This window comes from Capilliphycus salinus ALCB114379 (genome assembly GCF_047276495.1).
GTDB classification, from domain to species: domain Bacteria; phylum Cyanobacteriota; class Cyanobacteriia; order Cyanobacteriales; family Microcoleaceae; genus Capilliphycus; species Capilliphycus salinus.
Map to the genome: position 1 here is coordinate 6,212,167 of NZ_CP178543.1, position 57,671 is coordinate 6,269,837.

41 protein-coding genes and 3 pseudogenes (1 of these 44 running past the window's edge) are annotated in these 57,671 nt (G+C 45.8%); 18 read left to right on the forward strand and 26 right to left on the reverse strand.

Features of this window, described 5'->3' with window-relative positions; genetic code table 11:
- Nucleotides 1-285 carry the 3' portion of a hypothetical protein gene (locus ACL6C3_RS25030; protein WP_413162196.1) on the forward strand. The gene continues 534 nt to the left of window position 1, outside the view, so 285 of the gene's 819 nt are visible here — the last part of the coding sequence; its start codon lies off the left edge, out of view; it ends in the stop codon at nucleotides 283-285.
- 26 nt (nucleotides 286-311) lie between these two features.
- Here the strand turns inward: ACL6C3_RS25030 and ACL6C3_RS25035 are convergent, their stop codons facing one another.
- From ACL6C3_RS25035 to ACL6C3_RS25045, 3 genes are all read right to left on the reverse strand, one after another.
- Entirely contained in the window at nucleotides 312-752 is a 441-nt protein-coding gene (locus tag ACL6C3_RS25035) for a hypothetical protein (protein WP_413162197.1), read from the reverse strand.
- 543 nt (nucleotides 753-1,295) lie between these two features.
- Complete coding sequence (locus ACL6C3_RS25040; RefSeq protein WP_413162199.1) at nucleotides 1,296-4,463, reverse strand: efflux RND transporter permease subunit; 3,168 nt, start codon at nucleotides 4,461-4,463, stop codon at nucleotides 1,296-1,298.
- A gap of 88 nt (nucleotides 4,464-4,551) precedes the next feature.
- Nucleotides 4,552-6,243 carry an efflux RND transporter periplasmic adaptor subunit gene (locus ACL6C3_RS25045; protein ID WP_413162201.1) on the reverse strand — a complete coding sequence of 564 codons (1,692 nt, stop codon included), beginning with the start codon at nucleotides 6,241-6,243 and terminating at the stop codon, nucleotides 4,552-4,554.
- 380 nt (nucleotides 6,244-6,623) lie between these two features.
- Here ACL6C3_RS25045 and ACL6C3_RS25050 point away from each other — a divergent pair, with 380 nt between their 5' ends.
- A complete protein-coding gene (locus ACL6C3_RS25050) occupies nucleotides 6,624-7,247 on the forward strand; it encodes a TetR/AcrR family transcriptional regulator (protein ID WP_413162202.1) in 624 nt (207 codons plus the stop codon).
- Between the two features lie 214 nt (nucleotides 7,248-7,461).
- Here the strand turns inward: ACL6C3_RS25050 and tnpA are convergent.
- Nucleotides 7,462-7,861: pseudogene (gene tnpA, locus ACL6C3_RS25055) on the reverse strand (IS200/IS605 family transposase); the annotation flags it as partial.
- A gap of 52 nt (nucleotides 7,862-7,913) precedes the next feature.
- Between tnpA and ACL6C3_RS25060 the strand changes: the two are divergent.
- From ACL6C3_RS25060 to ltrA, 3 genes and pseudogenes are all read left to right on the forward strand, one after another.
- Nucleotides 7,914-7,991: pseudogene (locus ACL6C3_RS25060) on the forward strand (helix-turn-helix domain-containing protein); the annotation flags it as partial.
- Between the two features lie 16 nt (nucleotides 7,992-8,007).
- Nucleotides 8,008-9,054 carry an RNA-guided endonuclease InsQ/TnpB family protein gene (locus tag ACL6C3_RS25065; protein ID WP_413162204.1) on the forward strand — a complete coding sequence of 349 codons (1,047 nt, stop codon included), beginning with the start codon at nucleotides 8,008-8,010 and terminating at the stop codon, nucleotides 9,052-9,054.
- A gap of 595 nt (nucleotides 9,055-9,649) precedes the next feature.
- Nucleotides 9,650-11,497 (forward strand): group II intron reverse transcriptase/maturase, encoded by a 1,848-nt coding sequence (ltrA, locus tag ACL6C3_RS25070; RefSeq protein ID WP_413162206.1) that lies wholly within the window; start codon nucleotides 9,650-9,652, stop codon nucleotides 11,495-11,497.
- Between the two features lie 367 nt (nucleotides 11,498-11,864).
- Here the strand turns inward: ltrA and ACL6C3_RS25075 are convergent.
- Nucleotides 11,865-12,069: pseudogene (locus ACL6C3_RS25075) on the reverse strand (ISNCY family transposase); the annotation flags it as partial.
- Between the two features lie 126 nt (nucleotides 12,070-12,195).
- Complete coding sequence (locus ACL6C3_RS25080) at nucleotides 12,196-12,513, reverse strand: P-II family nitrogen regulator (protein ID WP_413162207.1); 318 nt, start codon at nucleotides 12,511-12,513, stop codon at nucleotides 12,196-12,198.
- A 1,398-nt stretch (nucleotides 12,514-13,911) separates the two neighbouring features.
- On the opposite strand from ACL6C3_RS25080, the gene ACL6C3_RS25085 reads away from it, so the two are divergent.
- Complete coding sequence (locus ACL6C3_RS25085) at nucleotides 13,912-15,087, forward strand: sodium-dependent bicarbonate transport family permease (protein ID WP_413162209.1); 1,176 nt, start codon at nucleotides 13,912-13,914, stop codon at nucleotides 15,085-15,087.
- Nucleotides 15,088-15,153: 66 nt separating this feature from the next.
- Here the strand turns inward: ACL6C3_RS25085 and ACL6C3_RS25090 are convergent, their stop codons facing one another.
- Both ACL6C3_RS25090 and ACL6C3_RS25095 read right to left on the reverse strand, forming a co-directional pair.
- The gene (locus ACL6C3_RS25090; RefSeq protein WP_413162210.1) at nucleotides 15,154-15,315 is read right to left on the reverse strand and encodes a hypothetical protein; all 162 of its coding nucleotides are present in this window, start codon (nucleotides 15,313-15,315) and stop codon (nucleotides 15,154-15,156) included.
- 422 nt (nucleotides 15,316-15,737) lie between these two features.
- Nucleotides 15,738-16,937 (reverse strand): winged helix-turn-helix domain-containing protein, encoded by a 1,200-nt coding sequence (locus ACL6C3_RS25095; protein ID WP_413162211.1) that lies wholly within the window; start codon nucleotides 16,935-16,937, stop codon nucleotides 15,738-15,740.
- A 125-nt stretch (nucleotides 16,938-17,062) separates the two neighbouring features.
- Between ACL6C3_RS25095 and ACL6C3_RS25100 the strand changes: the two genes are divergently transcribed.
- The 4 genes from ACL6C3_RS25100 to ACL6C3_RS25115 all read left to right on the forward strand — a co-directional run bounded on the left by ACL6C3_RS25100 (nucleotide 17,063) and on the right by ACL6C3_RS25115 (nucleotide 21,321).
- On the forward strand, nucleotides 17,063-17,557 hold the full coding sequence (locus ACL6C3_RS25100; RefSeq protein ID WP_413162212.1) for a permease: 495 nt from the start codon (nucleotides 17,063-17,065) through the stop codon (nucleotides 17,555-17,557).
- Nucleotides 17,558-17,653: 96 nt separating this feature from the next.
- Entirely contained in the window at nucleotides 17,654-18,421 is a 768-nt protein-coding gene (hdhA, locus tag ACL6C3_RS25105; RefSeq protein ID WP_413162214.1) for a 7-alpha-hydroxysteroid dehydrogenase, read from the forward strand.
- A 55-nt stretch (nucleotides 18,422-18,476) separates the two neighbouring features.
- A complete protein-coding gene (locus ACL6C3_RS25110; RefSeq protein ID WP_413162216.1) occupies nucleotides 18,477-19,274 on the forward strand; it encodes an SDR family oxidoreductase in 798 nt (265 codons plus the stop codon).
- A gap of 169 nt (nucleotides 19,275-19,443) precedes the next feature.
- Nucleotides 19,444-21,321 (forward strand): alpha-amylase family glycosyl hydrolase, encoded by a 1,878-nt coding sequence (locus tag ACL6C3_RS25115; protein WP_413162218.1) that lies wholly within the window; start codon nucleotides 19,444-19,446, stop codon nucleotides 21,319-21,321.
- Between the two features lie 3 nt (nucleotides 21,322-21,324).
- Here ACL6C3_RS25115 and ACL6C3_RS25120 read toward each other — a convergent pair whose 3' ends face one another.
- The 4 genes from ACL6C3_RS25120 to ACL6C3_RS25135 all read right to left on the reverse strand — a co-directional run bounded on the left by ACL6C3_RS25120 (nucleotide 21,325) and on the right by ACL6C3_RS25135 (nucleotide 30,995).
- Nucleotides 21,325-23,208 carry a glycoside hydrolase family 13 protein gene (locus ACL6C3_RS25120; RefSeq protein WP_413162220.1) on the reverse strand — a complete coding sequence of 628 codons (1,884 nt, stop codon included), beginning with the start codon at nucleotides 23,206-23,208 and terminating at the stop codon, nucleotides 21,325-21,327.
- 637 nt (nucleotides 23,209-23,845) lie between these two features.
- Nucleotides 23,846-26,518, reverse strand: coding sequence for a pPIWI_RE module domain-containing protein (locus tag ACL6C3_RS25125; RefSeq protein WP_413162222.1), 2,673 nt, complete (start codon nucleotides 26,516-26,518; stop codon nucleotides 23,846-23,848).
- The gene (locus tag ACL6C3_RS25130; RefSeq protein WP_413162224.1) at nucleotides 26,508-29,831 is read right to left on the reverse strand and encodes a hypothetical protein; all 3,324 of its coding nucleotides are present in this window, start codon (nucleotides 29,829-29,831) and stop codon (nucleotides 26,508-26,510) included. The genes ACL6C3_RS25125 and ACL6C3_RS25130 overlap by 11 nt, the downstream gene beginning before the upstream one ends.
- Nucleotides 29,832-29,891: 60 nt before the next feature.
- Nucleotides 29,892-30,995, reverse strand: a complete 1,104-nt coding sequence (locus tag ACL6C3_RS25135) for a hypothetical protein (protein WP_413162226.1) — start codon at nucleotides 30,993-30,995, stop codon at nucleotides 29,892-29,894.
- Between the two features lie 437 nt (nucleotides 30,996-31,432).
- On the opposite strand from ACL6C3_RS25135, the gene ACL6C3_RS25140 reads away from it, so the two are divergent.
- Nucleotides 31,433-32,212 carry a hypothetical protein gene (locus ACL6C3_RS25140; protein WP_413162227.1) on the forward strand — a complete coding sequence of 260 codons (780 nt, stop codon included), beginning with the start codon at nucleotides 31,433-31,435 and terminating at the stop codon, nucleotides 32,210-32,212.
- Between the two features lie 250 nt (nucleotides 32,213-32,462).
- Here the strand turns inward: ACL6C3_RS25140 and ACL6C3_RS25145 are convergent, their stop codons facing one another.
- Together ACL6C3_RS25145 and ACL6C3_RS25150 are read right to left on the reverse strand one after the other, a co-directional pair.
- Nucleotides 32,463-33,554, reverse strand: a complete 1,092-nt coding sequence (locus ACL6C3_RS25145) for an ISAs1 family transposase (protein ID WP_413162228.1) — start codon at nucleotides 33,552-33,554, stop codon at nucleotides 32,463-32,465.
- 193 nt (nucleotides 33,555-33,747) lie between these two features.
- Nucleotides 33,748-34,959 carry an NACHT domain-containing protein gene (locus ACL6C3_RS25150; protein WP_413162230.1) on the reverse strand — a complete coding sequence of 404 codons (1,212 nt, stop codon included), beginning with the start codon at nucleotides 34,957-34,959 and terminating at the stop codon, nucleotides 33,748-33,750.
- Between the two features lie 185 nt (nucleotides 34,960-35,144).
- On the opposite strand from ACL6C3_RS25150, the gene ACL6C3_RS25155 reads away from it, so the two are divergent.
- The 3 genes from ACL6C3_RS25155 to iscB all read left to right on the forward strand — a co-directional run bounded on the left by ACL6C3_RS25155 (nucleotide 35,145) and on the right by iscB (nucleotide 38,142).
- Nucleotides 35,145-35,573, forward strand: coding sequence for a hypothetical protein (locus tag ACL6C3_RS25155; protein ID WP_413162232.1), 429 nt, complete (start codon nucleotides 35,145-35,147; stop codon nucleotides 35,571-35,573).
- 82 nt (nucleotides 35,574-35,655) lie between these two features.
- Nucleotides 35,656-35,910 (forward strand): hypothetical protein, encoded by a 255-nt coding sequence (locus ACL6C3_RS25160; RefSeq protein WP_413162233.1) that lies wholly within the window; start codon nucleotides 35,656-35,658, stop codon nucleotides 35,908-35,910.
- Between the two features lie 954 nt (nucleotides 35,911-36,864).
- On the forward strand, nucleotides 36,865-38,142 hold the full coding sequence (iscB, locus tag ACL6C3_RS25165) for an RNA-guided endonuclease IscB (RefSeq protein ID WP_413162235.1): 1,278 nt from the start codon (nucleotides 36,865-36,867) through the stop codon (nucleotides 38,140-38,142).
- A gap of 280 nt (nucleotides 38,143-38,422) precedes the next feature.
- Here iscB and ACL6C3_RS25170 read toward each other — a convergent pair whose 3' ends face one another.
- The 3 genes from ACL6C3_RS25170 to mgtE all read right to left on the reverse strand — a co-directional run bounded on the left by ACL6C3_RS25170 (nucleotide 38,423) and on the right by mgtE (nucleotide 41,066).
- Nucleotides 38,423-38,590 (reverse strand): hypothetical protein, encoded by a 168-nt coding sequence (locus ACL6C3_RS25170; protein ID WP_413162237.1) that lies wholly within the window; start codon nucleotides 38,588-38,590, stop codon nucleotides 38,423-38,425.
- Between the two features lie 413 nt (nucleotides 38,591-39,003).
- Nucleotides 39,004-39,660, reverse strand: a complete 657-nt coding sequence (locus ACL6C3_RS25175; protein ID WP_413162238.1) for a hypothetical protein — start codon at nucleotides 39,658-39,660, stop codon at nucleotides 39,004-39,006.
- 8 nt (nucleotides 39,661-39,668) lie between these two features.
- Nucleotides 39,669-41,066: a magnesium transporter gene (gene mgtE, locus ACL6C3_RS25180; protein WP_413162239.1), complete on the reverse strand. Its 1,398-nt coding sequence runs from the start codon at nucleotides 41,064-41,066 to the stop codon at nucleotides 39,669-39,671.
- A gap of 592 nt (nucleotides 41,067-41,658) precedes the next feature.
- Between mgtE and ACL6C3_RS25185 the strand changes: the two genes are divergently transcribed.
- Complete coding sequence (locus ACL6C3_RS25185) at nucleotides 41,659-43,536, forward strand: putative bifunctional diguanylate cyclase/phosphodiesterase (RefSeq protein WP_413162240.1); 1,878 nt, start codon at nucleotides 41,659-41,661, stop codon at nucleotides 43,534-43,536.
- A gap of 44 nt (nucleotides 43,537-43,580) precedes the next feature.
- Here ACL6C3_RS25185 and ACL6C3_RS25190 read toward each other — a convergent pair whose 3' ends face one another.
- A complete protein-coding gene (locus tag ACL6C3_RS25190) occupies nucleotides 43,581-45,005 on the reverse strand; it encodes an NADP-dependent isocitrate dehydrogenase (protein WP_413162242.1) in 1,425 nt (474 codons plus the stop codon).
- A gap of 936 nt (nucleotides 45,006-45,941) precedes the next feature.
- Between ACL6C3_RS25190 and ACL6C3_RS25195 the strand changes: the two genes are divergently transcribed.
- Complete coding sequence (locus tag ACL6C3_RS25195; RefSeq protein ID WP_413162244.1) at nucleotides 45,942-47,186, forward strand: choice-of-anchor Q domain-containing protein; 1,245 nt, start codon at nucleotides 45,942-45,944, stop codon at nucleotides 47,184-47,186.
- Between the two features lie 157 nt (nucleotides 47,187-47,343).
- Nucleotides 47,344-48,072: a hypothetical protein gene (locus ACL6C3_RS25200; protein WP_413162245.1), complete on the forward strand. Its 729-nt coding sequence runs from the start codon at nucleotides 47,344-47,346 to the stop codon at nucleotides 48,070-48,072.
- A 54-nt stretch (nucleotides 48,073-48,126) separates the two neighbouring features.
- On the opposite strand, the gene ACL6C3_RS25205 is transcribed toward ACL6C3_RS25200, so the two are convergent.
- The 8 genes from ACL6C3_RS25205 to ACL6C3_RS25240 form a co-directional block, all read right to left on the reverse strand.
- A complete protein-coding gene (locus ACL6C3_RS25205; RefSeq protein ID WP_413162246.1) occupies nucleotides 48,127-49,998 on the reverse strand; it encodes an alpha-amylase family glycosyl hydrolase in 1,872 nt (623 codons plus the stop codon).
- Between the two features lie 226 nt (nucleotides 49,999-50,224).
- Nucleotides 50,225-51,283, reverse strand: a complete 1,059-nt coding sequence (locus tag ACL6C3_RS25210) for a M23 family metallopeptidase (protein ID WP_413162248.1) — start codon at nucleotides 51,281-51,283, stop codon at nucleotides 50,225-50,227.
- A 379-nt stretch (nucleotides 51,284-51,662) separates the two neighbouring features.
- Nucleotides 51,663-52,313, reverse strand: coding sequence for a hypothetical protein (locus tag ACL6C3_RS25215; RefSeq protein ID WP_413162249.1), 651 nt, complete (start codon nucleotides 52,311-52,313; stop codon nucleotides 51,663-51,665).
- A 233-nt stretch (nucleotides 52,314-52,546) separates the two neighbouring features.
- Nucleotides 52,547-52,942 carry a hypothetical protein gene (locus ACL6C3_RS25220; protein WP_413162251.1) on the reverse strand — a complete coding sequence of 132 codons (396 nt, stop codon included), beginning with the start codon at nucleotides 52,940-52,942 and terminating at the stop codon, nucleotides 52,547-52,549.
- A 384-nt stretch (nucleotides 52,943-53,326) separates the two neighbouring features.
- On the reverse strand, nucleotides 53,327-53,566 hold the full coding sequence (gene yidD, locus ACL6C3_RS25225) for a membrane protein insertion efficiency factor YidD (protein ID WP_413162252.1): 240 nt from the start codon (nucleotides 53,564-53,566) through the stop codon (nucleotides 53,327-53,329).
- Nucleotides 53,563-54,783: a M20 metallopeptidase family protein gene (locus tag ACL6C3_RS25230; RefSeq protein ID WP_413162254.1), complete on the reverse strand. Its 1,221-nt coding sequence runs from the start codon at nucleotides 54,781-54,783 to the stop codon at nucleotides 53,563-53,565. Before ACL6C3_RS25230 ends, yidD begins: the two co-directional genes overlap by 4 nt.
- 177 nt (nucleotides 54,784-54,960) lie before the next feature.
- Nucleotides 54,961-55,239, reverse strand: coding sequence for a DUF5132 domain-containing protein (locus ACL6C3_RS25235; protein WP_413162256.1), 279 nt, complete (start codon nucleotides 55,237-55,239; stop codon nucleotides 54,961-54,963).
- Between the two features lie 48 nt (nucleotides 55,240-55,287).
- A complete protein-coding gene (locus tag ACL6C3_RS25240; protein WP_413162257.1) occupies nucleotides 55,288-56,334 on the reverse strand; it encodes an HMA2 domain-containing protein in 1,047 nt (348 codons plus the stop codon).
- A gap of 647 nt (nucleotides 56,335-56,981) precedes the next feature.
- On the opposite strand from ACL6C3_RS25240, the gene ACL6C3_RS25245 reads away from it, so the two are divergent.
- Nucleotides 56,982-57,356 (forward strand): hypothetical protein, encoded by a 375-nt coding sequence (locus ACL6C3_RS25245; RefSeq protein WP_413162258.1) that lies wholly within the window; start codon nucleotides 56,982-56,984, stop codon nucleotides 57,354-57,356.
- The last annotated feature ends 315 nt before the right edge of the window (nucleotides 57,357-57,671 follow it).

A 57,671-nucleotide genomic window follows, 5' to 3' on the forward strand; every position in this document is an offset into this window, starting at 1 on the left:
TGCAGCCTAAGTCTAGAGGAGAAAGCTGAAATCGGAGAAGAAATGGTTAGTTCTATCAAAAATCCTCTTGAACGAACTGTTTTAAATATTTTAGATGATTCTCTAACCCGAGAGGTTAATAAGCTCTCTGTTGAACTTCATTCAAATTTAGGTGAGATCAAAAGATTTGAATTTCTAGATATTACTGATGCTATTTCGTTCTTAAACAGGGACGATTTAACAGAAGCTTTTCTGACGACTGATTCTATAAGCTTATTTGATCCTCCTCCTAATTTAAACCCTTGACATAAATCAAGTCAGCATTGAATGTTTTAAAACTTTTTGAGTACATCGTCGAGGTGTCCGGGAAGTAAATTAATTCCCAAGGCGGATTTGATCAAATACAGGAACAAAAAAATAAACAGGCTAATCAGCAAGTTAATTCCTATTAATAAAAGCGTGGCGGCGATTAAATTTCCGATGCGAGTTATCCCCGTAACCGGATAGTCTCGCTGTCCTTTGCGCCGTTCTTTTCCCACTAATAAAACCAGATAAAAGCGAGAAATAATCAAGTCAACAGTTAGCCTTAAATCAACAATTTTGGGCGAGTGTTTGGGGATGGCTTCGTCTAAAATCTCTCGAATTGCTATTATTTGTTCTCTATTCAAACTCGATAAAATTTGAGGATTAATTTTGTTTAGATAATATTCGGATGTGCGATTTCGATAGGGTACGGAAGTTGGATTTTTCGGCGGAAATTTCGGTTGATTCATTAGATGAAATCGTGAGTTCAAATACGACAAATAATGCTACACATCTTTCTTCCCATCTCCGGGGCGAGTTTATTGAACTGATTTGCAGGGAAAACAGACACTTAGGAACAACCCGCCCCTACACAAGTTCTGACGACCCAGATCGCGACCTGACGACTTGTGAACTCCCCACCTCCCCATTGATCAGAGTCACGCAAATATTTAAGTCTTTCATATGAAATCCAGCAGCATAGGTTTGCGGGCTGATTGAGGACAAAGACAGAAGGAATTCAAGAAGTTCTTCTCGAAATTTAGCAGTCTAAGCTTAATACATGGTCGCTTATCAGTTGAACTGATCGTGTCAAAACGACCATCTAAAATAACGCTGGCTTCTATCGCCATCGCCCTATAGTCCTACGCGCAAGTCGTGAGGTGGTGATGTCAGTCGTCAAAAGTTGATTGTAAGGGCTTTTCAGCTTTTGGCAATGTCCTAAGCAATTATTTCTTTACTCATTGAGTAACGCCGAAAAACTTTGGATTTTCCCTACCCATTCAGGGATATAATTAATGCTGCACAGACAGAGTTCTGGATTTTGATTTGCGTTCGCGCCGATGCAAAAGCAGGTAGAAAGCCGGTGTAAAATAGAGTGCCAGAAGGGTTGAACCGCCAATCCCGCCCGCGATCGCGATCGCCAACGGTTGCCAGAAAACCCCGCCGCTAATCAGCAAAGGAACAAATCCGGCTATAGTAGTAACAGTGGTTGTTAGGACGTGCCGCGTCGCTTTCATCACCACCCCGATCACAGCCTGGCGATCGCCCCGACTCGCCCGGGGGTCTTCATTAAAAGCCGACAGGACGATCAGGGTATCGTTGAGGGCAATTCCCACCAAACCCATCGTGCCGACAATTGCCATAAACCCGATCACCGAACCCAACGCCCACAGGGAAAACTGCGCCATCCCCACCGAACCGATCGCAACGGCCGCCACAATTCCCGCCTGTCGAAACGAACCGAGAGACAGCACCAGCGCCGCAGCCATCACCAGTACCAACAAAGGAACGTACAGCACCAAATTCCCCAGCGCTTGGTTGCGTTCGGCATATTCGCCGCCAAACTCGTATCGGTAGCCCGGAGGCAGTTCAAAATTCCTTTTTTCTAACTCAATTTGAAACTGATTGAGAACAGTCGAAGGCAAAACGCCGGCCGTAATAAAAGCCTGCACCGTGTTCACCCGAGTCTCGGATCGACGGGCAATATTAGCCAACTCGGGTACAAGACTAAACTCACCCAAAGCAGAAGTCGGGCGAAAATTCCGGTCATTTGCCCCTTCCGGACGCAAATCCAACGAGGCAATTTGGCTCAAATCCGCCCGATCCGCATCGGTCAACCGCACCCGCACGGGTAGATTTTCGGTGGACTCCAGAATCGAACCGCCCACCGCCCCCTCCAAATAGGCTTGAAGCTGCTGCGCGATCGCCGTCTTATTCAACCCCGCCTGTCGCGCCTGTTCGTCATCTACATTTAAACCCAACTTGGGCAGCGTTTCGCTCAAATCATCGCGGACATGAACAACATCGGGAACTTCCGCCAAAATTCCCCGCACTTCCATCCCCAACCGCCTCAACTCCCCCAAGTCCGGCCCGTAAATTCGCATCTCCACCGGTGCATCGTAGGGGGGGCCTTGTTGAAGCTGTTGGACCAAAATACGCGCCGAGGGAAATTCTCGATCCAACTCCCGCTGTACCTGATGAATTAACGATCGCGCCCCTTTTGCCGAACGCAGTTGTACCATCGCCTGAGCATAATGAGACTGATTCTGTCGCGCTCCGGTAAAGTTGTAGTAGAACTTGGGCGCACTCTCCCCGATAAACCAGTGAACATCTTCAACATTGGGATGGGCGAGGATAATCTCGCGAGCTTCGAGCATCTGAGTTTGGGTTTGGGCGATCGCCGTCTGGGGGGCAAATTCCACCTCAATTTGAAACTGATCTCGGTCTACCAGGGGAAAAAACTGCTCGTCGAGAGTTTGACCGGCCATAAATCCCAAGATGGGAAGAGCAAACGTCAGGACAACCCCAAGCAAGGGTTTGGCGGTAATTCGCTCCAGCGATCGCCGATAGAGAGGTGCCAATTTTGGGGAGGAAATCCCCTGATTCCACCAAGCGTCCGGCTTCATCAAAAACCGCAGAATTGCCGGCCGTCGTTTAGGTCGAACTCCGTTGTTTGAATGCTCAAACTCCCCGGTTTTTGCCCGACCCGGAGCCAACAGCCGCCCCGCCAGCGCCGCAATTACCGTTAGGGAAAGCGCCAGCGAAGACACCAACGCCATAATCACGCTCAAAGCGATCGAACCCACAAATTCGCCAGCCGGACCCGGTAGCAGCGCGATCGGTAAAAAAGTGAGTACCGTTGTCAGCGTAGAAGCCAAGAGCGGCACTTTCAAGTAGTTCACCGTCTTGGTAAGCGCCTCAATCGGTCTTGCTCCTTCTCGCATCTCGACTTGAATTTCATCGACGACCACGATCGCATTATCAATCAGCAGCCCGAGGGCAATAATCAAACCCGTCACCGACATCTGATGAATGGGAATGCCAAAGACCGCCATCGACCCAAATACAAAAAACGTTGTTAAAGGTAATGCGGCCCCCACCACCAGCGCCGAACGCCAACCCATCGCCACCAGCGCAACCGCCACCACCAGTCCCGCCCCCAATACCAAATTAGAAATGAGCGTACCGATGCGATCTTCGACATAGTTGCTCTGATCAAAAATCGCGTCTAAACTAATCCCTTGAGGTAAGCGATCGCGAAAAGCGTCCAATTCCTGCCGGACATCCCTTGCCCAGTGGTCGATTCGCAAGCCAGATTTCATCAGCACGCCCAGTACAATAGCCGGCTTCCCGCTCACCAGCGCCAGGTCTGTGGGCGGTTGTTGAATGCCCCGATTGACTTGAGCAATGTCGCCGAGCCGCGTAAACTGTCCAGAATTCGTTTGAATGGGAATTTGCCGAATCTGCTCTAAGGTTTTCAGTTCGCTCTCGACTTCGATCGCCACTTCTTGTTGATTGGTACGAAGCTGACCGGCGCTGACCTTGGCATCATTCAAAGCGACCTGTTGAGACAGGGCTTGAGGCGAAAGACCCACCGCAACCAGTGAGGGCGCACTGATTTCTACTAAAATTTCTTCGTTGGGTTCCCCGAATGTCTCAACTTCTTCGGTTCCTTTCACCCCCCGCATCAGCACTTCTAATTCTTCGGCATAGCGGCGCAAAATGGCATAGTTGGGCTGGTCGGGGAGGTTCCAGGTTAGGGAGGCGATCACGGTGTAGGCTTTGATTTTCGCTTCGTCCAATTCCGGTTCTGCGGCTCCGGGCGGAAACTGTAGGGAGGCTTCATCCATCTCGTCGCGCACTTTGGACCAAATCGGTTGGGGATCGGTAATTTCATCGACTAGCTCTATCGACACGGTAGAAAACCCAACCCGAGAATCGGATTTGATCACTTTAATCGCTTCAATCTCGGAGAGTTCGGCTTCTAGGGGTTCGGTAACGAGGGCTTCAACCCGTTCGGCATTGGCACCGGGATAGGCCGTTTTCACCACTGCGATCCGACTAATGAGTTCGGGATCTTCTTGCCGGGGTAGGGATTGAAAGGAGGAAACACCCCAGGCAATAATCATCACAATTGTCAGAATTAGTAATCGAATGTTGCGATAAAATGGGCGAACCATAACATTGATTTAAAAGTAGGGATGTTGAAGAAATAGGGGAAAAAAATAGGAATTGATCAAGGCGAAAGGCAAGGCATTCCTACGGCGATCATGGGAATTGTGAGGCAACATCTAGGGGGTTAACTTTCTGACCCGGTACGAGTCGATGAACGCCATTGGCGACAACGCGATCGCCGGTTTGCAGTGTACCCCGGACTAAAACGCGATCGCTTTCCTGATGGAGAATCTCGACGGATTGTTGTTGAATTTCGTAGATTTCCGGCTTGCTGTTATCGGTCTGAGTTAATACATAACAAGTCCACAGTCCTCGAATTCCGGAGCTAAGAGATTCTGTGGGCAGCCAGTATCCTTCTGTGGGAATGGTTTCGGTTAAATTGACCCGCACGGTTTGTCCCGGATTGATCTGGCGAATGGCAGAACGCTCTAAAGTAAAGACGACGATTTGCGTGCGGGTACTGGGGTCTACTTCGGGTAAGATGGAGGAGACTGTCGCCTCGTAGGTCTGGGAACCAATCTCAACGGTTTGAGAGCTTCCGATTTGCAATTGCTCGCTCATACTCGTCGGCAGACCAATACGGGCTTCGGGAGCCGCATTTTCGACCAGATGAATCACCGGCTGTCCGGCTTGCACCACCGTACCCTCATCAACCTCTCGCCTTGCCACAATCCCCGCAAAGGTGGCGCGAATCTTGGTATTTTTTAACTGGGTTTGGGAGTAGCGAACTTGCGCCTGTGCTTCTCGAACTTGCGCCCGAGCCGCTGCAATATCCTCCGGGCGGGTTCCGTTGATGAGTTCGTTCAAGTTGCTGCGGGCTTCCTCAACTTCGGCTCGCGCTGCGGCAATGTTTTCTAAGCGGGGGCCGTTTTGCAATTTTCGCAGGGTTTGACGCCTTTGTTCGACTGTGGCTTCGAGTTGATCGACTTGACTTCCCCGGCTTTGTTTAAGTTGTTCGATGCGTCTTTGGGCTTCATCTACGAGTGCTTCAAGTCGGCGTTCATTTTGCAAGTATTCCTCTAAACTATCTTGGGAAATTGCCCCCTCTTGTCTTAAGGCTTGATAACGGCGCACCCGTTCGCTTGCCAGTTTCAGATCGGCTTTGTTGGCTCTCAGGCTGGCTTCTGCCCGGGCTATTTCATCTTGCAAACTCCCCGATCGCGCATCGGCTAACCGGGCTTCGGCTTCATCGAGTTCGGCGATCGCGATGGCTATATCTTCGGAACGGCTTCCGGCTTCGAGTTCGGCTAGGTTGGCCTGGGCGCGATTTAACCGAGCTTGAGCGGCGGCTATATCTTCCGGGCGGCTTCCGGCTTCGAGTTCGGCCAGATCCGCTTGAAATCGATCCAGTGCGGCTTCGGCTTGGGAGAGTTGGGCTTCTATTTCTTCGCTTTCTAAACGGGCGAGGATCTGACCGGCTTCGACGCGATCGCCTTCGGAGACGAACACTTCTATCAATTTACCCCCCCGTTCAAACCCCAAGTCGCTGGCTCGGAGTGCGGCAATTTCTCCGGTGTAGCTGCGCGATACTTCATAGCGATCGCTACGTTGAACGGTCAGGGTTTCAACGGGTAAAATTCTCGATTCCCCCGATTCTTCTGCGGTCGGGGATACTTGATTATTCGAGACTAAGGGGACGGTGAATATACCCCCTAGCAATAACACTCCCGTCGCTGTCAATAGAATCGGCAAACGAAAACGCCGATTGGGAATCTTTTCCGGGGGTTCTGATGAATCCTCAAATTTGACAATCGAAGTCTCGGATGGCGCTGAGTTTAAAGGCATAAGATTTAACGTCCGTTATTAATTCAAACGTATGTTTGACTTGTTGAATATATAAATAGCGGAAACAGTCGCCGCCGACTCTTACCATTTCTGGGCAATACAATCGGTGATCGGTACTCCGGTCTAAAAAGCTGGAACCTGCTTCGGAATCGATTCCCGAGTCTAACTTAGTTTAATGGCTCAATCCCCAGACTAACTCTATCTTCGGAGGTAATCCACCGGAGGCTTATATTAAAACGTTTGTTTGATATGATTAAAACATACGTTTGAAAAAATGGCAAGGGTAAAGATTTGAAAAAATCTGCTCTCAACCTTGTCAAACAGGACGTATAAGAGATATCTTCCTCTACGCTAGATAGAGTTCGTTCGTTTAGTCGAGTATGAATACCCCGATTCAGAGCAATACAAAAGAACAGATTCTCAATGTGGCCGAACGGTTATTTGCCGAGCGGGGCTTTGCGGGAACTTCGCTTCGCAGTGTGATTGGTGAGGCGGGTGTGAATTTGGCTGCGGTTCACTATCACTTCGGCTCGAAAGAAGAATTATTTCGCGCGGTTGTATCCCGAATTGCCAAACCCGTCGTTGCGGCACAACTCGAACGGCTGGCCCATTGCCAAGCCAACAGCGAACCCCCAAGCGTGGAAGCAATTTTAGAAGCATTTCTGACGCCGCCATTAAAAGTAATTTGCAGTGGCGGAGAACCCGGTATAAATCGCGCTCAGTTTTTGGGGCGTTGCCGAACCGAACCCGACTCCATTCAAACCATTGCCCAGCAGGAATTTGAAGCCTCCGAACAGTCGTTTCTAGACGTACTTCAGCGCTCTTTACCCGACCAGTCCCGCACGGAACTGTCTTGGAAACTCGACTTGGTGATCGCGGTATTAATTCGAGTGGCGACCGAAGCCGGAAAACCAAACGCCCTTCTCCAAGGTAATTCACCCGAAGATATTCATCTGGTGGTTTCGCGTTTAGTTCGTTTTTTAGCTTCGGGTATGCGTGCTTAGATCAAATATTTCAGTCGAGAGCGATCGTTGAAAGCCTAAAAATCTCAAAAGTTCGGGGTGGAAAATCTGGAGTGATTGCTAAGTTGGAATTTAACCGAAGTAACTCGACAGAAAAAAGGCAAAAAAGAGGCGGCTTAAAAACTTCAATCAAGATATTAGTATTATTTTTAGCTTTTCTGACCGGAAATAATGGGATACAAGCCCCTTCTTCAGTGGCCGGCTTCTTTTGATTCTTAATGTATTGAATCAGTATATCAATGGGTGCGCCTCCAACGGAAACAGCAAAATAACTAGGACTCCACAAAGCTGTTTTATTATGGGGTTTCTTAAAACCTGCTTGTCCATAACGGCGGCTTGAAACACCTTTTAAGGCGTTCACGATTTTAGAGACAGAAAGCTTGGGAGGGTATTCAATTAGGGCGTGTATATGTTCATTCTCCCCGTTGATTTCTAAGATTTGAAAGTTCATTTGCTTTGCTACGTGGCGAAATACGTCCTCAATTAACTGGAGTTCTTCTCCACTAAATATTTGCTCTCTGTATTTAGCTACGCAGACGAGCGTGAATCCTAAGATCTGTAACGCTGTGCCTTTCTCTCCGAAATTGGGTTGTCATTTTTGCGCGCGTCCGATCTACAATAACTTACAGACCAATGTTAACACGCTCAATGAAAGCCAGGTATCAATACCGAGTCTATCCGACACTTCAACAGCAGACCGAATTAGCAAAGCTATTTGGTTGTTGTCGTGTCGTGTGGAACGATGCACTGGCTTATTGTATCGAAATGCACAAAACTGGGCAAAAAAAGCCTGGTAACGCTCAACTGCGGCCATCAGTTTATTACCCAAGCCAAGAAAACGACAGGACGGGAATGGTTGTCAGAAGTTTCTAATATCCCTTTACAGCAGTCATTGAACGACCTAGAGCAGGCTTACAAGAACTTTTTTAAGTCATGTAAGGGAACGCGGCTTGGGAAAAAAGTTAGACCTCCTAAATTTAAAAAACGAAACGCCAAGCAGTCAGCTAGGTTTCGAGTTGGAGGTTTTAAACTAAATGGAGACAAAATATCTTTAGCTAAAATTGGAAATTTAAAGATAGTTTGGTCAAGACCTCTGCCAAGTTCACCAAGCTCAGTTACAATCATTAAAGATGCAGCTAACAGATACTTTCTCAGTTTTGTTGTTAATATAAACCAACAATTAATGCCCAAGTCTCCCAATAATGTGGGGATAGACTTGGGCATTAAAACGTTTGCGACTTTGAGTTCGGGAAAGAAAATAGATGCTCCCAAGCCCTTAAAAAAACGGATAAAAAGACTGAGGAAACTCAATCGAAATTTATCCCGAAAACAAAAGGGTTCTAAGCGGTACGAACGAGCAAGAGTAAGAAAAGCTAAACTCTACGCCCGAATGAAGGACACCCGCAAAGATTTCCTGCACAAGCTATCGACCCAGATAATCAACGAAAACCAAGTGATTGTTTTGGAAGATTTGAATGTATCAGGGCTGCTTAAAAATCGCAAGCTTTCAAAAGCGATTAGCGATTTGGGATGGAGACAGTTCAGAACTTTTCTTGAGGGCAAAGCCGAAAAATACGGTAGAGAATTTCGAGTTATAAGTCAGTGGGAACCTACAACTCAAAAGTGTTCTTGCTGTGGGTTTATTGGCGGAAAACTTGATCTTTCTGTTCGCGAGTGGACTTGTTTAAACTGCGAAACTGTTCATGATCGCGATGGTAATGCGGCAGTAAAGTGCGATTCGTTCAGCAGAAACCTAGAAATAGGGGGATGGCTGGCTTCTGTTGAGTAACCCAATTAGGGTTGAGTTCGCACTTAAATCCTCAACAGATGATAACTTCATAATCTTGTAGGTGAGTGTAAGTACCCTAGAAAACACAAGTCCTATCCTCCAGGTACAGGAGTGAAAGCAGTTTCTCCAGGGTCGCGACTAGCCCTCAACCCCTGAAGCGAGAATCAAAGCGGAAAGATACTGATAGCCTAAGTTGGTATCCCGTCAGCAAGTCACTATGGATAACGAAAGTGAAGGTACGTGTGAATCATCGTTACCGCAAACCAGTGGAAAGGCTAATACACTGGAAGTCCCAAAAGGGCAAGGTCTGAGTGATAAGAGGATTTTTATCGACTTATCTGTACCACTCTAAAACCCGGTGAAAAGTATCATCCTAACGTGACAAACCAAAGATTATGAGGAACGAAGTAACCCACTTACTTACTCTCAGTCTAGGTCGATAGATTGAGTAGCCAGCTAAGGCGCAAACTCTACACACAAAGTAGGTAGTAAGTGGTGAAGATTGGGTCAGAAGCAAATGCCTAACTGTAATGGTTATGGATATGCAGACGGACTCACGGATTAACGGAGTGTAGAGGTACAAGTAGTAACAAATATGCCTAAAACAGATTCACCAAAGAATACTGTGGGATGCAAAACCGAAAATAATGCAAAGAAGGTCAACCCAATCCAGCAATGGAATCAGATTGACTGGAAAAACGCAGAAAAACGAGTTTTTAAGTTACAAAAGCGCATCTACAAAGCGTCACGTCGTGATGATGTACTGGCAGTTCGACGACTCCAAAAAACACTCATCAAATCCTGGACAGCAAAATGTCTCGCGGTGCGTCGTGTAACTCAGGAAAATACAGGTAAAAAGACGGCAGGAGTGGACGGGGTTAAATCCCTATCCCCAGTAGCACGAATGAAACTTGTTAATAAACTTAAACTGAGTTCAAAGGTCAGCCCAACCCGGAGAGTCTGGATAGACAAACCGGGGAAAGACGAAAAACGACCTTTGGGAATACCGACCATGTATGACCGCGCATTACAAGCCTTAGTAAAAATGGCTCTGGAACCCGAATGGGAAGCTAAATTTGAGCCAAATAGCTATGGCTTTCGTCCGGGACGCTCATGCCACGATGCAATCGGAGCAATATTTTTAGCCATCAAGCAAAAGTCTAAATATGTGCTAGATGCTGACATTGCCAAATGCTTCGACCGCATCAACCATGAAGCCTTACTCAAAAAATTGAATACATTCCCCACCATACGCCGACAAGTTCGTGCATGGTTAAAAGCGGGAGTGATGGATGGCAAGCGTTTATTTCCGACATCTGAAGGCACACCGCAGGGCGGAGTCATTTCCCCGTTACTAGCAAATATAGCCTTACATGGAATGGAAAACGCAGTCAAAGAACTAGCTGATACTTTCGACATGAAACGTCCCGATGGCACACAATTAGCCAAGAGGGATAAACAAAAGTCAGTGAATTTTGTGCGTTACGCGGACGACTTCGTGATTTTACACGAAGACCTAACCATTGTAAAAAGATGTCAGGAATTCATAGCGAATTGGTTAAAAGGTATGGGCTTAGAACTCAAGCCTAGTAAAACCCGACTAGCCCACACATTAGAGGAACATCTAGAGGAAAAACCTGGCTTTGATTTTCTTGGATTCAACGTCAGACAATATCCAACAGGTAAAAACACTTCTGGACGGGTCAAAGGGAAATTATTAGGTTTCAAAACTATCATCACCCCAAGCAAAGACAGCCAAAAGAAACACTACAAAAAGGTAGCAGAAATCATTGAGCAACACCAGGGGTTATCTCAGACAACTTTAATTAAAAATCTGAACCCAATCATCAGAGGATGGTGCAATTATTTCTCTACAGTAGTAAGCCAGAAAATCTTTGAACGAATCTGGCATCTAACGGTCTGGAAACTCATCAAATGGGGTATCAAACGTCACCGAAATAAAGGGAAGAAATGGGTGTATCTCAAATACTTCCAAACAATCGGAGGGGATAACTGGACTTTCGCAACTAACCCCAAAGGTAAAAACCCAATGAGGCTGCTAAAACATAGCGAAACAAAAATCACTCGCTACGTTAAAGTTAAAGAAGATGCCAGCCCCTACAATGGTGACACAATCTATTGGAGTTCAAGACGAGGCACACACCCGGAGATGCTAAAGCGAACAGCATCATTGCTGAAAAAGCAAAACGGGAAATGCCTTCACTGCGGACTGTCATTCAAAAATGGAGATTTAATCGAATTAGACCATATCATTCCCAAGTCGAAAGGCGGAAGGAATGAATACAATAACTATCAACTACTCCATCGACATTGCCACGATGAAAAAACCAGAACAGATGGAAGTTTGCATAGAGACTTAATTAGTCAAATCAAACTACCAAGAAATTACAAATGGGTGCAAGATATGCTGGTGACGTGCTAATGACAACAGCCGTTTTTCTGAGGAGCGCTTGGGACGAGAAATTGTCACGTTCCGTTCTGGAGAGCAGCGGCTCTCGCGAGGGAGTCGCTGACTTTAATTATCTTGGTCGCCGGAGGACATTCGGAGACTATAAACGGATGTGGAGGTAGGCGTAAAACTTCTGTCAAAGAAGTAGCAACCCGTGAAGCGTCAACCCACCTAGAGAATGCTATTCAATTGTCAATATTTGATATCTTGAAATAGTCTTCTGCTTGGAATCCCCGTTGTTTACGACGGGGAGGATGTCAAAAGCTAAATCCTATTTCTATGCGTTCAAATCGTCATACTAGACTGTGCAGTATGAGTTGTGAGCCTAAACTCCTCTCAAAATCTGATGTACCCCAAATAAGCTGTGGGCATTGATCTTCCCCTTACAGCCCGCCACCAGGGGTTAATCGGCCAGAAAGGACGGGGTTCGGGTGAAGAAGACGCGCTTACGCGCTCAAAGCGGCATCCTCCATCCCATAGCGGGTATTTTTAGCCGTGCGTTTGTCCGGTAGCGACCACAAACGCTGGCGAAACGCACCGACGATGGTGTCAAACAAACCCCGTTCTTGCAACCGCTCTAGTTCTGTTGGATCTCTCAGATGTCATTACAATACCGAGATTCCCAGTGCAAGAACCGCTTCTTGGCCCAATGAGAATTGCTGGGGTTTGAGTCAGAACGTGTGCGCGTGCAGTACCTCCATCACGTCACAGATATAGGCGATGCCCGAATAGTCATCGAAAAACTCCGCTGCGACCCGATCCGAAATCTTCACGGCCATATCCCGATTGGGGGTCAGCACCTCGAACTTTACATTCGAGAAGGTGTCGCCAACGCTGGGTTGTCCCGACGAGCGCACGCCGCGACTGCCTTTACCGCCAGCGGCGACCACCGTATAACCGGTAGCCCCGGCTTCGTCGATGATCTTGGCGACCTTTTTCAGCAGCACCTTTTCCGTGACGATGACGAGCTTACTGGCTTTCTGGGTCATGTGTGTTACCTCTTGATGCGTTCTGTTGGGACCATTCAAGGCTAGACTCTATGGTTTTGCCTTGAACCATACCTTTAAGATTATGCCAAAGATCGGCGAATCCACTACCTTCTGTTGATAAAGATTGGCTCAGATTAGCCGAAGCATTTTATAAAAAACACTTATCCTTTTGGCGCTCTGACCACCATTCAACATCAGATTGCAGGGGGCATTAGGGACGAAGGCTTTGCCGTTTGCAGTACCGTCCACTGGTAGAGTAATCAAACTTCGATTCACCATCCAACAGCGGAGCAGCTATTGAGTAAAATGTGGTCCTCGCAGCAAATCTAAGTATAAACTTAAGAAGATCGTTCAAGGCGAAAGCATAGATGTCTGTCTTCTGTTCGACATCAATGTCAGGTTTGAGCGGCCCAGTCTCTGTCCTTGAGACACTCTCCATTCACAGGTGAATTTCTCACAGGTGTTTCCGTAGCGGCGCGCTTGTGTCCGCCACCGCCACACGCATTTGATCAGCATGGAGCGTACACAATGAACAAGTTTGACTCAACTAAACTGCCGACCAAATTTGACAACACCAGCGAAGGCTGGCTAGTGCAGGTATATAGCGGCGATCGCCGCCTGCTCTGCGTGCTCGATTCGTCTCACGCCTGGACTTTTTTGTTGGGCTGTGGGTTCGGTCTCCTACTGGCGGTGGGGTGGTTTAACCTCGCCAGTAACAGTCCGTCCACGACTTATGAGCCGTCAACAACTCCCCCCGAAATGTGGATTGATTAGTTCAGACATTGCCAGAAGAGTAGTGCCGGCGCAACTCTTTGGATTGGGCCTGCCCCCATACCGTCCTAGCAGTGAAAACAAGCAGACGCCGGCCGGTTCGACCGGACAGGTAGGATTTGCGGGCCGGTCCCCCGCCGATCGAGTCCGGATAACTTTGACCAATCCGTCAGGGCGACGCGCCGAAGCCACAGGCTTGTTGTACGGGTCGAGCCAATGCGCGTTGGTTCTAACCTTGCAGCGTCGTAGAAAGCCCTTCTTAATAACGACAACATATAGAGAAAATTCTGCGATCGCTATTTCCATTGACCACAGATCTGCGGGTTTTCCGATAGTTATAAGAATAACTTATGGCTTTAATTTGAGATTACTTAGCAGATTTATGTAAAGCGATCGCAAATTTGTGCCGATCTTAAGATATACTTAAGCGCATAGACTTAAGTGTATAGAGATTTGAACCTGGATAGACCCGAGTCTATAGAAGACAATAGGGGCAACTCGTCTTCATAACCCAGTCCGGAGAAACATAATTCCCGGATCACTATCGTTCGGATCTCGCCCCAGGATTTGAGGCTGCGCTTGCCTGCCGTCCTGGCCCCTAACATCTGATTAAGGAGGAATTACAAAGTGGAATTCTTGTCCGATTTCTTAACGAAATTCGGGTCGCAGTTGCAGTCCCCGACACTCGGCTTTCTGATCGGTGGTATAATCATTGCCGCGCTCGGTAGCAAACTGGAAATTCCAGATGCGATCTATAAGTTCATCGTTTTCATGCTGCTCACAAAAGTCGGCTTGAGCGGCGGCATTGCGATCCGCAATTCCAATATAACGGAGATGGTGTTGCCTGCGCTGTTCGCCGTGGTAACGGGGATGCTTATCGTGTTCATCGGGCGCTACACGTTGGCCAAGCTGCCGGGGATCAGAACCGTGGATGCCCTTGCGACCGCCGGCTTGTTCGGTGCCGTGAGTGGCTCTACCCTCGCCGCCGGTATAACGGTACTGGAAGCGGAAGGCATCCCCTACGAGCCTTGGGCTGGCGCACTCTATCCCTTCATGGACATCCCGGCGCTCGTGACTGCGATCGTCGTGGCCAGTATTTATACCAGCAAGCAAAAGCAGAGTGCTACCGCAGGCGAGGATCTCAGCAAGCAGGAGTATCTCAGCAAGCAGGAGTATCTCAGCAAGCAGTCGGTTGCCGCAGGCGAGTATCCCGGCAAGCAGGAGTATCCCACCACCAGGCAGGAGTATCGCAAACAGCAGCGGATTACGGCAAGCGGATATCCCCGCGAGCAGCAAAATCGGGTCAAAATATGGCCGATCGTCAAGGAAAGCCTCGAGGGTTCTGCCCTATCGGCACTGCTGCTCGGCCTCGCTCTAGGCCTGCTAACCCGGCCGGAAAGTGTCTATGAAAGTTTCTACGATCCCCTCTTCCGCGGTCTGCTTTCGATCCTGATGCTGGTAATGGGTATGGAGGCCTGGTCAAGGATTGGCGAGCTACGCAAGGTAGCCCAGTGGTACGCCGTCTATGCCTTGGTGGCGCCGCTGCTGCATGGGTTTATCGCCTTCGGTCTCGGCATGGTTGCCCACTACGCCACGGGATTCACCCCTGGCGGAGTCGCGCTCCTAGCCGTCATCGCCGCCTCCAGTTCAGACATCTCAGGGCCGCCCACTTTACGAGCCGGTATCCCGTCGGCTAATCCCTCCGCCTACATCGGCGCGTCCACAGCCGTCGGCACGCCGATTGCGATCGCCGTGGGAATACCCCTCTTCGTCGGGCTCGCCCAGGCGCTGATGGGTAGCTGATCCCAGACGGGTCGGGGCAAACCGCTATTAATGCTTTACAGCGTTGCTGGAGTTTAGACTAAAAGCTCATACTGTACAGTCTAGCATCAGGGATAATTCGGCAAAGGAATAGACATTTTTGGGGACTAAAACCGCATCCATTAAGTCAAAAGTGCTATCTTTGGCAAGCCCTAAAAGTTGATAGACTTCGTTTCTGAAATTTTGGAGTTTTAAAGCAGATTGATTCAAGGTTTTTGATTATTCGCTAATTTTACCTAATTGTCTCTTTACTTTTCACCCCCCGTAACCCCCTGCTAACTCGACTAGACTGTACGGTATGATTTTGGGGGGAGTTAGTTTAAACTCCAGTTTCATGTAACTCAATTATTGGATCAAGAACTAAATCAAGGACGAGTTGACCAAAAAAAAGTGCTGAATCTTTAGAAATTAAACCAAGAAAGCAATTATTATCAATGGATAATTGACAATTGATAATTGATAATTAATTAATCAGGTTGAAGACCTCTCCTTTCAAGGAGAAAAAAGAAAAAATATTTCTCTATCAATCCTATACATAATAGTCCAGGTAATTATCCATTATCCATTATCCATTATCCATTATCCATACGTTTTAATCCATTAACGCTCTCGTCGGCTTAGATAATCTGCATCTATCGAAGCCATTGGGTAACATCTAAAGTGGTTCCCGTCAACTTAATCACCGCGCCAGAACTATCGAAAACGGGACCGCCTCGGGCGTTGATATAGCGGACTTCCCCATCATTGACCCGAATGATGCGTAAATTAGCTTCAAATGGTTCTCTTCTAATTGCTAGAGTCCGAACAGCCTCCTCATGGAGTTGAAGATCATCGGGGTGAATTAGGGCAACCACTTCTTCAGGGGTGGGGGCCGGCCGATTGGGATCGAGACCGTGGATCAAAAAAAGTTCCTCAGTCCAATAGGTTTCGCGAGTGTTGACATCGAACTCCCAACACCCGACTTGAGCCACTCGTTGAGCATTTCGCAACATCATTTGCGATCGCCGCAGTTGAGCCTCAATCTGTTTGCGATGCTCAATTTCTTGGTGCAGACGGGCATTCGCCGCCATCAATTCTTGCCAAATGTTGGCGGTAATAGAATCGAGCATCCCTTCTGGGGGATAGGATAATCGGTTAGAGGACTGGGTTTCCAGGTCGTAAACCGGATCGAGACAGTACCCCTGACCGTAGTGGGTCTGAATAAAACCTTGAACACCGGCCCGTTCGAGTTGGCGGCGAATACTGCGGATGTGGCTCTTGATGGTGGCGTCGGTGGGTAATTGATCATCCAAAGTCCACAGGCGATCGCCCATCTCGCCGCGAGAAAACATTTGCCGGGGATGGCTCAGAAATAGCTCCAGGATTTGATATTCCTTGCGATTGACTTTCAAAACTTGACCGTCGCAGGTGATCTGTCGGGAGATGGGATTGAGAGACAACGGCCCCCAAGTTAGCAGGGGGCTGGCCCGACGAAGACCCCGCCGCGCCAAAGCCCGGAGATGGGCGAGGAGTTCTGGGGTCTTAATCGGTTTCACCAAACAAGTATCGGCGCCGCTATCTAAACCCTCGATACAAGTCCCCGCACCGGAAGGCGACTGCATCAACAAAATAAGCACCGGGTTGCCCACATCCCGCAAGCGACGACATAGGTCAATTCCATCCAGTTTGGGTAACAGTAACTCCAGCAAGACCGCATTGTACACAAACGCCTGGAGCAATTCCCAGGCTTCCTCGCCATCGGTGGCGACATCAACAACGAAACTGTGGCGAGATAAGTCTTGATGCAGCTTGTGACCCAGGGTTTTGTCAGGGGAAGCCAGCAGAATTTTCATGGTTCAATGTTCGGCTTTCACTTCGGGGCTGGAGGATACCTCCAAAATTACACGAATTTTTTACCTTTTAACTGTACACTGCTCCAAAGTTGTTCAGTAAAAGCCAGATCTGGAAGGGTGGCTATATGGTTCCCGCGTCACATCAGGCCAATGATTTTATTCAAAAGAATGCTTTGACGAGTGGTGTGATCAACGCCATCATCAATGGGGCGATCGGCTGGTTTATGTTTCGAGGAAAAGAGACGATACCTCTGACCGTTGACACGATATCAGCCCACGAAAAAACGGTTTTCTCGACGGGAGTGATGACGGCATTTATCCTGTCGCTCATCTTGGGAACGATCGCTTTTTTTACCTTTAGCAAAAAAGCCAAAGATTTCTCGGTTCCATTCCCGAAGCTTTTGAACCGACCCTTTTTATTTTTTGGGGTGAGAACGGTTTTATTTTATTCTCTGTTTGCCTTTGGTACGGTGACATTGGTGGCTCTGTTCTTACAAAAGTTTTTGGGGATGATTTTGGTGACTCCACTGGTCGGCGCCATTATTTTGGGGGCGATCGCGGGGATTGCCTCTTGGTTCATTAATGCGGCGGTTATGAAAGCCATGTTGCGGCCCGAGTAGGTTTTTTGAGGGATGACAGCAGGTTGAACCGGGTTTAGTTGAGAACTGCTATAACGACAGGTTCTAAGTATTTAACATTGTGGAGATTTTGTAAGTATGACTGTTTTGGAAGCGTTTAAGCTCGATGGTCAGGTCGCGATCGTGACGGGGGGCGGAGCCGGCATCGGCCGGGGCATTGCCGAACTGTTTGCCCAGGCGGGGGCGGCGGTGGTCGTCAGCGATCTCAAAGAAGACACTGCGGCGGCGGTCGCCAATGGCATCAAAGAAAAGGGCGCTCAGGCTGTGGCCGTGGCTTGCGACGTTACCAAGGACTCGGATCTGGAAAATTTGGTCCGGTCCGCCCTGGATGCCTTTGGCAAAATCACCCTGCTGATCAACAATGCCGGCGGCGGCGGGCCGAAACCCTTTGATATGCCGATGGACACTTTTATTTGGGCTTACAAGCTCAACGTATTTTCGGTGTTTCACCTCTGCCAACTGTGCGCCCCCCACATGGAAGCGGCGGGACAGGGGGCGATTTTAAATATTTCTTCGATGTCGGCGGAAAATAAGAACGTCAAGATGGCTTCTTACGCTTCTTCTAAAGCCGCCGTCAGCCACCTGACCCGCAATATTGCCTTCGATTTGGGACCCAAGGGAATTCGGGTGAACGCGATCGCCCCGGGTGCGATTAAAACCGATGCCCTGGCTACGGTATTGACCCCCGAAGTTGAAAAAACCATGCTCAAGCACACCCCCCTGGCGCGGTTGGGAGAACCCAATGATATCGCTTATGCGGCACTGTTTCTCTGTTCCCCGGCGGCCAGTTGGGTGAGCGGGCAAGTGCTGACGGTCAGCGGCGGCGGCGTTCAGGAATTAGATTAAAGGCTGTCTCGCCCGATTGTATTTGAGAGTATTAAAACCTAACAAAAAAACGACCATGAGCAATTTTGATGCGTTTGCTGACTTTCGGATGGACGGCCAGGTGGCGATCGTGACGGGCGGCGCCCAAAACATCGGAGAAGCCATTGCCAAAACCTTTTCCGGTGCGGGGGCGAAGGTGATGATCGCCGACCTGAACGGGGAAAAAGCCCAGGCAACGGCGGCGGCCATCCAAGCCGAAACGGGCAATGAAGTGTTGGGCGTGGGCTGCAACGTCACCGTTGAGGCGGACATTCAAGGGTGTGTCGCCAAAACCGTCGAAGCCTTCGGGGGCGTTTCAACTTTGGTTAATAACGTCGGTTGGGGCAAAGCCTACGACGACCCCCTCGATGTTCCTTTAGAAGAGATGATCGACAGCTACAAGCTCAACACCCTGTCGGCCATGCGGATGACCTCCGTTTGCCGCCCCTACCTCCTGCAAGCTGAAAATGCCACCATTACCAACTCGGGTTCTCTGGTGGGGGTTTTACCCGCTTTTGACTTCATCGCCTACTCCGCCGCCAAAGCCGCCCTCAACCACATGATGCTGGGTTTGGCTCACTATTTTGCCAAGCAGGTTCGCATCAACACGGTGCTGATCGGTACGGTGATCACCGAGAACTACGCGGCGGCGGGTTTGGACGAAAAGGCCCAGTATGCCCTGGCTCACCCCGATAACCTGACCGGGCGGGCAGGCAAACCCCAGGATATTGCCAACGCCTTCCTGTGGCTGGCGTCACCGGCGGGGTCTTGGGTGAGCGGCCAAACCCTGCAAGTTTCCGGCGGCGGTAAGCGCGTTCGCCTCAAGCCGGAATGAGCCAGGGTGCGAACCCGTCGCCCCATGAACTAACGCCATCCCCCTACGGCTGAGATGGCGGTTTCGGTCGCTTCATCTTGCCACCCTCGACCCCGGCGATCGCTTAGAATCACTCATGTAAAAAACTTGGTTTTTTTCACTTGTTTTCGCAGTAAGCCGTCCAAGCATTATGACCAATCAACCCCAAGTCGAAGAATCCGCTCCCAAACAACTTTCAACCACTTCCCTCCAACCCAGAGGAAGGGTTTATCCTTCCCCGAGTAACTGGCGAGATGAAATTTTGTATCAACTCCTCCCCGATCGCTTCAGCGATGGAAACGAAGAACAGCGTCCCTTGTTCGATCGCAACAACCCCGCTCAATTTCGAGCCAAGGACAAAGCCGCTTGGATGGCAGCCGGAACCAAATTTGTTGGCGGTACCCTCAAAGGAATCGAGAGCAAACTAGACTATTTGCAAGAATTGGGAGTAACGGCCGTTTGGATCAATCCGCCTTGGAAGCAGCGGGCCGATTTAGAAACCTACCACGGCTATGGCATTCAAAACTTTTTAGAAATCGACCCCCGCTTTGGCAGCCGTCAGGATTTGCGAGATTTAGTTGACGCCGCCCACGATCGCGGAATGTACGTTATTTTAGACGTGATTTTCAACCATACGGGCAATAACTGGTTCTACCGAGATGAAAACGGCAATCCCAGAGACACCATGCGATATCGCTTTTCTCCCCCATATCCGGTTCACGGATGGCGATCGCACAAAGGAGATAGCATTTCCCAACCCGCAAACCCTGATGATGGCGTGTGGCCCGATGAGTTTCAAAATCTCGATTGGTACACCCGCGCCGGAGAAATCGGCAACTGGGGAACTTCGAGTTGGGAAGATCCGATGAACGCCAATGTCGAATTTCGACGCGGCGACTTTTACGACCTCAAAGACCTCAACTTCGACAATGACGACGCCTTAACTGCCGTCATCAAAGTGTATCAGTATTGGATTGCCCTCAGCGACTGCGATGGATTTCGGGTCGATGCCGTCAAACACGTTCCCAAGCACATCTGCCGAAAATTCTTTCAGGAAATCTATAACTATACCCAACTGATTGGTAAAGATAATTTTTTGCTGACCGGAGAGATCACCGATAATGTCATGGTCGGCGACTATATGGAACTCTACGGCCATTTTATCGATCGCTCTTTGGGAGTGGCATTAGATATAGTCTCAACCCCCAACCAACTGACAGCAACGGTTAAGGGACTGGCTAACCCCGGAGATTTTTTCGGTCGCTACAACGTCAATTTTCTCCTCGGTAGATACCTGCAAATTGGCAAATTTCACGTTTGCGTTATCGACGATCACGATATGTCATCGCGAAGCCAAAAGGCCCGTTTTGCCGCCAACAGCAATGTACCTAACCTTGACCAACAAGTTGCCCATGCAGTCGGCGTGCAGTTAACGACTCCCGGCATTCCCTGTATTTATTACGGTACCGAGCAAGCTTTTGACGGCAACGAAAATTATCACGATTACAGTGTTGAGCCTCGGCGCTTTGCAGAAGACCGCTACGTGCGAGAAGCCATGTTTGGCAAAGGTTTTGGGGCTTTTGAAACCGAAGGCTGTCATTTCTTCGATCGCCATCACCCAACCTATCTGAGAATAGCAGCGATCGCCCGGCTGCGTAATCGTCAAGATACCATTGGCAAAACTCTGCGTCGGGGATATCTATTTGAGCGGGAAACGTCTTTCTTAAATTACCCCTTTTCGCTTCCCGGAAAAGGAGAGTTGGTGGCTTGGTCGTTAATTCTGTTTGAACCGGAAGTGCTGATGGTTCTCAATACTCACGGTTTGGAAAGTCGGGGTGCTGTGGTGACAGTAGATAGCTCCTTACATCCCGATGGTTCCAGTCTCACCTATTTATATAAAAGTGACTGGAGCGACGAGGAATTACGCAACCCACCCCAAAACCAAACCGCGAAAGTGAAACATTATCCCGACGGTAGAGCAACGGTTGAAATTGAGTTACCCCCTTCGGGAATGGCAATTTTAACGTGATATTTAACTCGATAGTTGTTGAAAAATCGCTCCGGCAAAGGGGGAAAGCTGGAGTTGATTTTTTTCTGGATTCCAAGATGGGGAAGAAGAAGTTGATAGGAGCAATTTTGAGTCCTGTAAGTTGCTTAAAGAAATAGTGCTGACCTCGGAACTGTTGTTGAGGACAACGGTATGGGAACCCAAAAGATAAGCGTAGACTCCCAGGCGATCGTCAGCGAGGAGGGTTTGTCGGGGAAGGTTCCAGATTTCTGGAATTTGGCGGCGCAGCCCAATTAAATTTTTGTAGAATTCCAGCAAAGAGGAATCTTGAGCTTTTCCCCACAACATGGGTAGGCGAGATTCTTCTAACCTTCCAACTTCTTGTAACTGGCTCAGTCCGACCTCGGTTCCGTAGTAAATTATCGGGGGTTCGGGTAAGGTAAACTGGCATAGAGCGGCCAAACGCAGGCGTCGCTGGTCGCCTTTAACGGTCCACAGAAAGCGGTTCATGTCGTGATTATCGAGAAAACTCGGGAGAACCAAATTAGAATTAAAATAAGCGTAGTGTTGCTGTAAAATCTTGTCAAATTCGCTGACTTTGAGGGTGCCAAAGGCAAAGAAACCCCGCAGAATTTCCAAGAGTTTAAAATCCAAACAGCCATCCATTCGACCCGCAAAAGAGCGAATAAATGCGGGAAATGAGGTGATTTCTCCGAAGGTAACGCTGTCCGGGTTAACCGCTCGGGTTGCGGTTCGGAAACAGGACCAAAAAGCGTGAGTCGAGCCGTGAGCGCAGTCCAGCCGAAAACCGTCAACTCCCCGTTCTAACCAGCGTTGGGCATTTTCGATCAGATAAGCGCGAGCTTGCGGACAGTCTGAATCTATTTTGGGTTGGCTGGGAACGTTAAAAAAACACTCGTATTCATCGGGCCAATTGATAAAATCAAACCATTTATAGGCGGAGTCGGTTTGGTCTTTTTGGGCGGCGATAAAAGCGGGATGTTGATTAGAAAGATGATTGGTAACATAATCCAAAACTACTCGGATGTTGCGCCGGTGCGCTTCGTCCAAAAGAATTTGAAAATCCTCCTCGGTTCCCAATCGAGCCTCTACGCTGCCATAATCGGTTGGATCGTAGCCGTGATAAGATGAACTGGGAAAGATTGGAGTTAGCCACAAACAGTTGATTCCCAAGTCCGCCAAATAATCGAGTTTAGAAGTGATTCCTCGGAGCGTTCCGCCATAAAAACCGTCGAGATCTTTTGGAGTTGAAAAGTCGGTATCCGGATCGGGTGCAAAGCGATCGACAAAAATCTGATAGATAACGGCTTCTCTCAACCAAGTTGGTATGGTTTCATTGTCAACGTAGAAGCCATAAATTTGCGGGCTATTTTTTCGAGCCTGTTTCTTGATAAATGGCAGGTCAAAATCGTCAAGATTATCGGTCAACTCCCTCGCCGCCGTATCGAAGTAAGGACTGTATACAATAGTGCCTGTATTGGTCATTCCTTGTATTAGGTACTGAATATGAGTATTTTTGGGTTGTCCGGGAATTTCGGCCGTCCATGTTTCTAAATAACCCCATTGCAAAGTATCCCACTGGATCTCTGTTCGCCGCATCGGTATGCTAAACAGATGGGGATCGCGATCGGGATTTGCGGATGGAACTTGTGGTAAAGTGCCGTCGGTCGTGTAATAGAGGGTTACGGCTTTGATAGCAATATCTACACCAACGCGAACCGAGATAGTAATCGCCTGGTTTTCTGCCGGATCGTGAGGATGAAGGGCTGAGTCGTGATCAAATCCTACTCGGGTCGTTCTCGCTTGCTTTAAGCGTCCTTCTTTGGTGGATAAATGGCCGAAAATAAATTCAGGAAGTTGACCAATTTTAGAAATTTCGCTATCCATTTTTAGAATACAATTAAAGGCTGATGAGAGTCGAGGGGTTAATGTTTGGCTCGCGTCTGCCGATTGAATTCATCCACAATACCCGTGCAGTTCCTCCCCGAGCAAGACCAACTCGGTAATTATATCACCACTTGCTAAAAAGATCGACAAGATTATGTCGATGCACTTTCTGAGTTGGCGATCGCACTAATTCAAGCCAACCGCAATGATGACGCTAAAACCGTTTTGTTAGAAGCTCAATATATTGTTAATGAAATTGAGGATTTTTGGGTTCGTTTCAGATAAAGATTAATAAAATAATGGAAAGGGAATCAAAAAATATTGAATAAGGCTTAAATTTACAAGAATTGGAGTTAAGTAATCGTGCAATTGCCTATGCTCAAACCGATTATTTATTGGGAACTGGAAAAACGCTGGTTTTTTTCAACGATAAGGATTACATGGTTTTTTATATGTAATAACAGGCTGGAAAAATGCTTTTGATCAAATTGACCCCGAGTTCCCTTTAACAGTTACCAAAGAAATGGTTCGGATTGCGGCTTGGGTTAGTCCAAGTTGGCGGAAAGTCTACGAGGAAATTTTAGACGCAACTGAAAACTAACCCAATTTAATGTAATATATTGTTGGCAAACCATGTCTAATCTTCAATTAACTCGGCCGAATCCGAATCTACCAACAAGACATAATCCTGCATTTTTTTGGCTAAATGTAAGGGTAAAGGTAGCTTGAGCGCTTCATCATAATGATTGGCTAAATACCTTAATTCATGGGTAAGCATAGCCCAGGGTTCTATCCCATCGCCCGGTTGAATACAAGCCACAGTAATTTCAACTAGACTTGGATTCCAAAAATAAGTATCGGGTGAAGGTTCCAGATTTTTATTTCGTTTGCTGGTTGCAGTCGAGACTTTAGAAAGGTTGACCGGCGCTTTAAATTGTTTGGGTTTATTAGAAGTGCTGGCAAACACTCGTTCGCCCATTCTAAAAAGACCTTTAGACCATCCTTGCTCGTTATCTTCATAAGCAAACCATTCCGGTGTTTCGTAGCCTTGATTATCTCTAATTCGCACAATTCTTAAGCCTTTATACTTGGAGATTTCTTGTTTATTTGCCACGCCAAAACTCACTTCATTTTGGCTAATATTTTTATTTTGCAACCATTTCCAAGAAAAGCGTAAATTTTGAGCATGACATAATAATAAAGTATCACCTAACGGAAGAACATCGCCCTTGAGAGTTTGTTGGATAAAAGACATGGCTTGTTCCTCGCGAGAAACACCCCGAGCTTCTCCCCTGGCAATTTTTAAGAGTGCTTCTCGATAAGGAAGCCATTGATTGTTTTCAAAACCCAAAGCAGTCGCTTGAATTTCGGTGCTGTTAGATGCCATGTGAACCATGACCGGAACTCGCTGAATACTCCCATCTGTTGAAGTCGGAGAATTTTGCTTAATTAACCACACACCCACATAATGCAATGGCTCGGGTAGAACAATTAACTCCGGTTTTTGTTGCTTATTTTTTGTTGTTTTATCGGCGGGTTTTTTAGAATTCTTAAACTCTACCTGAGGAGGGTTGGCTTGAACTCCTAACTGGCGGAGTAAATCTAAAAATCCATTCGACGCACGATGAGATAAACCTTTCTTTTCTGTGGTAATAAATTGCGTTAAACGATTGGCAAAAGCAAATCCTCTGCGAATAGCATCTTTGGGATCTTGATACTGTTTAAATTTGTCTTCATTATGCAGTTCAACAAATGCCACTGTGATTCCAGAAACAGAACAAACAGAATTTTGAATTTCCTGGCTGCGTTCCTCAACCGCCCTCCGACGACGTTCTGTAATCCTTTTAACTTTTGAATCCAGTTCTAATTCATCTCCCCGCTTTCCTAACGGTTCAGAGTGAATATCTAAAGTCAAATCCAAATTCGGAAATTGATAGGGGAATGATGCGGATTCGGGAATGCCCAAACAGTCTTTAACTGCATTAATAATCGCTTCTACGGTGCGTTGTTGTTGATGCCATATTTCTACCCTCAAATGATTGCCGATTGTTTCCACAATAGCCGAGCAGCATTGCCTTTTTAACTCGCTAGACTCAAATTTGTTCTTTAAGGTTTCAGTCGGAAAAAAGGGATTACCAGGAACAGTAGATTTTAACTGAATTCGTTTTAGAGGTTCAACAAATTCCCATTCCGGCGCAATCAGTTCTTGAATTTTTTCCGCCAACAGGCGACGGTCAGCCGGCCCAAAACCTCCCTGAACATCGTGCTTGGGTTCAATACCATTGCGGTAAAGTAAAGCTGCCGTTGAATTCCCGTTTAGATTGAGTGCAGATAAAGGATTTTGAACTATATCTTCGGGATTTGGAAAAGGATGTTGACGGTTCAAGTTGTTGAGCAACGGTGCCAAATTGCTTCCCCAATTCCACCCCCAATTTTGCTGTGTGTTGGATGAATTTGCTCGGGTTAGTTGTTGCCATTGAATTGACGCCACTTGAAAACTATTGGATTGATGTAATCTTTCTATCCAGGGAACTTGAGTTAAAAGATAAATACTGGTTTCTTGATTTCGGGGTAAAAACTTAAGGGGTAAACTTGCCCAACGCCGCACACTAAGATCGCAATGAACAACAGGAAATGATTGAAAAGGGACGGTCTGAACCGTGAAAGTAATCACAACAGACCAGTACCATTGTTCATAGGAAATTGGCGGCCAAGAAATAATCTCTGCTCCCGTTGTTCCAATGGATAAAGGCGCCCGGCGAAAGCGCAAAACCTCCGAACCAAATTGAATGTTGACGTTGTTTTGAGTGAGTTGGGAGGCCAAAAAGTGGGGGGTTAAAATAAAAGCATTGGACTCGGGTTCGGCCGTCCCGTTGGGTAATTTTTCTCCATTTTCAAAAGAAAATTCTGTGGTTTGCCATTGCACATCGTTCAAAGAAAATTGGTTCAATAAATCGCTTAATCGGTTTTCTGGTATTTGGGGAAACTGAACTTTTAGCCAAGCTTTTACAATCAAAAACAGGGCTTCTTGATCAATGGGAACTGCACTGTATAGCCAAGGCTTATCACCCGCATGAGCCGCTTTTTTTTCGATAAAAATGAGGTCGGGAACTAACGCCCGCATTGCTTGATTTAATACATAAATGGGGATGTTAATTTGATCGCGAGGACGACCCGTAACATCGGCAATGAGATTCCGAAGTTCTGACTTCCAGTTTTCGGGAAAATTGAGAACTTCAACGGTTCGCTTGGGGTGAAGTTGATTTGAAGCCAAACGAAAAGAAAGTGTCCGCAATTGATCATAACTCATCGGCGATTCCTCCCATGTTTTCAATAGCCGTATAAAAAGGCCCGTACAACGCTTGAACAAGCTCCCGTTCTAAGTTAGTAATATCCGGGTTTAAACCCGAAATAAAATAAGGACGAAGCACCTGTTTAATGCTTACTAAAAGACTGGTTAGCGGTTCATCTCCCCGTTCATCTTGCAACGCAGTTCGACGGGCAAAAGCAGCATCGCAGAAAAAGACGCGAGCCGGACTTCCCCCCCGAATTAAACGACCGATAACCTGCCAAATTGAAACCAATTGATTCCAGGTCACGGCCTCCCGTTCTTCCGGGGGCAAAGTGCTGTAAATCATCGGTAAACGCAAGAGATAACGCCACTGTTTGTAGGCGGCATCCCGAAAGTTTTTTCCTGTTTTTTCTAAGGTTAACCTCCCTTCCAAACTTCCATCATTTAGCAAAATTTGATCGGCATAATGTTCAACCGCCCAACGGTTTATCGAGTGAATGGCGTAGCTGATATCATCGGGACGGGGATGGGGACGAACGAGAAAATAAACCGCACCAATTGCCGCCCGATCATCTTCATTAAGAATATTATGTCCCCGTTCAATTGCCATCAACGGCGCAATTAAAATCCAGGCTCCGGTACTGGCAAATTGAGACACCAAACCCCGCTGTAAACTCGAATTATTCTCAAGCCATTGGCTCTCAAATTCGTCATCATCGGGAACCAAGCGCCGAATTTGTCCTTTCCAATCTTGTCGGACATTTTCCAAGTATTCTTGGGCAAGTTTCGCCTGTTCATAACTCCCGACTAATAATAAAATTCGCTGACGACCTTGAGGCAAATTTTTTCGTTCATTTTCTAAACGACTAGGCCCTCCCAAACCCCCCGGTTGGGCGAGTTGATTGAGCAATTCTTTCAGGGCAATTGCCCGTCCGTTTCCCGAGGTTCCAGAAATAGTAATGGGGCGATTTTCTCGGTCGTAAAAGCAGGTAAATTCAAAGTGACTTTTCGAGATAGCTTCTAGCTCGGCATCGGGCGATCGCAAGACTCCCGCCACCGGAACTTGTAGATGATAACCCGGAGCTTTTAGCGCCCAACTTGTCCCCGAAAGTAATAAAACGTGAGGCCCTAAAATTCCATCGCTTCCAAAAAGTTCGTGCAGATGCAACAGCAGCCAGCGTCCGACTCCAACACATTTAAAAAACCGCAAATCTCCCGATTTTAAATCCTGAGATCGAACGTACTGCAATGCCAAAACATTACCCATTGGTGAGGCGGGCATAACCGCTTCGTAATCTCTGGGGGGATTGTGAAAAAGCATCGAACTTTGACCTTCCAATTTGAGCGGAATTTCGACCTGTTTCCAATCTCTCAAGATTTGATTGAGGCGATTTTCTAAAACTCCAACTATCAAGCCAAATTCCAACAGTACCGCCGTATTATTCAGGTCTTCTTTGCTGAGATTAATATGGGGTTCTTGATGGGTTGCAATCCAAGTTAACAAGCGATTGCGTACCCGATTTTCTTGATTCGTTAATATCAACTGACTAGCCAATTCCGAAAGTTCTTGATTATCCGCATCCCCCAACGGATCGTCTATAAAGCGATCGAAAAACAACCAAAGGCGACGGTAAGCCGGATCGGTATTTCGTGCGTCTTTAGATGCGCCGCTCAGAGTCAAAGCAACGCGCTCCAAAATTAACCAACTGGTGAAATATTCCCCCCGTTGACTCCATTCTCGCAAGGCGGGATTTTGAGTTAAAATTAGAGCATAAATGCGACTGGTAACAGTTTGGGTGATCTCGTGAGCTTTGCACCAGCTATCAACATCGGGATCGGCTAATTGACTGCGCCCTTCCCAATTTAGTTCTTGAACAACGGGTTGCTGTACTTGGCTAAACCAACCCTCTCCACGCGGACCAAATAATTTTTGACTGGGGCTGAATAAGTGATCTAATTGCACCTGTACTTGGTCGGCTTCATCAACAATTACCAAATCACTTCGACGGTAAACTAACTCATAAAATCGAATTCGTTCGCCGTTAATTTGTGGGGGAATGCGAGTATAAACTAAGCTGGCGGGTGTAGCAATCCAAACGGAAGCTTGGGTTAAATCAAGTTGTGCTTGATGGAACGGACAAACGGTGTATAAAGAGCAGGCATAAGTTTTAGAATGGTCTGAATACTCGTTTGAATACTCCGATGAATACTCCGAGTTATTTTCCCCCTCATTCAAACGGGATAAATTCAAACAGGGTTGCTTAGATTGGGAAAAAGGTTTAACAACATCGTGACGCAATTCGCTCAAAGGACAGGCGGTACTGAGCCATTTAAACCCCGGATGTTCTTGATATAAAATAAACGGGTTTTCTGCATTCCCAACTCGGTGCAAGCGGTTGGTGTGGCGTTCTCGATTGGATGCACCTAAAACCGGAGCAACGCCAATCCCAAGCTCGATAAAAAGTTTAGCTCGATTTAACGCCCCGATCACATCTCCCACCACTAAAGTTACATGAAGTCCCCGGCGGGTTGCCCATACGGTGACAACATCCATTAAGGTTGATTTCCCCGCAGAAACCATACCAATTAAGTGCATTAACCCGTTAAATGTTAAGGCGTCGGTTTGCTTCAAATTCCCATTTTTATCGAACAGTTCTAGGCGAACTTTAGATAAACGTTTTTCCCAATTTTGAGGGCGGCGATTATCCATCCATCTCGCCGTTTCAAGCAAATCTTCCCAACTAACAGTAATGGGCTGTTTTTCGGGTTTATTTCTTAGGTTGTGACTGGGAGGGGGCGGAAAGATCAAATTTTCGGGAAAATTAACCGTTGCCCGATATTTTCCATCGGGACATTCGTAGCGACCTGCTGTTGCCCATTTTACGGACTCTTTTTGATAGGGTAAAATACTTTCAAGGGTGCGAATGTAAATCTGCTCTCGGTTGCTGCAAATGCTAACTTCTCGGGTTGAAAACTGCTCAAGCGCCGCATCAACTTCATAACCCCGCAAATATTCGTTAATTGTGCGGTAGTTTTCTAATGCCCGTTTCCAACTATATTCACTTCTAAATTGGCTGAGGATGTGCCGGGTATTTCCTAGCATTTTGTATTGGATTTGACTCCAAGTTTCGGCTTCGGGAATGGGGAAAGGATAACCCGTCAGCAGAACCCACAAAGCATGGGCGGGGGATGAGGGTGCAAGCTGTTTCAGCAAACACAAACCTAATTCAATATCGCAAAATGTCGCCGGGTTTAATCCCGATGTTGTCGATGACCAATGAGTGCGGAGAGTTTTGGTAATATTCCGTCTCCAAGAGCTTGTATCGCGCATAAATTTGCACCTCTGATTAATTTAAAACACCATATCTTTTGAGCAAAAAATTGATTAATTTTATCGTTTTTTCAGCTTGTTTTTCACCGCTTTTATGAAATTACTCTCGGATTTTGCTTTGACAAATTTGGGCAGTCTGCAATGGTGAGTAAAAGCCCGTAAATAGTCGGAACGTTGTTGGCAGCGTTCATCGGGAAAAACAAAATAAGCCTCTTTCCAAGGCGGATTTTCAGGAATGGGAGGGTTTTGTTGCTTGACTTTTTGAGCCAATAAAAAGGGGTTTACCCAGTCTTTGACATCAACCGCCCAAGCTTCCCCATCGGGGAATACAATTCGCAGATCGTAGCTGTCAAAATTCGGCCAGAGTTCAACGGTTTTAAGTTGGTTTAAAGCGTTAAGTTTCTCCGCCAAACGCAATTCGGCTCGACCCGGTGCCGCAATAAAGCGCCGCAAACCCCGTTTGAGCCAATATACCCCTTCTTTTTTAGCAATTTTTCGCCCCGGTTTATCCAAGCCAGCAAGACGACAAGATTCTTCTCCACAACTTAAATTTCCCCCATTTGTGCGAAGTAAAATATTATTGCAGTTGGCACAACAATAGAAATTTTCTTCCACTGCACAGGCTTCCGGTGCGGGTTCATAGGCGGCATAAATCTGTTCTTCAAGCCGTTCGAGCGGGGGATTATTGAAGTGTTTAAGTCGTTCAAATTCTGTCACCACCGGGGTACTAATCAGCAAATGGCGGAAGGCGACATAGGAATCGGGCGCTTTTGCTGCTTTGCAAATTTGCATGGCGTTGAGGAGTAATTGTTTTTGGGTGAGTTCGGCTTCTATATCCGCACCGGCAACCGCCCATTCTAAACACAAACTGCTGGGAATTTGCGCTTCTAATAGTTGGTCTGACTCGCCAACTTCGGGCAGTTCTAGCGGCCATTGCGTCAGAGGTTTTTGACACCACAAAAGCAGATCGGGTATGCCTTGGGGTGGCGTTTTTTTCTGTCGTAAACAGTTTAAAACAAGCCGATCTAAGCCCCGTTGTAGTTCTTTGGGATAGGGAAGCCGAGGCGGTTGACCCTGTTGAATTTTTTCGATTAGTTTAATCAACCCACTGGCGATTAAATGAAGTGTGAGTTGATCGGGATGAAGATGGGGTGTTTCATACATAGAAATTCTGAGCGATTGTTTCAACTCCGAGCAACACCAATCAATTTAAAGGAACATCCCGGCAAAAATCTTTCCGGGTTAGAAAAAATTTGGCTTTTGTTCATCGCCTAGCGGCATCAAAGGTTGAATAGGCAGCGTTCGGTATGCTGCTGGCACCGTTGGCGATGCTCAACGCCCAACGGCATCAATGATGATAATATTTTAGCTGATTTTTGGTTAATTTAAATACCCCCTTTAATTGGAAAAATTAATAGTTTAAATTGGGGGAAGTTTAACCCAAGCCTTGTTCGGTGGATGGTTAACAAAACAATCGCCCCGAGTAAACAACTGGGTTCTAGTTTTAGTATGATCAGCCCGATCAATCCAAAGGGTTAATCGGCAAACATCTTGACGGGGAGCGCCGTTTTTTTCCAGAGGAAAATACCATCTGGCAAGCGGTGGCTCATCAAGAATTTCAATCCGAGATCGCAACTTCTCAGCAAACCTATTTAAAATTGGCGGATTTGCGGTTAGAACTCGAACAAAAAGAACGGGAATGGGAACTTTATTATCAAGCCGCTTTAACAGATTTGCGGAGTTTAATCGCCGAAATTCAAGCCAACCGAAAATGTGAAATTGAAGTCGGGGAAGGGAAGGAAGCCGAACGGTTCCAGGTGGAAGTAGACTATTGGACGAAGGGACGTTTAAGCGAATACGAAAGCCAATTGAGTCGGCTTGAAACCCAACTTTTAGAAGGAGAATCAACCCTCACCACCGAAGAACTTAAAGCGATTTGCGAACAAATTACGCAGCAGCAACCGATTTTAGGCGAGATACTCGAACAGGCAAAATTATCGATTTTGGGGTCACAAATGCGGGCGGAAATTGCCGATCAGGTTGTCGAAACTTTGACGGGTTTTGGTTACACTCTCGTTGATGATACCTACGAGGGAGAAGACGAGCGAAACGCCTACGTTGTCAAGGTGAAAAATATCGCCGGAGATGAAGTTGTGACGGTGGTTAGTCCCGAGTCAGAATTTGGGGCGAATTCGATTTCTATTAATAGTTTCAGCGACACTTTAGTAGATGAACAAGCCACCCGCCAAAACGCCGAAGCCATTTTCAAACTGTTAAATGATGCGGGTGTTCAGGGGGTTGGCGAGGTTGAATGCAACGAACAACCGAAAGCCGAATATCAGAATTTAGAGGAGGTTAAAAAGCGCTCGGTTCAGTCGTAGGACTCCCTATAAATCCCCCTAAATCCCCCTTAAAAAGGGGGACTTTATCCCCTAAATCCCCCGGAGAGATCCCCCTAAATCCCCCTTAAAAAGGGGGACTTTATCCCCTAAATTCCCCGGAGAGATCCCCCTAAATCCCCCTTAAAAAGGGGGACTTTATCCCCTAAATTCCCCGGAGAGATCCCCCTAAATCCCCCTTAAAAAGGGGGACTTTAGCACTCTTTTCCCCCCTTTTTAAGGCAGGGCTGTTTCATTCTAGCAAAATCCAAAGCTTGAACCAGCGATTATTAAGCCATCTTTGACCTTCTGTAATTGAGAGAAATCCTAACAGTCGAAACAGATTCATTGCCATAGTTTGGAGAATTGATAGATTCGTTCGAGCTTGAAAGTGATGTATAGGAGAATTATCCTCTTTAAAGATTACATCTTTTACCCAATGCAACTGATTTTCTATTAACCAATGTCCTTTTATTTTCGTGGCAAAAACTTCGGCTTTCTCTGATAAACTACTAATGTAGTAAGCCACTTGATGATAATCCTTGTTTCCTCTTTTACCCCATCTTTCAACTCGGATTAAGCTTTCAATTCCACACCAAGTCAATGGCAGAGAGTCTAAGCTCTTAAAAACCGAGACTTGGCGTTGAATTTGGCGACCATGACTTTCCTCTTTTTTCAGATTTACACTGAGTGGTACTTGATTACGTGTGATAGATTCGAGAGCTTGATACAACTTTTTTTGATTCTTTTTCACCGCAACTAGATAATGATTTCCAGAAGCTATAATTTCTCGAACTGTTTGTTTTTGGCAATGTAAGGCATCGAGAGTAAAAACTTTATTTTTTAAGGAGCAATGCCGGAGTAGGTCTTGAACTGACTTGATTTCTGAACACTTTTTGTTCTCCAAACGATTGCATCCGAAAACTAACCCATTATCTTGACTATATAAAGAAACGAAGGAGACAAAATTTTGATAAGACTTGTCATAATTATCAACAGTACTGTTCAAGCTTTTGCCATCTATACAGACCCAATCTCTCAAATTACTCAACTCACTTAGTTGACCAGACCATTGATTAAAAATATCCTGAAGATTTGACCAATCTACCCCGACTAGCACTCGTCTTATTGTTGATGAAGATGGAACTTTTTTGGAGAAAATATTAAATTTTTTCACGATTAATTGTTGATTGGCTTTCGCAAAGTCTCCCAATGCTCGATACCCTAAATATCCCTGCATCGTTCCTAGAATTACTATTAATAAAACCAACCATAAAGGATGTCTTCTCCCTTGGCTGCGGCGAAAGTCCTTGATTTTTTTAAGTGCTTCAATTAGACTATTCATATCTAGAATTTTTTCACAAAAAGCTGGCGATCGCTATCATCTTACATCAAGCGCGATCGCCAGTTTCATTATTAAAGGACCGATTGACCGATGAGAGTCAAAGGTGATGTTTTAGTTTGGCGATCGCTGTTTTTTTCTAAGATTAAAGATTTTCCGAAGAAAAAAGGGCTAAAATTACTGCCAATTTTGGGTCTCAGCGATCGCCAAATTTTAGAACGAAACGGCCCTGCCTTTTTAAGGGGGGCTGGGGGGGATTCAAATTCTCCCCCCTTTTTAAGGGGGGCTGGGGGGGATCAAACCAATTCTCAATAAATAAATGAACTTGTTCGGGATAACTAAATTGGAGAGTTCGATAGGTATCAAAGGCGTCTAAGGCGTTTTTATCCCCATCCCAAACATTCAACCGACAGGTAAGAATTACCTTCGCTGAAGCCAGCCGGCCGTTAATTTGAGAGGCTATATCCTTAAGAACGTTTTGCGATTGCGCGGACATTTCATCCGCCCCATCCAACAGCAACCAGACTTTTTTATCCTCAAATAACTGTTTGAGTGCTTCGATATCTTCCGGGGTAACTTGTATTAACTCCCGAACCTCTTTTAGCCAATTGTTCAGCAAATAGTCCTCTAAAGTTTTCTCGCCCAAACTCGCCAAAGACACCCAAACCGGAATCAAATCAGTCCGATCTAATACCCACTGTTCAACTTCTTGCAACAGCGTAGTTTTTCCCGCACCCGGTTCTCCAATTACCGCCAACCGTTTCCCTGTACTTTTACTTTTCCCCTGTTGAATCACCTCCTCAAAAAACCGTTTTTGGGCGTAAGTTTGGGTGACTTCATAGGTTTCTGGGGCGTACATTTGCGAACCCTTTTCGGCGGAAACTTCATCGCTTCGCCGTTCTTGTTTCTTGCGTTCCACCAAACCTAAAGGAACATAAAGCTGTTCTCGGTTGTGTTTAATGCCATCTTTAAACGTTAGGGAATTGGTTGTAATTTTTTGGCGCTGTGTTGCTTGTTTTTGACAAATTTCGTGCCAGTTAATTTCAGTTTTGGGCGTGTTAATTTCGGGTTCGGGTTGCCATTGTGGATATTTTTCATCCCAAAGCCAAGCAAAAACCTTTCGCCAGGGTTCTTCACCTTTGGGTTGTCTTCCTCTTTTTTTCTCTAGAACTACCGGACAGTTTTCACAGTCGGAAAATGCTTGACAAATTGATTGTAAATGGTCTTGAAAGTTTTGTGCGGGATTGTTTGAATTTTTAAGATTTTCAATCTGATTAATCAGATGTTGATTTCCCAGTTTCTCATTTTGGGGATCGAGCCTTAACAGAAAAACCGCTTTTCGGGTTCCTGTAAAACCGTATTGTTTGGCGATCGCTTCTAGAAAATCCCGTTCCCGTGACTGTTCCATGTGACCCAGACTCGCTTTTTCCTTATTATTGATTGTAGTTGAATCTGCAAAAAATGACAATATCAATCCCTATAAATCCGTAAATAGACGATTTTTCAATTTTTCAATTTTATTTCTATTTTTAGCCTAATTTTATTGTAGTTTGAGCTTTGATAGCTTTAAATTGTTGAACTCAAAATACAATCATGGAACACATTAAAGACATCTTCGCCAACCTAACCTTCAACTCTCCCAGTAACGGAACGTTGCATCCGACGGTACAAAATGCCATTACTCAATCAAAAATACCCGTGAATACTTTGGGCTATTCGGTTGTTTTTCACGTTCCCGCAGGCAAGTTTTCAGACGCCAAACCCCACATTCACCAACTGATTGAACCCTTTGGCGGTTTTAACGCTTCTTTATCTGATGGAAACTGGTTTGATCACCGAAATAATTGCTGGTGTCCCGAACCGATTATTTTGGTGAAATCTTACATGACGTTGGATGTTTTGCAGCAACATTTAACCGCCACTTTGCAGCGTTCCTATTTGATGGGAAAAGATTTAGGCGAAAGTGCGATCGCCCTCGAAATTATCACCAATAACGTGATGTTGATGATTCCAACTCATTAATCTGTTGCATTGTTTCTGTTTGTATTTGTTGGGTTGTGTTCCTTAACCCAACCTACTGATTCACAACAAAAAAGAGACTATTATGATGGTATGCCCTTACAAAGAAATGAAAAATTTACAATCTCTCCCCTGCGCCCGTGAAGAACGGGGAGGTTGGATGTATTGTAGCTTTTGCGGTCAAAAAACTCGAAAAGAAATACTTCTCGATCGGATTGATCGGTTGATCGGATTTTTAGTGTTTATGTTGATTGTTGTATTGATGGCAAATTCTCTCGGAACGGGTACAACTTCCACCAAACCGTTCGACACCAACTCCCAGAGGGTTGATACCCTTTAAATTCATAACATTCACCCGAGAAACTCGGTTTCTGATCTGTTGGCATCAACTTCAGAAATCGGGTTTCTAATACATTTCGTTGCTGGTAATCCACGACCCAAACATCAGCCACGAGGCACCACCGAAACTGATGGTAGTAAACTCATCGGATTGATTCGTTAACGGCTTTCGTGTAAATAAATCCAAGCGATAGACATCTTGGAGTGAAAACAAACAGTTGGCTGAAATTGTAGTAAGTCTTAATACTGTCCAACTCCCATGTGCCGCGTAAGTGGATGCCAGTGAGAAACGCTGTTTAAAAAATGAAATTCTTGCGATCGTGGACTCGGATGATGTATCGTGATTAAGCACCGTCACATATGCTCACTCAAGCCTCTATGTGATGCCAAATCTGGGTTTGTTTGACTACTTCGTAGTCCTACGATCTTGCCCTGATAGCTGTCCGCTCATGAAGCTGCTTCTGCCGGAATCTCCTCTCGGTTGAAGGAATATGCGTGATAGAAAAAAGTAGTAACTAAGCTACTTCAAGTATACAGTGCTTAGGTGTGTACGAGCGCAAAAATGAGTCTGGCTAATGGAAGGGGAAATTAACCTTAGCCTGTTTCTCTAAGAGGATACGGATAACTCCGTTGTGGTGGCTATCACGCATCACCTCTTCCGGAAGTGATGTGTAAGAGTATCACTTTCGAGAGGAACCCAATCTACATCTAATTGTTCGTCAGCACCCCGCTCGCGCATAACGGGGCATCATGCCTCCTTTAGGTAGCTGACCAGCCTAAGTCTTAACTGACTACGTTTTTCAAGCCAAGACACCTATAAATGCTTTCCAGTTTATAGCACTGTCGTTAGTTGTTAAACATTCCTACGAGGGGTAAGAAAGTGCAACTAGCCGAACAAGCTTTGAAAACACTGGCGAGGAAAACATCACCTACTATGTAGAGCTTGGACACAACAATGTCTGTTAACTACGTTCTGGTATTAGATACCAACAAAAAACCCTTAACGCCATGTAAACCATCTAGGGCTAGAAGTCTGTTAAAAGCTGGAAAAGCTGCGGTGTTTCGGCGTTATCCGTTCACGATTATCTTGAATAAGGACGTTGTAGATTCCCCTTCTAGTTGTCAACTTAAAATCGATCCGGGAAGCAAGACAACAGGCTTGGCATTGGTCTTGAATAATGCCGTGATCTGGGCGGGAGAATTGACTCACAGAGGGCAACAAATTAAAGACGCTTTGCTTCGTCGTCGTCAATTTAGGCGAGGTCGTCGCCACCGAAAAACTCGTTATCGTCAAGCCAGATTCTTAAACCGTAAACGTGCCTATAGTTGGCTGGCTCCTAGTTTAAATCATCGGGTACAAACTACGATGACTTGGGTTAACAGACTCACAAAATTTTGTCCGATTGACTCAATATACCAAGAATTAGTTAGATTCGACACTCAAAAAATTAACAATCCTGAAATCTCAGGTACAGAGTATCAGCAAGGAGAATTGCACGGTTACGAGGTCAGAGAATATCTACTCGAAAAGTGGAACCGAAAATGTGCTTATTGTGGAGCGCAAAACACCCCTTTAGAAGTTGAACATATTCACCCCAGATCTAAAGGGGGGTCAGACCGAGTTAGTAATTTAACTTTAGCCTGCCATACTTGCAACCAAGCCAAGTCTGATCAAGATATCAAAGACTTTCTTTGTGGAAAGCCTGATTTTTTAAAGCGGATTCTTTCTCGGGCTAAAGCATCTCTAAAAGATGCGGCTGCGGTTAACTCCACTCGTTGGAAACTTTACAACGAACTCAAGCTAACGCAAGTCCCGGTTGAAATGGGTTCGGGCGGATTAACCAAGTTTAATCGTTGCCGATTAAACCTTCCTAAAACTCATTGGATTGATGCGGCCTGTGTAGGCGCAGTAGAGATATTAACCCTAGAAACCTTGCAACCTTTATTGATTAAATCGACTGGACATGGTATCCGTCAGATGTGCGGAACTAATAAGTATGGGTTTCCTACTCGTCACCGTTCTAAACAACAAATTCATAAAGGTTTCAAGACCGGAGATATTGTTAAAGCTTTTGTTACTAAAGGAAAGAAAATCGGTATCTATAAAGGTCGGGTTATAGTCCGCGCTTCTGGCAGCTTTGATATCTCGACAGCATTAGGTCGCGTATCTGGAATTAACCACAAATATTGTATCCCTCTCCATCGAAAAGACGGGTATCAATATGCTTTTTGATTCTCAAGCGGCTCGCATCCGCACGTGTCGCGTTTCCTCCCCGCAATAAATTACGGGGCTTCCACTCTACCGTATTAATTCTCGTGAAGCGCTCGCTCAGTACAAATGAGTGGGAGGCTCACGAAGTTTTCTCAAAACCCTTGCCTGTTGTTAGCTAGAGCATCGATTCTGAACACGAGAATTACTGAAATTTTTAGAGAATTCAGTGCAGATTTTGCGTCGATTTCTGAGCCTGACGAATTAAGGGATGCAAAGCTTCTTGTTGGTAGGGTTTGAGCAATTAGAGTTGACCTAGCCATTTGGCTGCGGTTTGGGTTGAAAGGAATTGACAAGCGCCAATTGCAATTTTGATGGAAGGTTGACCTAGCCATTTGGCTGCGGTTTGGGTTGAAAGGAAACTCAAAATAGATTTTACAAAATCCCCTTTGAGAAGAGTTGACCTAGCCATTATTTGGGCATTAAGTCTTTAAAACTGTTTGAGCAACAATTTCCGTGGTCCGGTAGGCAAAATGTATCCCAGCACGCAAACCCTGTAAACACGCCGGATGCGCGAAGGAGATTTGGGCATTAAACGTTTAAAACTGACAAATAAGTGTTTAATGTACAACAATTAGACAAAACAAAACCCCGACTTATGGGGCCGGGGAGAGAAAACGAGCTTCACATCTACCAACTTCATAATATCCAGAACCTACCTCGGTTGAGAATGTTGATTATACGGATCTTTTGGGAGACGTGCGGATCAAAAATCAGTGAAAATACGGAGATGATCCGAAGACGTTCTCCTCAAACCCAAGCTGTACAAGAGTTTCAGATATCGGCTTGAGTTTATAAAATTTTAAGTAACTTCAAGACGAACAACTAGGATTGAGAATCGCGATCGCCAGAAGGCCGATCAACCGACTCGGGATCTGTCTGTTCAACCCGTTGGGGAATTTCTGCTAACGCCGACTCAACGCGATCGCGAAGTTCAATCAATTGTTGCTGCTGCAACCGTCCCCATTGAGGCAATTCATTGATAAACTGTTGTAAATCAACAATCACCCCGGTCAGATGCTCAATTTGCTCCAACTCCGGTCGGCGTTGAAACTTGATCACAACCATCTCAACCTCCTGTTGAATCTTTTGAACCGTCTGTTCGAGAAGCACCTGACGTTCTAACAGACTTTGAAACAGAGAACGATCGGTTGTCGTCTCAACAGGTTCCTTAGTATGGGGCGAAGCATGGGGATTCCACTGTTCCAAAACCCAAGAAGCCGAAGACGGATGAGCCTTTAACCGATCGCTCAATTGCGTTAACAATACTCGATCGCGATCAAATAATTTTTTCAAGTGAGCGGTACGCTTATACTGTTGTTGGGCGAGGCGATATCGATTAATTTGGTTGAATAATAAAGAACAAGTCAAGGGAACGATCGCGCTGAGAACCGAAAACCCCCAGACTGTGGCAACAATACCGATAATAGCAAGGGCGAGAAAAACCGATTCAACGATTTCCAGCCCATTTTGAATTTTCATAACCCAAATTAAAGTTGCAAAATCAATCGAGCCAAATTGAAATAGATCAAAACGCCGAGAACATCAACCGCCGTCGTAATAAACGGAGCCGACATCAACGCCGGATCTAACCCCAACGTCCGAAATAAAAACGGCAAAGCAGAACCTGCCACCGATGCCAAAATCGAAATCGCCACCAAACTAATCCCAACCGACACCGCAACAGACACATTCCCCTGAACAATAAACAAAGTTGCCCAAGCGGTGGCTAAAACCCCCAAAATCGTCCCCAATAAAGCCCCCGCCAAACCTTCCCGCCAAATCACCTGTAACGGCCCCATCGCCCGAATTTCGTCGGTATTCATCCCCCGAATCACAACGGTAGACGACTGAGCGCCGACATTTCCACCCGTTCCCGTTAACAGCGGAATAAAAAACGACAGCGCCACCACCTGTTGCAAGATATCCTGCTGCATTTTCAAAATCGCACCCGTGACGCTATTAGTTAGCAGCAAAATCAATAACCAAATCACCCGACGGCGAGCCACCGTTAACAAACTGGCTTGGAAATAATTATCCCCTTGAGATTGCACCCCACTGAGGGCATAAATATCTTCGGTGGTTTCCTCTTGCAAGATATCCAACACATCATCAACGGTAATAATCCCCACCAGTCGTTGTTCGCTATCCACCACCGGAATCGCCAAAAAGTCGTAACGTTGAATAATCCTCACCACTTCCTCTTGATCGGTATCGGTCTGTACGCAAACCAAATCCCGGTTGAGAATATCACCAATCGTCTGATCCAGTTGGGCGGTCACTAAGTCCCGCAAAGACAAAATACCCGTTAACTTGCGATCGCCATCGGTCACATAAAGCGAATAAATCGTTTCGGTAACATTAGCCAAACTGCGAATTCGCTCCAAACTTTGACCAACCGTGTAATGCTCCTTTAATGAAATATATTCAGGCGTCATAATCCGACCTGCGGTTCCGGCTTCATACCCCAGTAACAACGCAGTCGTTTGGCGTTCGGTGGGGCTAAGTTGAGACACCAACCGCCGCACAACCGCCGCCGGCAGTTCATCAAACAGTCGGGCGCGATCGTCAGGTGACATTTTATCAACGATATCAATCACTTCCTGGCGTTTAAATTTTTCGCACAAAGACTGCTGAACACTGGAGTCGAGTTGTTCGTAGACTTCGATCGCCTCATCCTTGGATAACAAACGAAAAGCAATCACCTGCATGGTTTCCGGTAAACCTTCGATCGCTTCAGCAATATCGGCCGGTTGTACGGGGACTAAAATCGCTTTAGCCGCTTGCAAATCTCCCCGTTCCAGCAAGACTTGCAATTGACTCCGCACTAATTCCCGCAATTCTTTACGCGATATCGTTGTCAGAGTTGATTTATTCTCCTCAGTCAATGACAGCCCTCCTAATCACGAGTTCTGCATCCAGTCTAAGAGCAAAGTGGCATGAGAATGTATAACTTCGCCCGAGACGGGTACTCAGAACTTGAAATCGCCAGTTCAATGGCTTGATGGTCGATACTCCCGATCAAATCTTTGAGTGACTCCGCCGTTAACCGCCAGCAGTATAACGGTTGATTTTTCTCGGTACAATTTGGCTACACCTTAGTTTGTAGTATCGCATAAAGTCTCGATTGCCCAGAAGACCCTGTAGCCGGATTGACGAAAAATTGTATCTTCATCGGGTTCTGTTGGGGGTTCTCTTTTCCCGGAAGTGCCGGCACAATTTCAGGTAAACGGTAGGGTTTTGGCAATCTTGGGGTACAACCCATCCCCTACCCGGCTTGGCGCTGGGCAGAACAAATTAGTATGATTTGCTATTAAGGTTTAAGATTGTGTTTATTATTTTGCTGAAATCGGCCAGCAGATTAACTGAGGTGATCCAAAATCTGTAACTTTATTGGTTCGGAGCGGGTTTCATCGATTGGGTTATCTGTTTTCATCTCCTAATATCCAAAAGACGATCAGGCGTAGCGGAAAGTTCCTTATGGGTGTAAATAACTTTAATGAGTTTGTGGCTCGAATTGAACAAGAGGAAGGATGTTACTGCGATCGCGCCGAAACCCGGCAACAAACCCATCGGTTCTTCCACCCGGAAGACCCTCGGGGAACGGAAATCTTTAACTCCAACTGGCTTATACCCTTCGCCTCAAAACATCTCTGTCAGCATCATGTCTTTGCCAAAGCCTTACAACTGACCACAGATGCGGTGATGATCGCCACCAGTCGTCAGCATCCTCGTCAACCCCAAATTATCTATGTTAATTCAGCCTTTACAAAGCTGACCGGTTACTCACCCGAGGAAATTTTAGGTCAAACTCCCGAAATCCTCACCGGTGCCAAAACTGATCGTTTTGTTCTCAAACGTCTCAAGCAAGCTTTAGCCCGAGGACGGGTGTTTCAGAGCCGGATTATTAATTATCGCAAAGATGGTAGCGAATTTTTAAACGACCTGCACATTGAACCTCTTTTTAATCGCTCTGGTGAAATTACATACTATTTAGCCCTTCAACGGGAGATACTCCGCGATCGCCTGATTTCTACTCCGGTCTCGACTGGCGACTATCTTGACCGACTCACCGGTTTGGCCAATCGAACTCTATTTTTACAAAGGCTACACCAAGCCATTGAACAAACTCAAATCCATCAAGGTTATTTGTTTTCCGTCCTGTTGTTGAATTTAGACCGATTTAAACTGATTAACGATAGTTTGGGTCATCAAGCCGGCGATCAACTTCTGATGAAAATCGCTCAACGGCTGCAAAGCTGTATTCGTCCGACGGATCTGGTGGCGCGACTGGGAGGGGATGAGTTTGCGATCTTGCTCGACAAGATGCCAGACTTGGGGAAAGTCTCCCTGATCGCCGAACGCATTCAACAGTGTCTCAACAAACCTCTAATGCTGAAAAACCATGAGGTGTTTATCACTGCAAGTTTGGGAATTGTCCTCGGGAGTCGAGACTACAATCACCCGGAAGATTTGATCCGAGACGCCGACACCGCTCTCCATCAAGCCAAAGCGGTCGGTAAGGCTTGTTATGCGGTCTTTGACCAAACCATGCACCGTCACGCTCTCGAACGGCTTCAGCTTGAAAATGACCTGCGACGGGCGATCGAAACTCAACAACTCCAAGTTCACTATCAACCGATTATTTCGATGGATACGGGCAAAATTACCGGGTTTGAAGCCCTATTGCGATGGTATCATCCTCAACGAGGAATGATTGCCCCCAATTATTTTATTGCGATCGCCGAAGAAACCGGATTAATTCAAACTATCGGTCAATGGGTCCTGCGAGAAGCTTGTCAAAAAGCGAAACTTTGGCAGTTGACTTTTCCACAATTTCCGTCTTTATTTATGAGTGTCAATCTTTCTATTCACCAACTGACTTATCCGAATTTGGTGGAAAAGGTGGCCGAAATTTTAACGGAAACCGGTTGCGATCCTCGCTATTTAAAGTTAGAAATTACCGAAACGGCGATCGCCCAAAAAGCGGAGACGGTGATTCCGATTTTAGAAGAACTCACACAATTAGGGATTCAACTCTGTATTGATGATTTTGGCACGGGTTATTCTTCTTTGAGTCGGTTATATTATTTCCCGATTTCAACTTTAAAAGTAGATCGGTCTTTTGTTTCGGGAATTACTCAATCAACAAATGGGACCACAAAAATTGCTTCTGCTATTGTTAACTTAGCCCACAGTTTGGGATTGGAAGTCATCGCCGAAGGCGTAGAAACAGAACAACAATTAGCCACATTGCGAAGTTGGGGCTGTCAACTCGCTCAAGGGTATCACTGGGCAAAACCGGCCGCCAGCCCCCAAATTGAAGCGTTATTAGCTTCCTGTCCCTGTTGGCAATAGTCGGATGAGCAATGCCCATCCAACCCTCGAACCCCAATTAATCTTTAATCCTTGAAATGTTTGATAATTGCTTCGGCAAATTCCGAACATTTCAAAGATTCCGCCGGCGGTTCCATCAACCGAGCTAAATCGTAGGTCACTTCCCGGTTAGAAATGGCAGCGCCCAATCCTTTTTTAATCAAGTCGGCCGCTTCTTGCCATCCCATATATTCTAACATCATTACCCCCGAAAGAATTAACGATCCGGGATTAACTCGATCTAAACCCGCGTGTTTGGGTGCGGTGCCGTGAGTGGCTTCAAAAATTGCACATTCATCGCCAATATTCGCACCGGGACCCATTCCTAAACCGCCCACCATCGCCGCCGCCGCATCGGATAAATAATCCCCGTTCAGGTTCATTGTCGCCAGGATAGAATATTCCGCAGGTCGGGTTTGAATTTGTTGGAAAATACTATCGGCAATGCGGTCATTGACCATTATTTTTTCTTTCCATTTGCCATTGCCGTGAGTCTCCCAAATTGCCTCTAAAACTTGTGCGACTTCCCCAACAATTTCCTGACGTTTTTCCGGGGTTAAGCCATCATATCCAGGCTCAACTTTGCGGGCATTATCTTCGTTAGAAATCTCGGGATTATCTTCTTTATTGCCCAAAATCCAAGATTCTCGTTCCGTAATACATTCGTTGCGAAACTCGCTGGTTGCCAGTTCGTAGCCCCAATCTCTAAATGCACCTTCGGTATATTTCATAATATTCCCTTTATGCACCAAAGTTACCATTTGTTTGTCTTTGGGCAACCTTAAAGCGTGTTGTATCGCCCGACGAACTAACCGTTGAGAACCGGTTTTACTAATGGGTTTGATGCCAATTCCCGAATCGAGGCGAATTTGTTTTTTACCGTGTTCCGGTGTGGCGGGAATTAAATCATCATTGAGGATATGAATCAGTTTTTCGGCAATTTCACTCCCTTCTTTCCATTCAATTCCCAAGTAAATATCTTCTGTATTTTCCCGGTAAATAATCACATCCAATTTTTCCGGGGTTTTGTGGGGGGAAGGCGTACCCGAATAATATTTACACGGACGAACGCAGGCGTAAAGGTCGTTAATTTGTCGCAGCGCCACGTTTAACGAACGAATACCGCCGCCGATGGGAGTGGTTAAGGGACCTTTGATGGCGACGCCGTATTCTTTGATGGCGGTGAGGGTATCTTGCGGTAAATACTGGTAGGTACCGTACTGTTCGCAGGCTTCATCGCCGGCGTAGACCTTGAACCAACTAATTTGACGTTGACCCCCGTAGGCGGCTTCTACGGCCGCATCTAACACCCGTTGGCTGGCCGGCCACAGGTCGATGCCGGTGCCATCTCCGCGAATAAACGGGATAATCGGATTATCGGGAACAACCGGTTCGCCGTTGTTGAAGGTTACTTTTTCGCCTGTGGTGGGAGGGGTAATTTTTTCGTACATGAGGTTATCCTATCACATCAATTTTAGCGGGCAGAACGGATATTATACTTTGATCCGTTTTCGCCTTTTTCACGATTTTTGACGACGACTGAACTAATAGGCTAGAAATCTACAATTTCTTTAGAATTGTTGGGCGCATCAAGTTCAAATGAAAATGAATAATTGAGTCGGTTTGCAGAATCTTATTATACAAAGTTTGTAGATTTAAGGGAATCTTCAATAAAATTAAGAGGGTTTAATAAATCTTTTCTAAAAAATTAAACGTATACAGCCGTTCTCATATTGGTGAGGTACAGGACTTTACGAAGCACGGCAATCATGCGCTTAGGCAAGAGGTAAAAGGTAAAAGGCAAAATTTGGGAAGAATTTAAAGTGCTACTCTACCAATTGGGTTTGGTATCAATATTGGTCTTGGTGGGATTGAAGCATCACTCCGGGTTGGCTTAATCCTTTTCTCCCGATGACCACCCCTAACAAAATCATACTTTTTCAAACTTTTTCAGAAAATGTCAAATTGCGATTAAAATACTTCGCAACAAGATTGGGGAAGTTTGCGGACAAAAGGCGATTCGGGCTATTACAAGAGTTTGAGTGTTTCTTTTTTGCAAAGAGAATCGAAAAAAGAAAGTGATATTTATCACAACTTTATATGATTTCCCATGAGATTTAAGGTGTTTTCTCAGGAAAATCTCAGGCGGTTATTATTTTAATTTCAGATTTTAAAAAAATGGATTATTTTTAAATTCCATACCTTTTCAAACATTATAATATTGTCTGAGTCTTCCAAAAATATTATATTAAATGTTATCGACTTCGGTTAATCACTTCGGCTGGATTTTATTTTATTTTGGTTCTTATATCGCCGAATAATTGGTCGATTTAACCGATGATTTAATGGGATTTCTACTGCAAAGTTTAAACTCAAAAGGAGAACAAATGGAAGAACTTATTTTAAATCCGGCTAACCTTTTTAATTTCGGTACGCGAGTCACCAACACATCAGATAGCGGCCCCGGTTCTTTGCGAGAGGCGATTAATTTTGCCAATCTACAGCCAGGAGCCGATATTATTACCTTTGAAGGGGATATTTTTAACAATAGCTTTCCCCATGTAATTACCCTAGAAAGTGGCGAACTCACCATTACCGACAGCCTCACAATCGACGGTGATTTGAATGATGACGGTATCATCGATATTATCATTGATGCCAACCAACAATCCCGTGTTTTTAATATTGATGATGGCAACGGCATCGCCGACACAACCGTTACCCTAGAAGGACTGACCATCAGAGGCGGTAACGTCATCGGACTCGGCGGCGGCATCCTCAACCGCGAAAATTTAACCGTTCGCAACAGCCACATTACCCAGAATTCGGCAATCACCTCAGGCTCGGTTATCGGCGAAGGCGGCGGAATTAACAATGATGGCGGTATGCTAACCGTAGAAAACAGTACCCTCAGTAATAATAGCGCAACCCGCTTTAGCGGTGCGATTGATAACGATCGCGGCATTCTCAACGTCAGCAACAGCACAATTAGCGGTAATACTTCGGCATCTTCCGGTGGAATTGCCACGCACCTGGGAACGGCAACCATCAGCAATAGTACAATTGCCGATAATAGCGGTATTGGTTTGGTCAATGGTTCGCGCAGCAGCACTACCGTGACCAGCACTATTATCGCAGAAAACGGTAGAGATTTATTTAGCGTTGTTCCCTTTACCAGTGGCGGTCACAACCTCATTGGCAACGGCACCGGAGCAACGGGTTTTACCGATGGAATCAATAATGATTGGGTTGGGACTTCTGCTAATCCCATCGATCCCCTAATTGGGCCGCTGGAAGACAACGGTGGCGGTACTCCAACCCATGAACTTTTCTTCGGAAGTCCTGCTCTCAACCGGGGTAGCAATCCGAATAATTTGGAATTTGATCAACGGGGCGAAGGTTTCCCTCGCCTATTAAATCCTATTAATAGATTGATGTTATCAGACGATTTGTCCATTTTTAGTAATGCGATTGATATTGGTGCGCTAGAGGTAGAGTTTGGTGGGATAGACCCGGAAATACTGATTCCGATCATGCCGGAAATACCCATTCCAATGGTGAATCCGATTCTGGGGGCTGCGGATATAGTTCCCACCTCCGAAATAGCCGATACCTCGAATACTTTTCTATAGATTTCAGAACTCGGGACTAATTTAAAATAACATTTTCTTCAATTCCCTCAGGGGGAATTTTTTATTGGGCAACTGTCTAGATTGTCCTGAACTGTCGGCTAAGTTTTTGTAAGAGAAAGGGAGACTTCTTATAGACGTCTTTACCAGGGAGCGAACCATGAAAAAGATTAAATTCAAAGCGGTGAGTTTATTATCTGTCGCCGCAGGCTTGTTATTAATGTCGAGTCCGGCTTTGGCTTCGACGTACAAAAGCACCAGTGGAACAACGACTTTGGTTGTCAAACGCGATGCTAACCGCACATTGGCTGGAAATTATTCGACAACGGTTAATAACCGCAAAATTGTAGGTGATATCCGCATTACCGATGCAGAAGGTGTACCGGGTTCTTACATTTATCAAGGTATATTTTCCGATCGCGGTTTGGATGGAAAAGGGGAATGTATTGGTGATATTACCATAGTTCGTCGTCAGATTGATCGTTCGGCGAGAATGGGTGCAAAAGTGACTTGGAAAGTTAAAGGCGGTCCGAGTTGTGCTTCGGTGGGTAAAACCTATACGTTAGACTTAGTTGAAGCTTTACCTTCTCCCGACCGAAAAGGAAATTTTAACTGGAATAATTCCGGGACTTGGCTTTCTGAACCGTTGCGGTATTCGACATGGCCGAAATGGAAAGTAACTTCTAGTGATGGTGAATTGAATTGTCGGGAGAAACCGAACGGTACAATTAAACGGGTTTATCGCACGAATGTTGACCAAATTGAAGCGAATAAAAACCGAGCAAATGCGTTTGATTTGAGTCGGGGAAATAACCCTTGGTTGTTGACAACTGATGGCTGTTATGTTCGGGCGAATCGGCAGTTTATTCAACCGCTTTCTCTGCCTTAATTTGATTTGATAAAAACCCGGTTTCTTTGAGAAACCGGGTTTTTGGGTTTACAGTTACTCTGCTTTTACATCTTCAACATCTTCGGGATCTTGAGATAAAATCAGCGCACTGTAAGGGCCGATCGCAATATTTCCGTTGTACTCTAACCCATCTTTTTCGCCTTCGTTGGCAATCATATCGCACCCGCCAAAATTGCCAAAATCTTCGCTATAATACTGGGAATCGCTATTAAACCGCACCCGCCAAGCGCCGCCTTTTGGGAATCCAATATTATAACTGTCATAACTGCGGTCAGCCAGATTGACGACAATCACAACATCATCTTTCGGGCCGCCAAACTCCCAACGATGGAAAGCGAGAAGTTTATCATTATTATTAATATGATAAACATTCACATTTTGACCTTGTAAGCCACGAGTATTGCCGTCTAAATTGCGTCGTAAGCGAATTAAATGCTGGTATAAGGTGAAAATTCCATTGAAAGTTTCTTTCCGTTTTAAATCCAACGGATCGGTATCTTCAAACCATTTATCTTCTAATAGTTCTTGCCCCTGAAACATGAGCGGAATTCCTGGAGAAGTAAACACAAAAACTCCCCCTAAGGTTGAGCGTTTGCGAGAAAACCAACTATCCGCATTTCCCTGCCAAATTTCTTCAGGAACTCGGGCTTGTCCGTTCGCGACTTCATCGTGAGACTCAGTATAAATAACCCGTTCAAAGACATCTGTATTGTAATACCGAGAAATGGCATCCCGGACTGCATAAAGATCGCGAAAAGCATCATCAGGCGGAATAATTGCATCTCGAATTGGATGAACAAATAAATGATCCCATTGAGCATCAAATCCGGCTCCGCCTGCACCCGTATCTTTGGTAATCCAGTGATTATCGCGGAGGTCTTCTGCAATGGTAATTTTATGAGAAAAATGACTATCAATTTCTTCATTAATCCATTGCATTATAGTCCAACCCTCCGGAATTTCTGCTCCTCCTTGTTCTAGGGAGCGAATATTCAAAGTAGAATCCCAACGTAGTCCATCGAGATGATATTCTCTAAGCCACATTAAGGCATTATCACGCAAGAATTGACGGACTTCAGGACGACCATAATCCGGGCGAGTATTCCCCCAAGCCGTTTCTGCTCGCCAATCGTTATAGAAGTAAATTCCGCCACCCTCATTTTCACTCCAACCGTCAAATTGCCATAAATCTAAATCGCTGGGGCCGAAGTGATTATAGACCACATCTAAAATGACCATTATGCCCTCTTTATGAGCGGCATTGACAAATTCTTTAAAGGCCTGGGAACCGCCATAAGCCGTCTCAACGGCAAATACATCAGCCGGATTATAACCCCAAGAAAAATCTGCTGCAAATTCAGCACTCGGCATAATTTCAATGGCATTAACACCCAGTTCTTTTAAATAGGGTAATCCTCGAATTGCACTCTTAAAAGTTCCAGGTTTTCCGCCGGGTTTATCGACAAAAGTACCAACGTGCATTTCATAGATGACAATTTCATTCCAATTCGGAGGAGAAAAATCATCATCTTCCCAATAAAATTCAGAATAAACAATTACTGAATTGCCATTAGAATGAGTGACTTCTTTGGAGTAGGGGTCTTTGCGTTTATAGGTTTCGCCTGTGTCTTTATTAACGATAATGTACCGATATTCATCGCCGACTTGGGCTTCTTGAAAATCCCCATACCAAAAACCATTTTCTTCAGGGTCTAAGGGATTGGCTGTCTCTGACCAATTGTTAAAACTACCCGTTACATAAACCTTGGAGGCGTTGGGCGCCCACACCCGAAATGCTGTTCCTTGGGAATGAGGAATAGATCCCATTCCCGAATGAGTCTGAACCGGTTTAGGAGAATCCAGTAACATTGCTTTTAAGCCTTGAAAAAAACGGTTAATGTTCATCGAGTCAGCTAGAGTAAATTGTGCAATCTAGCTGTACTATAAAAAAAAGTGATACGAACTGCAAAGTCTAGTTTCCCAGTGTCAAGGGTTGTGGGAAAGGGACAACTACAAAAGCAGGAATTTGTCCCTGCTCAAGTCGGTTCGCTCACTTCCTGATTAAGCATTTATCGTAAGAGAAGCGAGTTCAGTTGTTAACTCATCTTAAGATAGATTTTGCTCAAAATTCTTACTGGATTTCAGCATCTCTGATCACATCAATGACAATTTGTCCATTGCGAATCAAACGGTATTCTCCCCGCCAAATTCCGGGGGTTAGAGGTCGTTGACGACTATTTCTCTTGCCAATATAACCAAGCCAAGTCCGACTGGGTGAGTTAAGCTGTTCTTGATGTTCAACCACCACCCGACCTCGCGGATCGGAAAGTTGATATTCGACGCGATCGCCGGCTAAAGTACCGTAAGCCTGCACCCAAAACAACAGTGCCGGGTCGTCAGCAGAAAAGTAGGTTTCGGTAAATTCTCCTTCCCAGAGTTGATCTAAATTGGGGGGTTCGCTGGAAAAGCCGGCGCGAATTAACCCGGTTGGGGTGTAGGGAAGGGGTCGATCCCAAAGGGAATTTTGGCTAACATTACAACCGGATGAGGCATTCGGTCCGACAAACGGATCGACGACTTCACCTTGATAACGTATACTCAGATGAACGTGGGGAAATGAGGCTAAACCGGAGGTTCCCACCAGTCCCAAAACGGTTCCGGTATCAACGATATCTCCGGGTTGGACTTCTATACTCCCCTGGCGAAGATGACAATATTGGGTTTCCCAACCCACACCTTCAGAAACAATACTGTGATCGATGACAACGCCATTCCCGCATTCTGTTCCTTCGACTGCATTTCTATCAAATTGATCTTCAACCCGACGATCTTCAACTCCATCTCGCACTCTGAGGACTTTTCCGGGGGCGGAGGCTAAGACGGGGACACCGTAAGCCATCATTCCTTCGTCGGAGATCGCAAAATCTGTCCCTTTATGACCGTCGTAGGTTTGTCGTCCGCACCCAAAATCAACGGCATTGGGAGACGGATCGCGATCGGGGTAAAGTAGGATAAAGCAATCTTCACCGATTGTACATTGAATCGGTGGAGAAAAAAGAGGACTCGGTATGGTTTGGGCGAGCCAGGTTTCGACGGTTAAACCCAGTTTGGGGTTAAGGGCGTTAAAAATAACCGTTAAGCCGAAAATTAGACAAAATAAAGCCAGATATTTTTTTAAACGTAAAATCATAGGAATTTTCTTAAATGTTTCTAGGAATGCCGATTTTGCACCCTTAATTTTATTCTGAAATTCACCGGTTTTGACCTCTCCCCCAACCCCTCTCCACCTCTGCCTACCCTCTCCTACCTCTCCCCCAACCCCTCTCCACCTCTGCCTACCCTCTCCACCTCTGCCTACCCTCTCCACCTCTGCCTACCCTCTCCACCTCTCCCCAGCCCTCTCCTACAAGGAGAGGGGGAAAATCGTGTCCCTGACGGGACTATTTATTAGTTGGAGAGGGAACTTGGGGCCTCTCCTAACCCCCCCGATCTTCGGGGGGGCAGGGGGGATCGGAGAGGGGAGTAATGAACTGTAACCTTTTACAACTGAAAACTCCGCTTATTTGAGATTAACGAAAGACGATATCCGATTGTAATCTTAAATCGAGGTCTTCTTCGGGACGAATCACCAGAACTTCGACTTTCTCCCGTCCTAAGAATACTCCGGCGATCGCACCCAGTCCGGCACCGCCGAGAACTTCTTCGGTGGCGATCGCTTTATCTCCGACAATTCCTGCAATAGCTGTTGCAGCAGCGGCGCCGATGGCGGCACCTTTAAGGATATCACCCGCAGAAGCACCTTTACGGATGGTTTCGGTGCGCGTTACGACTTGAGAATTGGCGTTGAGGCGATAGCGTTGACCACTGGTCAGGATAACTTCATCGGCGATAAATTGGGAACCGCCAGAAGCAGGGCGCAATTCTCCGTTAATTTCTGACCCCTGAGGAAGCCAAACTTGTCCGTAGGTGGTCCGAACCTCTTTGGAGACTTTGAAGGTTACAGGGACGGTTTCTTCGGGGGTGAGAACGATTTTTTCGGCGGTTTCGTATTCGATGGGAATGATCGTGCCGGCGGTGATTCCATCGCGTCGGAGGGAACCGGGGAAACGTTGGGCGACGGCGGGGTTGGGGTTAAAAATTACGGGTGTTGCCACACTAAAGGTTAATCCGAGTAGGATTAATAAAGATGTTCCGGAACGGTTTATTTTGGAGGTGAACATGATGGGAGCGTCCTTCATGCGAATCGATTTGTTTGATTCTCCAGACGTAGAGTTGTTCAAATTGGTTCACTCTTCACAGGTGTTAGCATTAGTTTTTGATTGTTAACACCTGATTTTTCTGTGGGAAACTCCTGTAGGGGCGGGTTCTGCCTAAATCTATGTTTTCCCAAAAATAACTTACATAAACCCGCCCGTTTACAGTCACCAGTTTTTTCAGTGAACAGTATACAGTTTTAACGCCAACCCGAAAGATCATCTGCAATCTCTTTGGGATTCAACACTGCGTTTATAAATTCATCGGGGGGATGATAGTTGTGTTCGTAAACATAATGATAAATCATCGTCGGTGCAACATACCATAAGCCATCCTCTCCACGAATGCGGATTTGACCATTTCCAATTTTCGTCCAGTTATTACTTGATTGAGGAGGACAATATTCACATTGGTGACATCCCCGATGTAAATGAATTGGGTTCTCGCATAATGTTTTGAGAGCGTTACGAAAGTCAACGGAAGTCGAACCCGTTTTAAAGGGTTGTCCCTCGCCTAACCAGCCAACGTTTAGCACCCCTTTTTCTTCAAAACGCATTGTATAGCTATGGGGAGTTAAATCGGGAAAATAAGTCATAATTTATCAATCCATACGGATTAAATTACTTTTAATCATAACATCAGATTGATACTTGATAGTGAATTGGGTTGTTACGGTAACACTTATAACTAAACCCAATTTGGTCTATTTTCAGTCAGACTCTATCCTTTGAAACTTACAAGTCAGTAAATATTGATATAATCAATCAAGTGATTTGTGAAATGGCGATGACTACACTTCAGATTGAAAACCTACCCCACGACTTCAAAATCAGCCTTTCTGAGTTATTGTCTCGCGTAGAACTTGGAGAAGAAATCATAATTTCAAATCAAGGTGTTGCGATATTTGAAACTTGCGCCCCTACGCCCAAAACCAACATAATACAGGAGGAGGGTTTTTAATTCTCCCAAAATCTAACAGCTACTTCTTACATTTTGGGGAATGTTTGTGAGGAACGGGGTCATATCCGCCCGGATGAAAGGGATGACAGCGGAGAATTCTTTTAATTGCCAACCATCCCCCTTGAATCACGCCAAACCGTTCAACCGCTTGTATTGCGTAGGTTGAACAGGTGGGTTGATATCGACAACTGGGGGGTAATAAGGGAGAAATAAACATTTTATATCCCTTAATTAATGTTACCACAATTTTATTGATCATTGCTGTTTTGAACAATATTTTTCAACGCAACGCACGAACATTTCTACTCCCATTCCCAACGCCGTTTCATCGAAATCAAACCGGGGATGATGGTGGGGATAAGCCAAATCTTTTTCCGCATTGGCCGAACCCAAAAAGAAATAACAACCGGGAACTTCTTGCAGGAAATAAGACATATCTTCGCCGCCCATTGTTTGGCATTCCGGGACAATTCCGACGGGGGTTTCTATTACCGTTTCCGCTACACTTCTGACTAACTCTGCAATGCGACTATCGTTAATCACGGGCGGATAAAACGAATAATAATTCAAATCGTAACTCGCACCCTGACCCTGACAAATTCCGGCGATAATTTCTTCCATGCGTTTCCCAAAAAATCCCGCATATTTTGGGTTAAAATATCGCACGGTTCCGGTCATTTTTGCCGAGTCTGCAATCACGTTATTGGCGTGTCCGGCGTGAAAAGAACCCACCGTTACCACTGCGGCTTCTAACGGGTCAACATTGCGACCAACAATGGTTTGTAAAGCGTTCACAATTTGGGCGCCAACAACAATAGAATCCACCGTTTGATGCGGCATCGCCCCGTGTCCGCCCTTGCCTTGTATCGTGCATTCAAACAACTCGACCGCCGCCATCAACGCACCGCTTCTCACCCCAACTGTTCCTAAGGGTAAATTATTCCATAAATGCAGCCCAATTATCGCATCAACATCGGGATTTTTTAACACTCCCGCTTCTATCATCGGTTTGGCGCCGCCCGGACCTTCTTCTGCGGGTTGAAAGATAAATTTAACTGTTCCTTGAAAATCTTGGCGGTGGTTGGCTAAATAATAAGCAGTTCCTAACGCAATGGCGGTGTGTCCGTCGTGTCCGCAGGCGTGCATTATCCCGTCATGTTGGGACTTGTAAGGAACTTGATTTTCTTCTTGTATCGGTAAGGCGTCCATATCCGCCCGAATTCCTAAAACGGGTCCGGGCTGATGACCTTCGATGGTGGCGACTATTCCGGTTTTGGCAATTTCGGTTTGATGTTCAATTCCCCAAGCTTTTAATTTCTCGGTAATAAATTCTGCGGTTAACTGTTCTTTGAACCCCAATTCCGGACGTTGATGAAGTCGGCGACGCCATTCGACCAATTGCGGTTGCAAATTGCGAATTTCTAATCGCAGTTGAGAGAGGTTATCGGTGTTGAGGGCGGGAACAGTTGAAACCATAGAGTTTTAGGTGTTAGGAGTTTTGCAGCTAATCGCATGAACTCTTATTATAACGGTTCTCGCGCCTCGAATAAAAGCCAAGGCGGTTTTATTGGTGTCAAGTTGTTGAACCTTTTCCCCCCCAACTCCCTCTGCGGAAATGAAAGGGGGAACTGATAACAATCACTAATGAGTAAATTAGTTCGCAGAAGCTTGAATATCGACGGTTTGTTTTCCGGGATTTTCTGCGGCTAATTCGGCTTCGGCTTCGGCGACGGTATCTTCCCAAAGTTCTCCGACTTCGGCGAGCGCTTTTTGTCCGTTATGATAAAGTTTAACGCCGCTTTTTATACTGGCTTTGGCGACACTTTTTGCAACGGGAACGAGTAAGGGAACTAAGACTAATGCACCGACTCCGACCGCTGCGGTTGTCACTGATGTTTGTTTGAAGGTTCTCAATAGATGAAGGTGTGCCATGATAAGTTTCCTCGCTTTATTCAAAGGGTGAAAAGGTTTTGCGTTGAACTAGCCGACCGTTTGAGGTGCGGGACGACCTGCCATAAAGTTCAAAAACATTGATAACATTGAAGACTTAAAGTCTGAAAATACTCCCTTTTTCTCGGGAAGTTTCGGGGTTGTATTAACAACGGTTTCCGAAACGGTTTGTATGGGTTTGTCTACCGTCGGCTTAACGGATTTTTCAACAACATTTTCGACTCTTGTTTCGGCTTTTGCTTCTTCAACGGATGGGGCGAGTTGTATTTCGGAAGTTGTTACCGGAGCGGTTAATATTTCAGAAAGATTGGGTTGGCTTTCTGCGACTTTCTCAAATAAACGGTTTAACTCACTCTCCAGTTTGACAATACTATTAAACTGATGAATAATCGTCACCGAAGCGGTTGTGGGATTGATGTTAATGGTTTGAATTCCCGAAATTTGTTCGGCGAATCTTTCTAAGCGTTTGGCATAGCGGGAATCTTCTTTCACTTGCGGAACTCTCAGCCGAATTCGTCCGGGTGTGGAATGTATGACGCTGATTTCTAATTTTTTTTCGGGGATATTGTTGGAATTTATAGCGGTTAAATTTGCGGTTAATAGTGCAGCATTTTTCAGTTGGGGTTTGACGCCGTTGATGACTTTGGCTGTGGCTTGACTGGTGGCGTAGGAAACCGGAAGCGACACCCAACCGCTTATTCCTAAATGTCGGTTCAGTAGCATCGCCGCACTCATCCGAATTAGGGTTTCGATGACTTCTGTTGAGGGTTGCGAATTTTGGATAGATGTAACCGTTTGTTCGCCAGAAACTCTCTGATGTTCTAATTGATTTTCTAACGCACGGTGAGAAACGGTTAACTGGGCTAAAAGTTGAGAGAGTGAGAGTTTTCGCGTGTCAAATTTCAAGACTAAACTATCGGTATCCGAATGTAAGATAACGCTGTAGACTCCCTCAATTTGTCGCAGGTGTTGGGCGACGGTTTCTTTGTGATTTCTTGCTTTTATTCTCACACGTCCCGGTGTTGCATGAACCACTTCTATTGCTGTATTAACAGGTTGCGGGGTCGTGTTGGTCATATTCCACCTCCTTTGGGGGAATCTAGAGTAGATGCTGAACTCAACCCCTCGGCGCTACGCTCGGTTAAGCGAAGGTTAAGTTACTTTATTATTCTAGATTAATCCTTTTGGGTTCTAATGACAAGTAGAACTCTTTTTTTTTTACAAATTTTATTATAGAAAACTTTCTCTAAAACTTGAGGGGAGCCGCTTTCAGGTCTTTTTTATCGGTTCATTTGGGAAAATTTTAAATGATTCTAAAAAGTTAATTGACAACAATATTCAATTGTTTAAATCGGGCTTTTTTTACCAAGATTTAGGCAATAATTTGGTTACGGCTTAAGGATATTTTTGTTAACGTTTCCAGACAATCAGATTTTATTGACAATAACCTGCAATTGTTGTCGCGTTGTGGGGCTTTAGCCCTAAAGATACTTAAAAGTTTGTAGTTGGGCTTTAGCCCCAAAGATACCTAGAAGTTTGTAGTTCGGCTTTAGCCTTCGCAGCGCCGCATCGCAACAACGGCGCAACAACGAGCGGGATATAACCCCAAGTCTATAGTTTCGTCACAAAATCTATATTTTTCTCTATAAAAGCGTTTTAGATATTGTCACAAAATTAAAAACCGTCTAAGATGGAGACATCGCAACGTTAGGAGTTGAATGAATATGCACGGAAGAGGAGGATGTCGTCACGGTGCCGGACGTCCGGGGGCTTGGAGACACGGCGCAACCCAAACCATTCGCGTACCGATGGCGCTGAAAGAACAGTTGCTCGAAATTACCCGACAGTTGGATAATGGGGAGAGCGTGGGCTTCGCAGAAAACGACCTGCAAGAGTTGATTAATCGCTGGCAACAACAATGTGATGCCGCTTCGCCCGATGCGGTAGAATGGCAAAAAGTCCGTCAATTTCTCGCAGAACTTCAGCAGGTTTTATTGACGTCAAGCCTTGAGTCGGGATGCGGAAACGGCAAGCGTCACAGGGGTCAAGGTCACTGTGGCGGACACCATCACGAAGTCGTTGAAACGCCGATTATTTAATCCGCAGGGCTGTTTCATTTTCTGTCAGAAATTGTAGAACCTAACCCCCCAACCCCCTTCCAAATAAAAAACTTTCTTCCTTTTCCCTCTCCTCGTAGGGGAGGGCTAGGGAGGGGTAGGGAATGGGGAGTTCTTAAGAGTTGTAGATACTTAATAATCTTAAAAATCCTCCCTTTTTCCCTCTCCTCGTAGGAGAGGGTTAGGGAGAGGTCATCAAGCGGAAAAATCTTAAGATAATCCTGAGATTTGCAACACCCTTGAGTTTTGATCGCCGCTTGTGCTTAAATGAGAGTCTGGGGAAAATATTCGCTGGCG

Bases quoted from the DNA above. Each gene is read 5' to 3' on its own strand.
- ACL6C3_RS25035 (WP_413162197.1), bottom strand. From the start codon at position 752: ATGAATCAACCGAAATTTCCGCCGAAAAATCCAACTTCCGTACCCTAT.
- ACL6C3_RS25040 (WP_413162199.1), bottom strand. From the start codon at position 4,463: ATGGTTCGCCCATTTTATCGCAACATTCGATTACTAATTCTGACAATT.
- ACL6C3_RS25045 (WP_413162201.1), bottom strand. From the start codon at position 6,243: ATGCCTTTAAACTCAGCGCCATCCGAGACTTCGATTGTCAAATTTGAG.
- ACL6C3_RS25050 (WP_413162202.1), top strand. From the start codon at position 6,624: ATGAATACCCCGATTCAGAGCAATACAAAAGAACAGATTCTCAATGTG.
- ACL6C3_RS25065 (WP_413162204.1), top strand. From the start codon at position 8,008: ATGCACTGGCTTATTGTATCGAAATGCACAAAACTGGGCAAAAAAAGC.
- ltrA (WP_413162206.1), top strand. From the start codon at position 9,650: ATGCCTAAAACAGATTCACCAAAGAATACTGTGGGATGCAAAACCGAA.
- ACL6C3_RS25080 (WP_413162207.1), bottom strand. From the start codon at position 12,513: ATGACCCAGAAAGCCAGTAAGCTCGTCATCGTCACGGAAAAGGTGCTG.
- ACL6C3_RS25095 (WP_413162211.1), bottom strand. From the start codon at position 16,937: ATGAAAATTCTGCTGGCTTCCCCTGACAAAACCCTGGGTCACAAGCTG.
- ACL6C3_RS25100 (WP_413162212.1), top strand. From the start codon at position 17,063: ATGGTTCCCGCGTCACATCAGGCCAATGATTTTATTCAAAAGAATGCT.
- hdhA (WP_413162214.1), top strand. From the start codon at position 17,654: ATGACTGTTTTGGAAGCGTTTAAGCTCGATGGTCAGGTCGCGATCGTG.
- ACL6C3_RS25110 (WP_413162216.1), top strand. From the start codon at position 18,477: ATGAGCAATTTTGATGCGTTTGCTGACTTTCGGATGGACGGCCAGGTG.
- ACL6C3_RS25115 (WP_413162218.1), top strand. From the start codon at position 19,444: ATGACCAATCAACCCCAAGTCGAAGAATCCGCTCCCAAACAACTTTCA.
- ACL6C3_RS25120 (WP_413162220.1), bottom strand. From the start codon at position 23,208: ATGGATAGCGAAATTTCTAAAATTGGTCAACTTCCTGAATTTATTTTC.
- ACL6C3_RS25125 (WP_413162222.1), bottom strand. From the start codon at position 26,518: ATGAGTTATGATCAATTGCGGACACTTTCTTTTCGTTTGGCTTCAAAT.
- ACL6C3_RS25130 (WP_413162224.1), bottom strand. From the start codon at position 29,831: ATGCGCGATACAAGCTCTTGGAGACGGAATATTACCAAAACTCTCCGC.
- ACL6C3_RS25135 (WP_413162226.1), bottom strand. From the start codon at position 30,995: ATGTATGAAACACCCCATCTTCATCCCGATCAACTCACACTTCATTTA.
- ACL6C3_RS25145 (WP_413162228.1), bottom strand. From the start codon at position 33,554: ATGAATAGTCTAATTGAAGCACTTAAAAAAATCAAGGACTTTCGCCGC.
- ACL6C3_RS25150 (WP_413162230.1), bottom strand. From the start codon at position 34,959: ATGGAACAGTCACGGGAACGGGATTTTCTAGAAGCGATCGCCAAACAA.
- ACL6C3_RS25155 (WP_413162232.1), top strand. From the start codon at position 35,145: ATGGAACACATTAAAGACATCTTCGCCAACCTAACCTTCAACTCTCCC.
- ACL6C3_RS25160 (WP_413162233.1), top strand. From the start codon at position 35,656: ATGATGGTATGCCCTTACAAAGAAATGAAAAATTTACAATCTCTCCCC.
- iscB (WP_413162235.1), top strand. From the start codon at position 36,865: ATGTCTGTTAACTACGTTCTGGTATTAGATACCAACAAAAAACCCTTA.
- ACL6C3_RS25170 (WP_413162237.1), bottom strand. From the start codon at position 38,590: ATGGCTAGGTCAACTCTTCTCAAAGGGGATTTTGTAAAATCTATTTTG.
- ACL6C3_RS25175 (WP_413162238.1), bottom strand. From the start codon at position 39,660: ATGAAAATTCAAAATGGGCTGGAAATCGTTGAATCGGTTTTTCTCGCC.
- ACL6C3_RS25185 (WP_413162240.1), top strand. From the start codon at position 41,659: ATGGGTGTAAATAACTTTAATGAGTTTGTGGCTCGAATTGAACAAGAG.
- ACL6C3_RS25190 (WP_413162242.1), bottom strand. From the start codon at position 45,005: ATGTACGAAAAAATTACCCCTCCCACCACAGGCGAAAAAGTAACCTTC.
- ACL6C3_RS25195 (WP_413162244.1), top strand. From the start codon at position 45,942: ATGGAAGAACTTATTTTAAATCCGGCTAACCTTTTTAATTTCGGTACG.
- ACL6C3_RS25200 (WP_413162245.1), top strand. From the start codon at position 47,344: ATGAAAAAGATTAAATTCAAAGCGGTGAGTTTATTATCTGTCGCCGCA.
- ACL6C3_RS25205 (WP_413162246.1), bottom strand. From the start codon at position 49,998: ATGAACATTAACCGTTTTTTTCAAGGCTTAAAAGCAATGTTACTGGAT.
- ACL6C3_RS25210 (WP_413162248.1), bottom strand. From the start codon at position 51,283: ATGATTTTACGTTTAAAAAAATATCTGGCTTTATTTTGTCTAATTTTC.
- ACL6C3_RS25215 (WP_413162249.1), bottom strand. From the start codon at position 52,313: ATGTTCACCTCCAAAATAAACCGTTCCGGAACATCTTTATTAATCCTA.
- ACL6C3_RS25220 (WP_413162251.1), bottom strand. From the start codon at position 52,942: ATGACTTATTTTCCCGATTTAACTCCCCATAGCTATACAATGCGTTTT.
- yidD (WP_413162252.1), bottom strand. From the start codon at position 53,566: ATGATCAATAAAATTGTGGTAACATTAATTAAGGGATATAAAATGTTT.
- ACL6C3_RS25230 (WP_413162254.1), bottom strand. From the start codon at position 54,783: ATGGTTTCAACTGTTCCCGCCCTCAACACCGATAACCTCTCTCAACTG.
- ACL6C3_RS25235 (WP_413162256.1), bottom strand. From the start codon at position 55,239: ATGGCACACCTTCATCTATTGAGAACCTTCAAACAAACATCAGTGACA.
- ACL6C3_RS25240 (WP_413162257.1), bottom strand. From the start codon at position 56,334: ATGACCAACACGACCCCGCAACCTGTTAATACAGCAATAGAAGTGGTT.
- ACL6C3_RS25245 (WP_413162258.1), top strand. From the start codon at position 56,982: ATGCACGGAAGAGGAGGATGTCGTCACGGTGCCGGACGTCCGGGGGCT.